A 57525-nucleotide genomic window follows, 5' to 3' on the forward strand; every position below is an offset into this window, starting at 1 on the left:
CCCCCCCCCCCCGCCCCCCCCCCCCCCCCCCCGGCGGGCCCGCCCACCTCGCGGGGGGCCGCCACCCCCCTGGGGGGCGTGGGGGGCGCCGGGGGGGGGCCGCCGCGGGCGCGCCCGCGCGCGGTCATGGGCATGGACCTGAAGGTCCAGCCCGGGGAGGATCAGTTCGTGCCCTTGCCGCCGCACTTGCCGGTGGCAACATTGAAGTTGCCGCAGGACAGAGGCGCGCGCCAATCGGAGATCAGGTCCTTGGAATCAGGCAGATAGTCGGACCACTCGTCACCCATCACCAGGCCCGGCGTGCGCGACACGGTTTCGAACTGGCCGTCGGCCTGGATTTCGCCGATCAGCACCGGCTTGGTGATGTGGTGGTTCGGCATCATCGTCGAATAGCCGCCGGTCAGGTTCGGCACCGACACGCCGATCATGGCGTCGATGACCTTGTCCGGATCGGTGGTGCCGGCCTTCTCGACCGCCTTCACCCACATGTTGAAGCCGATATAATGGGCTTCCATCGGATCGTTGGTGGTGCGCTTGTCGTTCTTGATGAACTTGTGCCAGTCGGCGATGAACTTCTTGTTCTCGGGCGTGTCGACGCTCTCGAAATAGTTCCAGGCGGCGAGATGGCCGACCAGCGGCGCGGTGTCGAGACCGGCTAGCTCTTCCTCGCCGACCGAGAAGGCCATGACCGGGATGTCCTCGGCCTTGATGCCCTGGTTGCCGAGTTCCTTGTAGAACGGCACGTTGGCGTCGCCGTTGACGGTCGAGACGACGGCGGTCTTCTTGCCGGCCGAACCGAACTTCTTGATCGCCGAAACTTCGGTCTGCCAGTCGGAGAAGCCGAACGGCGTGTAATTGACCATGATGTCTTCAGCCGCCACGCCCTTGGCCTTCAGATAGGCCTCGAGGATCTTGTTGGTGGTGCGCGGATAGACGTAGTCGGTGCCTTCCAGCACCCAGCGCTTCACCGAACCACCATCCTCGCTCATCAGATAGTCGACAGCCGGGATGGCCTGCTGGTTCGGCGCCGCACCGGTGTAGAACACGTTGCGCTCGCTTTCCTCGCCCTCATACTGGACGGGGTAGAACAGGATATTGTCGAGTTCCGAGAACACCGGCAGCACCGATTTGCGCGACACCGAGGTCCAGCAGCCGAACACCGCCGCGACCTTGTCCTTGGAGATCAGTTCGCGCGCTTTTTCGGCAAACAGCGGCCAGTTGGAAGCCGGATCGACGACGACCGCCTCGAGCTTCTTGCCGAGCAGACCACCCTTGGCGTTCTGCTCGTCGATGAGCATCAGCATGGCGTCCTTCAGCGTCGTCTCCGAAATCGCCATGGTCCCCGACAGCGAATGGAGAATGCCGACCTTGATCGTGTCGTCGGCGGCCTTGACCGGAGCGGACGTCAACAGGCCGGCGGCGACCACACCAGCCGAAAACATTTTTGTTATTGTCGAGAAATTACCCCTCATATTACAGACTCCCAAGCTAGTTGATTGCACCGCAACACTACAAAGCAACCCCCATGCCAACCGCTCTGGCAATCCCGAAAGGCACAAATAAATTATAGATATCAGCACCTTGGCATATAGGGCTTACAAAACAAAGAGAGGTGGCCAGAAATCGATTGAGGGAATTTTGCGCAGCTTGCGCAGCCTCTGCCTATTTTTCGATCATTTGCCAAATCTGCCTAGATTTTGAACTCACCAGTGCCTCAGGCGACCGATGTTGCGGCGCGGTGCAAAAATAGGGCAAGCTCGCTCTTCAAGCGAGCGACGTCATGGTTTCAGGTATTTCACGTATTTTCATCGGCATACTGCTTCTGGCTGCAGCAACCGTGGCCGCGCGAGCCGATTTCAGCGACGGCAAGATGCCTGACGGCGCCTATCATTGCGAAGTGTACCTGCTTGGCATGTTCCTCAGCCTCGGCGACATCACCATCAAGGGGAACGTCTACAGCGGCCCCGTCTACACCAGCCTTAGCGTCTTCGGCACCGCGCGGCAGGGCTACAACTACCAAATGGACGCAAACGGCGTGATCTCGGGGCTGGGGCCGCTGGGCGGATATACCGCCGGCGGCAATTCACTGTCGCTGACCCAGGCGACGCTGGACGGCGAAACCGTGCCCTCCTTCGACATCATCATGAAGCAGCCCGACGGCGCCTTCACCGCCTCGACCTGCACAAAGCAGTGAGGCGGCAAGAAAAAGGCGCGGAACCTTGCCGGTTCCGCGCCAGCAGTCCGTCGGGAGGATGTGACTAGATCGTCTTGGCCGACATCTGCGCGGCGATGTAGTCGGCCTGGCGGATCGCCAGCGACACGATCGTCAGGGTCGGGTTTTCGGCGGCCCCGGTGGTGAACTGGCTGCCATCCGACACGAACAGGTTCTTGATGTCGTGCGCCTGGCCGTGCTTGTTGACGACGCCGTCTTCCGCTTTCTCGCTCATCCGGTTGGTACCGAGATTGTGGGTCGACGGATAGGGCGGCGTCGGGAAGGTGCGGGTGGCGCCGACCGCATCATAGAGTGCCGTAGCCTGCTTGTAGGCGTGGTTACGCATCGCGGTGTCGTTTGGATGATCGTCGAAATGCACGTCGGCGATCGGCATGCCGTGCGCGTCCTTCTCGTCGGCATGCAGCGCGATGCGGTTCTCCGCGCGCGGCATGTCCTCACCGACGATCCAAAGGCCGGCCATGTGGTCGTAGTGATCGAGTGCTGTGGTGAACGAGCGCCCCCATGCGCCCGGATCAAGAAACGCTGCCATGAACGGCAGGCCGAGCGACAGCGTCTCGAACTCGTAGCCACCAACGAAACCGCGCGATGGATCATGCCGCGCCTCGTCGCGGATGATGCCGGCCATGGTCGTGCCGCGATACATGTGCACCGGTCTGTCGAAGATGGCATAGACCGAGCCGGTGGTGTGACGCATGTAGTTCTTGCCGACCTGACCCGACGAGTTGGCAAGCCCATCGGGGAATTTCCCCGACGCCGAATTGAGCAGCAGCCGCGGGCTCTCGATCGAATTGCCGGCAACCGCGACGATGCGCGCCTTCTGCTCCTGCAGCTTGCCGTCTTTGTCGGCGTAGACAACGCCGGTCACCTTTCCGCTGGCGTCATGGTTGATCTTGATCGCCATGGCATTCGGCCTGACTTCGAGATGGCCTGTCGCCTCTCCCTTGGGTATCTCGGTGTAGAGCGTCGACCATTTGGCGCCCCATTTACAGCCCTGGAAGCAGAAGCCGGTCTGCTGGCAGGACATGCGGTCGTCGCGATCGACCGAGTTGATCGCCATGTTGCCGGTGTGGCATTCCTTGTAGCCGAGCTTGTCGGCGCCGGCCTTCAACACCTTGAAATTGTTGTTGCCCGGCAGCCGCGGCCAGTCATTGGTGCCGGTGACGCCCATCTTGGCTTCAGCCTGGGCATAGTAGGGCTCCATCTCGGCCAGCGTGATCGGCCAATCGAGCAGGTTGGCGCCTTCCAGTTTGCCGTAGGTCGACAGCCCCTTGAACTCATGCTCCTGGAAGCGCAGCGAAGCTCCCGCCCAATGCGTGGTCGAACCGCCGACCGACTTGACGATCCAGGCCGGCAGGTTGGGAAAGTCCTTGGCCACACGCCAGTCGCCCGACGTGGTGCGCTTGTCCGTCCAGGCGAGCTGGCTGAACGAACCCCACTCGTCATTGATGAAGTCTTCGTATTCGTGGCGCGCGCCGGCTTCCAGGATGACGACGTCGACACCCTTCTGGGCGAGTTCGTTGCCGAGCGTGCCGCCGCCGGCGCCCGAGCCGATGATGACGACCACGCCATCGTTGTTCAGATCAAATGAAGCTGCCATGGTTTCCTCCCATGATTTCTGTTTGCGGGTTCAAGAACGACGGGGCTCAGAGCCACTCGATGTCGTCGAAACCGCGCGCGATGTAGCCGCCCTTGGAATAGGACTCGCCCTCGTAACCGAAGATCGGCCACACCTCTTTCTGGTTGTAGAGGCTGACCACGAGGCCACCCCGAATGGCCTGGAAGAACGGCGTCGCCTCGATTTGCTTCAGCACGGCGACGCGCTGGTCCTCCCAGCCAAGGCCGCGGTAGCCGCCGTCACCGGACTTCTTGTCGAGGTCGGCGATGCCATCTTCGAGCATAGTCTTGTAGGCGGCGTCCTTGCCGGCCTGTTCGTCGTGGCCTTTCACGGCAATGGCGTAATATTTGTCCGGAACCTTATCGTGCGGATAGATGTCACGCGCCATCTGGATCAGCGTCGCCATGGTTTCGGGCTTGAGTGCCGATGTCTCCAGTCCCCAGGCATGCTCGGGGCTGATGACGGCGCCGCCTGAGATGACGAGCAGCGCGCCGATGCTGCCGCGTTTGAGAAGCTCGCGACGGGACAGCCCGGGCTTCGCGTCATAGATCGTGACCATTTTATTCCTCCCTGCTTGCTATGTGCGCTCTCTTCAGAACGCCGTTGCTGGCGCGCTGCCCCCGTCAGGGGACGGCTGCGATGTCTCCTATTGGAAGCGACCTCCGCGTTGCAGAACCTCGATCTTGTAGCCGTCGGGATCCTCGATGAAGAAAAAGCGGGCGATCAGCGACCCGTCGCGGTTGAACTCGACGATTTTCTTCGGGTTGAGCCCTAGCGCGCCGAGACGATCATGTTCGCCGTCGAGATCGACGACCGAGACCGCCAGATGGCCGTAGCCGTCGCCGAGCCCGTAAGGCTCCTGCCGATCCTTGTTCACGGTCAGTTCGAGCTCGAACCCTGCCTCGGCATTGCTGAGGTAAATGAGCGTGAATGTCTCGAAATCCAGCCTGTCGGCGACATCGAGCCCGAAGGCGTTTCTGTAGAAATCGAGCGATCGGGCTTCGTCGAGAACCCGGATCATACTGTGGATCGCCTTGGCCAAATCAGTCTCCGTTCTGGTGTGGAGGCGATTATGCGCGGCACGGGAAAAAGGTGGTGGCAGCCGGTTACCACGCCCGCAGCCGCGAACGGGACGAAAGTCCGATTGCCGGACCGGCAATTTTGCCCGAGAATGCATGTGGGGACAGGTCAAGCAGTATCAAACTGCACGCCCGTCCACCCAAGACCAACAATCATGGGAGGTTTGTCGGATGTGCAGGGTGTTTGCGGGCCAGGATCCCGAAGGCTATCGCCAGATCAACCGGTCGATTCGCATCGACGGCCACTCGACCAGCATCCAGCTCGAAGCGACATTCTGGGCTTTGCTGGACGAAATCGCCGAAAACCAGGATTTGACGACGCCAAAATTCATTTCGAAGCTTTATGACGAAGCCATCGAGATCAACGGCGCCATCCCGAACTTTGCGTCGATGCTGCGCACCACCTGCGCGCTCTATCTGCGGGGCCATCGGCCGGGAATGGATGAGCAGATGGTGCCGAAGCGGGAGGCTGCTTAGCCCGCTTCCACAGCGACAGCGAGCGCCAGACGGGTCATGTCGGTGAAAAGCGCCTGGCGCTCGGAATAGTCGGTCTGTTCGCCGGTCTCGATGTTGTCGACCACGACACACATCGACAGCGCGCGCGCTCCGAAATGCTGCGATATGCGATATAGCGCGCTGGTTTCCATATCCACGGCCAGGGCTCCTTGCGCCCGCGCAACGGCAAAACGGGCGCGCCCCTCCGGGTGATAGAAGATGTCGCTGCACACCGTCAGGCCGGCATGATGGTCGATGCCGAATTCTACCGCCTTGGCCAGTGACGATGCGAGGAGCGCCGGGTCGGGGCCAGCGGGTCCATAAAGGCCGAAAACCTGGCCGCTCTGGGCGCTTTCCGCCTGTGCCGATTGCGAGATGACAAGGCTGCGCAGTTTTGCCTTTGCGGTCAGGCTGCCGCAGGTGCCGGTGCGGATCAACGTCCGGGCGCCATAATGGTCCAGCAATTCATGCGCATAGATCAGAAACGATGAAACGCCGATGCCCGTCGCCTGAATGCTGACGGGTTTGCCGCCAAACAGCCCGGTGAAGCCAAGCGCGCCGCGGCGGCGATTGATGCAGCGCGGCGCTTCCAGGAACGTTTGCGCCATCCACTCGGCGCGCTGCGGGTCACCCGGCAACAAAACCGTGTCGGCGTAGTCGTCCTTGTCCGCTTCGTTGTGCGGCGTCACCAGTTGCTCCCCTAAGCCTTCCTGCCGTTTCACCCGCAATCATGGCGTTGTCACGGCGTTGTGCAAGGTGGAACATGGGAAAGGCTCTAAGACTCCAGCACGTCCTTGACGATCGTCGCCAGTTGCTTGAGCGAAAACGGCTTGGGCAGAAAGCCGAAATGCGCATCTGCCGGGAGGTTTCTGGCGAATGCGTCCTCGGCGTAGCCGGACACGAAGACGAACTTGATGTCCGGCTGGCGCTTGCGCAATTCACCAAGCAGTGTCGGTCCGTCCATTTCCGGCATGACCACGTCGGAAACGACGATATCGACCTTGCCGCCCAGCGCCTCGAACACTTCCAGCGCCTCGACGCCCGACGATGCCTCGTGCACGGTGTAGCCACGCGAGGTCAGCGCCCGCATGCCGCCCATGCGCACGGCATCCTCGTCCTCGACGAGCAGCACCGTGGCCGAGCCCGACAGATCCTTGGCCGGATCGGCGACCTTTGCCGGCGTCGCCGGCGCATCGCCGGGCTCGCCTGCTTTTTTCGCTTTGGCGATGTGACGCGGCAGGAAAATGCGGAAAGTCGAGCCTTTGCCGACTTCGGAATCGCAGAAGATGAAGCCGCCGGTCTGCTTGATGATGCCATAGACCATCGACAGGCCAAGGCCAGTGCCCTTGCCGACTTCCTTGGTTGTGAAGAAAGGCTCGAAAATCTTCTTCAGCACGTCGGGCGCGATGCCGCTGCCGGTGTCCTCGACTTCGACCACGACATAGTCCGCCGGGGCGAGTTCGCGGTAGGAAAAGGCCTTGCACTCCTCGGCGGTCACATTGCGGGTGCGCACGGTGAGATCGCCGCCCGCCGGCATTGCGTCGCGCGCGTTGACCGCAAGGTTGACGACCACCTGCTCGAACTGCCCGATATCGACCTTGACCGGCCACAGGTCGCGGCCATGATCAACCTTCAGCTTGATGTCGTTGCCGACAAGGCGGGCGAGCAGCATCCTGAGATCGGCGAGTACGTCGGTCAGGTTGAGCACTTCCGGCCGCAATGTCTGCTTGCGCGAGAAGGCCAGAAGCTGCCGCACCAGCGAAGCCGCCCGGTTGGCGTTCTGCTTGATGTTCATGATGTCGGGGAAGGAGGGGTCCGACGGACGGTGATTGGTCAACAAAAGGTCGGACGCCATGATGATGGCGGTCAGCACATTGTTGAAATCATGCGCGATGCCGCCGGCAAGCTGGCCGACCGCCTGCATCTTCTGGCTCTGCGCCATCTGCCCTTCGAGCGCCTTCTGCTCCGTCGTCTCGACGGCGTAGACGATGGCCGACTCCTCGGCGCCCTCGCCACCGGTGCCGTCGGCGACGGCATTGACGTAGAAGCGGATGTGCCGTTCGTCGTTGCCGGGCAAAAGCGTGTCGATCGGCTCGATGTCGGCCTGCCGCTGCTGCGCTTTCTCGAAGGCAGCCGCGAAGGCCGGCCGGTCGCGTTCGTGGATCACCGTGTCGAGCCTTACGCGACGGTCGACGGCGTCGCGATCGACGACAGACGAAAACAGCGACAGGAACGGCGCATTGGTGCGCAGGATGCGCCCATTGTGGTCGACGCCGGCGATCGCCATCGGTGTCGAGTTGAAGAAGCGGGTGAAGCGCACTTCCGAAGCCCGCAAATCGGCAGAGGCATCCTCGCCTTGCGTGCGGTTGAGCACGATCGTGCGTGTCGGCCCGTTCAATCCTTCGCGGCTGGCCGAAACACGGTGCATGAAGCGCACCGGCAGCGCTTCGCCCGTCGTGGTCGTCAGGTCGAGATCGATCACCGCGTTGCGTGTGGTGCCGGGGTCGGCCTTGACCGAGCGGACCAGCGCCATGCCGTCGCCGGCCACGATCTTCGACAGAGACACGGCGCCGGGCGTGAAGCTGGTGAGGTCGATGCCAAGCCATTCGGCGAGCGTGGCGTTGATATAGGTGACGCGGCCCTCCTGGTCGGCCGAAAAGAAGCCGGCCGGCGCGTGGTCGAGGTGATCGATCGCCTTCTGCAGGTCGAGGAAGAAGCGCTCCTGCTCGGCCCGCTCCTGCGAGATGTCGGCAAGCTGCCAGGCCAGCATCGGCAGCCGCTGGCCTGGAACGCTGAAGGCGCGGGCGCGGGCCCGGTACCAGCGGGCGCCAGGCTCGGCACCGGGCCGAATGGACTGTGCGAGCCTAAACTCGCCGTCGCCCGACTGGCCGTCGCGCAGGCCGGACGCCAGGCGATAGATCGTCACCGAGGCTTCGGGGACATCCGAGAGCAATCCCTCGACGGTCTTCAGATCGGCAGCGGACGATGCTCCGGTCATATCCGCATAGGCGCGATTGGCGTAGACGACGCGGCCCTTGGTGTCGGTGACGAGAAGCCCCTGCGACATCGAATCGACGAAGGATTTCGACAGTTCGTCGCCTGTCGAGCGTGGCGTGACCTGCACGAAGCCGATCGCCGTCGCAAACAGAAAGCCGACGCCGATCATCGCCAGCACGCCGAGCATGCCGAGCAGGAAAGGATCGCCGAGGCGCTCGCGGAAAAGCCCGAAGACGATCGCCGCCCCCGTCAGAACGACGATGAAAATGATAAGCCGGGTGACCGCGCCGGGTCGCGTATTCTGGTCGACGATCGGTACCGGATAGAAATCGCCGCGCGCTTCCTTGGCCATGTGCCCCCTGCTCGTGAATTCCGGTGTTCCGACACCCGCCCCTAGCGGGTTGAATCACATTCTCCTAGTCCGGAAAAGGCCTGGGCGGCAAATGTCGGATAAAAATGATGTCTTCCGGGCTTCGGAGTTTTTCTAGCTGTTCACCGGCGTGAAACGCAACTTGCGGTAGCCCGCTGCAACGGTCTAGTGTCTCGTCACTTCCAAGGGCGATCAGGGGAACCCAATGCAATGGCTCGATAGCGTGGCAGGTCCCGGTTATGCCGCAGCATTGCTGTGGACGTTTGCAGCGCTTGTCCTGCTGGTCATCGTTCTCGTCATCATCAAGCTGGTGCGCAACCTGACATTCGGAACCTTCGTCGCCGGTGGCCGGAACCGCAAGACGCGACTGGCCGTCATGGATGCCACCGCCGTCGACAGCCATCGCAGGTTGGTGCTGATACGCCGTGACGATATCGAGCACCTGCTTCTGATCGGCGGCCCGACCGACGTCGTCGTCGAGCGCGATATCCGACTTTCGGCGCTACGCCGGCCGGCATTGACTGGAGACGGTGGCTTGCAGCCGGTCCCGGCCACCGCGGCCCCGGCAGCAACAAGGCCACGTCCGCCGCAACCCGCTCCGCCGCCGGCCAGACAGGCACCCGCTCCACAGCCGGTGAACACGACGCCCGCCCGCCCGCGTCCAACAGCGCCGCCGGCACCTGCACCGAAGCCGGCAACGCAAAGCTATCAGCCGACCAATGTCACGCCGTTGCCGGCCTACGGCTCCGCCAATGCCAACACCGCCCGGCACGCCCCGCCACCACCGCAGCCGGTGCAAGACAGCATCGACGACACGCTGATGAGGGAGCTCGAAGTGTCGCTAGACCAGCCCCGTTCGGGCGGCCCGGTGGGCAAGCCGGCGGCGCCGCAGTCGCTCGACGACGAGATGACCAAGCTTCTCGGCGAACTCTCCAGTCAGAAGAGATGAGCGACGGCCGGGTCGCTATCCCGCGAAACATCGCCGCCGGTCCGCTACCGAACCACCTCGTCCAAGCGCAAAATATCAAGGGTTTGCGGCCTTCGCGCGCCTCAGAGCGGTGGATGCCGCACCAATAGAAATGGCCGGAAAACCGGCCATTTTCAGGATCGAGTTCGTTCGGGACAGCCGGCCGTGCGCCGCCGGCCTTGACCTTCAGTCGTCGCGATAGACTTTTTCGCGGCGCTCATGCCGCTCCTGCGCTTCGATCGACAATGTCGCGATCGGACGCGCATCGAGCCGCTTCAGCGCGATCGGCTCGCCGGTCTCTTCGCAATAGCCGTAAGTGCCTTCGTCGATGCGCTGCAGGGCGGAGTCGATCTTTGCAATGAGCTTGCGCTGACGGTCACGGGCCCTGAGTTCGATGGCACGGTCGGTTTCCGAAGAGGCGCGATCGGCCAGATCGGGGTGGTTGGCGTTTTCTTGCTGCAGGATTTCCAGTGTTTCGCGCGCTTCGCGCAATATGTCATTCTTCCAGGTGACGAGCTTTGAGCGGAAGTAGGATTTCTGCCGCTCGTTCATGAACGGCTCGTCTTCGGAGGGTACGTAATCGGCGGTAACGATGTCGTTCATTCGACTCACCCAAACTGCCCCAAATTTGGCGCCTATATATTCGTCGTCCGACGCCTGCACAAGCGCAATCGGCCGCTGTTTCACGCAATTGTTAAAGTACCCCGCCACGGGTCTTTGCAGCCGCGTACGGTCGCTTTGGTACAAACTCCGCCGAGACACTTTGGATCCGGTGGCACATGCTTTCCGAGATCGGCCGTGATCCCGGGGCGAACGCAAGCGCCTTTGCAGCAAGCAGCATTGGGTGATTCGCTGTGTCTGAAGAGCACGGGCATTGTGCGCAACGCCGTTCTCGTGGCTAATCCCGGGAGGCTTCGGCATTCGGAGGTTGGGTGAGCAGGCTTTATCTGTTGCGACATGCAAAGGCTGGCTGGGCACTGCCCGGTATGCGGGATTTCGATCGCCCGCTCGACGCGTCCGGCCGTTCCGATGCCGAAATGATGGGCGCCGCCATGCGCTCCCGCCTCTATGTTCCGGACCGCACGCTCTGCTCCAATGCCAAACGCGCCAAGGAGACGCTGGAAAGCCTGGCCGGCCAGACCGACACCGGCCGGGTCCTGTTCTTCGACGCGCTCTACAGCGCGGACGCGGCCGGTTACCTCCACCTTATCCGCGACAATGGCGGATCGGGCTCATTGCTGGTCATTGGCCACAACCCGATGATGGAAGACCTCACCATGGCAGTTTCGGGCGACGGCGACGAAACCGCGCGGGCCACGCTGAACCACGGGTTTCCGACCGCGGGCCTGGCGGTCGTCCGCTTCGACGGCGATCTTGCCAGCGCCGCCCAAGGCGCCGGCTATCTCGAAGCGTTCCTGACGCCGGCCGATCTCTGAAGCCATTTCAAAGCCTGGTTGTAGAGCCTATATCGGACGGACCGAAGTCCGAGAGAGCATATTTTGGCATCATCGCTGACCACCTTCACCGACGAGGCGAGGATTGCCCTCGACACGCTGTCAGGCCGCGCCACCGGGCTTTTTTCCCCATCGCTGCGCCTCGGCGTGACCGGATTGTCCCGCGCCGGCAAAACGGTGTTCATATCGGCCCTAGTCCACAATTTGATCCATGGCGGCCGCCTGCCGCTGTTCGAGGCGCAGAAATCTGGGCGCATCGCCCGCGCCTTCCTCGAGCAGCAGCCCGACGACGCGGTGCCGCGTTTCCAGTACGAGGACCACATCGCCGCCCTGGTCAACGATCGTGCCTGGCCCGATTCGACGCGCGCCATTTCGGAACTGCGGCTGACCATCGAATATGAATCGGCTTCCGGCTGGAGCCGCATGTTTTCTTCAGGCAGACTGTCGGTCGATATCGTCGATTATCCCGGCGAATGGCTGCTCGATCTGCCCCTGCTCGGCAAATCCTTCGCCGATTTTTCGCACGAAGCCTTTGAAATGGCCGTTCTGCCGGTGCGCGAGGACCTGTCGCAGGCTTGGCGGGCGCTGTCGGCTGGGATCGATCCGGACGCCGATGCCGACGAGATGACGGCGCGCCGCCTGGCCGAAAGCTTCGCCGCCTATCTGAAGGCCTGCAAGCTCGACGAGCGGGCGCTTTCGACTTTGCCGCCCGGCCGTTTCCTGATGCCGGGCGATCTCGAAGGCTCGCCGGCACTGACTTTCGCGCCCCTGGCCGGGATCGGCGACAGGCGTCCGCGCGCAGGGTCGCTGCACGCCATGATGGACCGGCGCTACGAGGCCTACAAGACCCATGTCGTCAAACCCTTCTTCCGCGAACACATCACCCGCCTCGATCGCCAGATCGTGCTGATCGACGCCATGCAGGCGCTGAACGCCGGCCCCGGCGCCATGGCCGACCTGGAACGCGCGGTAACCGAGATCCTTAGCTGTTTCCGACCCGGCCGGGGCAGTTTCCTCACCGACCTGTTCTCGCGGCGGATCGACCGCATCCTGGTTGCCGCGACCAAAGCCGACCATCTGCATCACGAAAGCCATGACCGCCTGCAGTCGATCGTGCGGCGGCTTGCCGACCGCGCCGTGGCACGGGCGAATTTCACCGGCGCCGACGTCGATGTGGTCGCCATGGCGGCGGTGCGCGCGACGCGCGAAGGCACCGTCAAGCAAGGCCGAGAGACGTTGCCAGTCATTATCGGCACGCCGATCGCCGGCGAGAAGATCAACGCCGAAACCTTCGATGGAAAAACTGAAACAGCCATATTTCCTGGTGATTTACCGGAGAAAATTGATGCGGTTTTTGATCTTTCGGGAGCCGATCACAAGCAGGATGCCGCGGACCCTGCAATCCGCTTCGTCCGTTTCCGTCCCCCAAAGCTAGAACGCACGGCCGAAGGTATCACCCTGTCGCTGCCGCATATCAGGCTCGACCGTGCCTTGCAGTTCCTGATCGGAGATCATCTGGCATGACCGCGCCCCGCAAGCCGGCAGCGTTCCGCATCGAGCCGGAAGCCGAACCAAGGCAAGAGGAGCCGCAGGCGCGCCGTGCCCAGGCCGACATCCAGCGTAAACCCCGCGCGATGAAGACCGATGTCGCGATGGTCATCCCGGCGGAAGTCGATGTCTTCGACGAGCCCGACTTCATTGCCGCGGAGCCGCCGCCGGCCATTGCCCCCAGGAAGCGTTCGCTGCTCGGCAGCATCTTCTTCGGCGCCTTTGGCGTGCTTGTTTCGCTGGCGGTCGGCCTATGGACCGACGAACTCATACGCGACCTCTTCGCGCGCGCCGAATGGCTGGGCTGGCTGGCGGCGGGCATGGCCGCCATTGCCGTGCTGGCGCTTGTGGTTATCCTGATTCGCGAATTCCTGGCGATCGCCCGCCTCGCCGAGGTCGAAAAGCTGCAGAAGCGTGCGCTCGACGCGATCGCCCGCGACGATCCCAAGGCGGCACGATCGGTCGTCGACGAATTGTCGGCCTTTGTCGCGGCCAAACCCGAAACCGCGGCCGGCCGGCGCGCGCTGGCCGAACTGCGCGGCGAAATCATCGACGGCGGCAATCTCGTGCGCCTGGCCGAGGCAGAAATTCTGGGCCCCCTCGATGCCAGGGCGAAGGTGATGATTCTCGAAGCCGCCAAACGCGTTTCGCTGGTGACGGCGGTCAGTCCACGCGCACTCGTCGATGTCGCCTATGTCGTGTTCGAGGCGGGGCGGCTCATTCGCCGTCTCTCGGAACTCTATGGCGGGCGGCCCGGAACGCTGGGTTTCTTCCGCCTGGCGCGCAGCGTGCTGGCGCATCTGGCGGTCACCGGCTCGATCGCCGTCGGTGACAGTTTCGTCCAGCAGATCGTCGGCCACGGCCTGGCCGCGCGCCTTTCGGCCAAGCTTGGCGAGGGCGTCGTCAACGGCATGATGACGGCGCGCATCGGCATCGCCGCGATGGAGACGGCGCGACCCCTGCCCTTCAGCGCCGCCAAGCGTCCCGGATTGGGCGACTTCCTCTCGGCGCTGACATCGTTCGCAACCAGGAAAGACGGTGAAACGACCCGATCCGGCAAGTGAGCCGGCTGGAGTGTCTGGATCTTCGGAATTGTTACCGGACTGCTTTGCGGCGGCCTCGCGGTGACGAAGCATTAACCAATCTTGTTCATGGTCAGACGGGTTCCAAACAGCATCTTTGTTGCCGGGTGTCGTCGATGAAAAGCGTAATTCTATCCAGCGTCCTGCCCCTGGCAACGGTGATTGCGGCAGTCGTCGGCCTTGCCGGAGTGGCCTCTGCGGCGGAGCCGGACAAGCAGTTCTTCCAGGCGGCAGAAGGCAAGTGGATCGGACCCGGCGAAATTGTCGCCGGCAAGTACAAAGGCACCAAGTTCAACTGCAGCTTCACCGGCTCGACGCCCGACGGCAAGGTCGGCATGTCGCTCGACGGCGGCTGCCGGGTTGGCATGTTCACCCAGCAGATGTCGGCCAAGATCGAGCGCAAGGGCCGCGAGGGCTACAAGGGCAGCTTTATGGGTGGCGCGGCCGGTTCCGGCCTCGACATCATCGGCGGCAACGTCGTCGATCCCCGCAAAGTGGTCTTCACCATCAACCGCAACCAGCTCCGCGGCGTCATGCAGGCTCGCATCCCTGACGACAATTCGATGACAGTGACTATTGCCGTGCGCGTCGACGACCAATTGGTGCCGGTGATCGGCATGAGCCTGAAGCGCGTCGACGCAGTCGAAGTCGGCTCCATCGCGCCGAACTGAAAAATCCGAAAAAAAGGCGGCGACCCAACGGTCACCGCCCTCTCCCTTGACCAATCGAATCAGGCGCTTAGGCCTTGATCTCAAATCAGGGCGTTAGCCTTTGATTGTGGCCGTCAGTTCGTCATAGGCCTTGCAGGCGTCGGCCAATGTCGTAGCGCCCTGATACTTGGTTGTCACCGCCTGGACCTTGGCCGTCAGATCAGCCGCTTTGGACGGGTCCTTGGTAATCGCTTCCTGCAGCGCGGTAGCCATGTCCTGCGCCTTCTTGGTCGCGATTTCCGCCGTGCACTCGGGCGCCTTCGAGCAAGCCGAACCGGCAAGCACCGCCAGGCCGACGGCAACAAACAAAAACTTCTTCATGTCAGTCATCTCCTCAAAAAGGGCGCGACTTGATCGTCGATCACCCTCCAATGGCCGAAGCCGAGCGTCCTTAGCCTTCGATTGCGGCAAGATGCAACGTGTTCCCGGCCTCAACTTGTGTATCGCGCCTGCAACATCGGCGGCGGCCCGGATTCAGGCTATTTTATCGGCGGCAGCAAAGTTCAGCTGCGTGGCTGCAGCAGCGCCAAGACGGCGGTCGATGCGGCAAGGACAGCAGTCAGAGTCAAAGGCCCGGTCGCGCCATAGGTGTCCACGACATAGCCGCCGACAACCGCGCCGATGGTGATGGCAATTTGGAAAGAGGTGACCATCAGGCTGCCCGCTGCCTCCAGCGCATCAGGCGCCGCGCGCGACATATTGGTCGGCAGCACCACCGGCGCCATGCCAAAGGCGAAACCCCACAGCGTAACGAAGCCGAAGGCAACGCCGATATGCGAGCCCCAAAGCAGCAAAGTAAGTGCCGCAACCGCCATCAACGCTGCGGTGACTGCGAGGGCCATGTGGATGTTGGTGTCGGCCATGCGGCCGCCGGCAACATTACCGATCACGGCAGCGATGCCAAACCCGAGCAGAGCCAGGGCAATCGGTCCGGTTGTAAGGAGTGTCACCTGTTCGAGGAAGGGACGCACATAGACCGAGCCGGCAAAATGCCCCGTCATCAGCAAAACAATGGCCAGCATGCCGAGTTGGATGCCGCGCCGCCGGGTCAGCCGAAATACATCTGCAAGGCTGTTGCTTGCCGTTGCAGGCAAGGTCGGCAGGCTGAGAAGCTGCAGCAGCATGGCAAGCGCGGCCAGCCCCGCCGTCATGGCCATGGCACTGCGCCACCCAATCCAGTCACTGATCAGCGCGCCCATCGACGGTGCGGCAATGGTGGCAAGCGAGACGCCGAGGGTGACGATCGCCATGCCCCGACCTGTCGCATTGGCGCCAACCAGCCTCGCCACGACGGCGACCGAAAGTGCCCAGAAAGCGCTGAGAGCGATGCCCAGCCCGGCCCGGCCCAACAGCAACAGCCAGAAATCGGTCGCCAGCGCCGCCAGGATATTGGAACCGACCGCGAGGGCGCTGAGACCAACCAGCACCGCCTTGCGATTCAAGCGGCCGATGAGAACATTGCTCAACATGGCCGTCACAGCGCCGACGGAAGCGGTGGCGGTGACGACCTGGCCGGCCGTCCCCTCGCTGATGCCGAGATCGCGTGCCATTGGCGTCAGCAGACCTGCGGGCAGGAATTCGGCCGACACCAGGGCAAAGCTGGTGGCCGCCAATGAAATGACCGCGAACCAGGTGGCTGCGCTCCATGCGGCTGGTGCATCGGCATCAAGGCCAATCGCGGCGTCTTCAAGCTGTAATGTTGTGTCAGTCACGGAAAGATCTCCAAAGTTTGGAGGTCTTAAATAGGCGAGTCCGCTCGGATGATATGTATCTTAGAATCCGAAATTCATATCCATTCGTCCGGGAATTGTGCGGCGCACAACGCCCGGCGAGACATTGGTGATGCGCTTGAACGCGCGCGCGAAGGATGCCTCGGAATCATATCCCAAACGGGTAGCGACTTCGGCAACCGACAAGCCGTTTTGGCCCAGCAATTCGCGGGCAAGCTGCATGCGCAGGCGGGCGAGATAGTGTGCGGCACCCTCCCCCAATACCGCACTGAAACGCTCGGCGAAAATCGAACGCGATTGGCCTGCCACGCCGGCCAGGCTTCCCAGCGTCCAGTTGTGGCCGGGGCTGCGGTGCATGGCCGCCAAAGCGCGGCCTATATGGGGGTCGCGGATGGCTGCGAGCCAACCGGTGGTCGAGGCTCCGTTGCAATTGACCCAGCAGCGTATGAGCCGGGCCGTCAGCAAGTCGGCCATACGCGACAGAATCGTGGCGCTGCCCATCTGCGGTTGCGAGGCCTCCACCGTCATGGCCGCCAGCAAAGGACCGACGACCGGGTCATTGCCGGCCACGTCGCAACCCTTGATGACAGGAGGCATCAACGTTATCAATGGGTTGAGTGCATAGGAGTCCAAGGCCATGGAGCCGCAGAAAAGGGTGCTCGTGGCGCCCGTTCCTTGCCGTACCACTTCGCAGACGTTGCCCCCCAACTTGATCACCTTGCAACCTTCGAGCGAGTCCCCTGCAACGTCCGGCGCGCTCGCCAGCCGATGGGCGATGCCTTGCGGCAGCAGCACCAGATCGCCATCGCGCAACTCCTGCCAGCCTTGCGATTCAGTATGAATCCAGCACGGGCCCTGGCCGACAAAGTGAAACCGAAGCAGCTGTTGTTGCGGAAAGTCTATGCTCCATGGGTGCCGGAGCTCGCAGCGGCCATAGTTGACACCACTCAAGCGAAAGTCTTGCAGAACTTCGCTGAGCGCATCCATCGGGATATGTGGCGTCGAAGACGGACGGGACGAATAGTCAGGCATGTGCCTGATATAGATGCCGAACGTCCGGCAGGCAAGCGGGGACCGTTGTTCCACCAGGTGAATCGTTGCAGCGGCGCCCTACCCTTCCCGGCAGATTTCTCGCCTTGCCTCCCACTCCAACTGCATGCAAGGAGTTTCTGCTAGACACAGGGACAACAGGCATGGCGGCGGAAGCATCGGGCAGTGATCTGGTTCAGGTGGTGGCACTGCTTGCTGCCGGCGTCGTTGCCGTTCCGATCTTCAAGCGCATGGGCCTTGGCTCGATCCTCGGCTATCTGGCCGCCGGCGTGGTGATCGGTCCGTTCGGCCTCGGCGTCTTTTCCGAATCGGAAGCCATTCTTCATGTCGCCGAGCTCGGTGTGGTGATGTTCCTGTTCATCATCGGGCTGGAAATGCAGCCATCGCGGCTGTGGGGCCTGCGCCGCGAGATCTTCGGCCTCGGCGCGCTGCAGGTCGGCGTCTGCGCGCTGCTGCTGACCGGTGTCGGCATGGCGGGAGGGTTTCCGATCGCGCAATCCTTCGTCGCCGGCGCCGGCTTCGTGCTGACCTCGACGGCGATCGTCATGCAACTCCTGGAGGAACGCGGTGAAATCGCCGCACCGAAAGGCCAGCGCATCGTATCGGTCCTGCTGCTCGAGGACCTTGCCATCGTGCCGCTGCTGGCCCTGATCGCGTTCCTGGCACCCGGTGGGGCCGACACCAGCCTGTCGGAGCGGCTGACCGAAATCGGCATCGGCCTTGCCGCGATCATCGGCCTGGTGGTGGCCGGCCGTTATCTGCTCAACCCGTTCTTCCGCATCCTGGCGGATGCCCGTGCCCGCGAGGTGATGACGGCGGCGGCACTTCTGGTCGTCCTTGGCTCCGCCCTCGCCATGCAGCTCAGCGGCCTGTCGATGGCGATGGGTGCCTTCCTGGCCGGCGTGCTTTTGTCTGAATCGACCTTCCGCCACCAACTCGAAGCCGACATCGAACCCTTCCGCGGCATCCTGCTTGGCCTGTTCTTTCTCGCGGTAGGCATGTCGCTCGACCTGCATGTGGTCGCGGCGAACTGGCGGCTGATCGCCATCTATGTCGTCGCCTACATGGTGATGAAGGCATTCGGTATCTACATCGTCGCCCGCATCCTGAAATCAGGCCACCGCGAAGCCCTGGAGCGCGCGGTCTTCATGGCACAAGGCGGCGAATTCGCCTTTGTCCTTTACTCGGCGGCCGCGGCGGTCGGCATCATCGATGGCCAGGCCAACGCGACGCTGACGGCGATCGTCATCATCTCCATGGTGCTGACGCCGCTGGCCATCATCGCCTTGCGCTATCTGACGCCGCGTGACGAGCAGTCGCTCGACGGGGTCGATGTCGCCGATGGCCTGACCGGCAGCGTGCTGGTCATTGGTTTCGGCCGCTTCGGCCAGATCGCGAGCCAGCCGCTGCTGCTGCGCGGCATCGACGTCTCGATCATCGACAATGACGTCGAAATGATCCAGGCGGCGGCCGATTTCGGCTTCAAGGTCTATTATGGCGACGGCACGCGACTGGACATCCTGCATGCCGCCGGCGCCGGCCGTGCGCGCGCCGTGCTGATCTGCGTCGACAAGGCCGATGTGGCTGTTCGCATCGCCCAGTTGATCAAGGCTGAGTTTCCTTTGCTCACCGTGCTGGCCCGCGCTTTCGATCGTGGTACCGCGCTGCAGCTCATTCGCGCCGGCGTCGACTACCAGCTGCGCGAAACCTTCGAATCCGCACTTGTTTTCGGCGGCTCGGCCCTGGAATCGCTGGGCGTCGATCCCGAAGACGTGGCTGAAACGATCGAAGACGTCAGGCGCCGCGACACCGATCGCTTCCAAACCCAGCTTGCCGAAGGCATTCGCGCCGGACAGCGCTTCCTGAGAGGCAATATCGGTACGCCGATTCCGACACCGCTCTCCACGCCGCGCCGGCCTGGTCAGGCACTCAATGAAGAAACCGCGGGTGTGCTGCACAAGTCCGAACCCGCCGATTGAGCAAGGAATTAGGCATGGAATTGGACAGCAGGGCCCTGTCGGTCACCAAATTCTGGCGCGATGCCGGCGAGGATGCCTGGTTCGAGAAGAACGAGGCATTCGATGCCGAGTTCCGCGACCGCTTTCTCGGCCTGCACTACGCCGCCGCGCGGCGTGAATGCGACGATTGGCTGGAACACGCCGAAGGCGCGCTGGCGCTGATGATCCTGCTCGACCAGTTTCCGCGGAACTGTTTTCGCGGCACCGGCCATATGTACGCGACCGATCCGCTCGCCAGATATTTCGCGGAGAGGGCGGTCGCGGCTGGCCATGACCTGGCACTCGAGGAAAGACTCCGTGTTTTCCTTTATCTGCCGTACGAGCATTCGGAACTGCTGGCCGACCAGGACATTTCGGTCGAGCTGACGCAGGCCAGGGCCGAGCCCTACCTGAAATACGCTGTCGAACACCGCGATATCATTCAGAATTTCGGCCGTTTTCCGCACCGAAACAAGATGCTTGGCCGCGAAACCACCCCGCAGGAGCAGACGTTCCTGGATGGCGGCGGTTTCTCCGGTTAAAGACCCCGCTCCAAGGTGTGTTGAGATTCAGGTCAGGCCGAGTCGAAAACGGTGGGTTCCGAGAACCGGAGCGGAGCGTACATTTGGGTACGTGAGCACCGGAAGCGCAGGAACTCGCCGTTTGCAGGCCGGCATCACTTGAATATCAACGCACCTAGGCCAACCACCAATCCCGGCCGGAGGACAATCGCTCGATGCCTGAAGTATCGACGGCGACCAGCCGGTCGGTGATGCTGCGACCGCTGACAACCAGGCCGGGCGCGATCTCGGCCAGCGGCGCCAGCACGAAGGCACGCTCCAGCATGCGCGGATGCGGCACCTCCAGCCCGGTCTCGTGGATGACGCGGTCGCCGAACACCAGAATGTCGATGTCGATCAGCCGCGGCCCCCAGCGCTCCTCCCGGACCCGCTTCAGCTTGCGCTCCGCATCGAGGCAGAGGTCGAGCAAGGCACGCGGTGCAAGCACGGTGGAAATCTCGGCGGCCGCATTGAGAAAATCCGGCTGATCGAGCTTGCCCCATGGCGGCGTGCGATAAAGCGAGGAGACGCCGGTGACGCGCGTATCCGCGTCGGCATCCAGCATGCGCAGCGCCGCGCCCATGGATTTCGCCGGATCGCCAAGATTGCCGCCAAGGCTGAGATAAACGGTACTATTCGGGCCAGACAACGGTCACCTCGACATAATCGAGCACGCCGGGCACCGGTGCGTTCGGCTTGCGCACCGTGATCTCGGCTTTCTTAATCTGCGGAAAACGCGCCGTCAGCGCACGGGCCACTTCGAGCGCCAGCGACTCGATCAGAAAACGGCGCTGCCCGGTGATGATCTTTTCAATGACGGTGAATGCAATGCCGTAGTGGACTGTATCCTCGATCGAATCCTCGGCAAGTGCGCGGCCTGGATCGACGGTGAGAACAGCATCGACATAGAAGCGCTGGCCGAGCCTTTCCTCCTCGTCCAGCACGCCGTGCCGGGCAAAGAAAGCGCAGTTCTTCATGCGGATGACATACATCGCTCAGTTTCTCGCCTGGTCCGTCCGACGCGCCAGCATAGCATCCGCGAGCGCCAAAGCGTCCACGTTGAATGCGACATCGTGGACGCGAAACAGATCGGCGCCCTGGAGCCTCAATATAACGCTGGTCGCCGCTGTTCCGACCCCTCTGTCGGCGGCATCACGGCCGGTGACCGTGCCGATGAAGCGTTTTCGCGACGTACCGGCCATCAGCGGCAGGCCGAGGGCATGCAATTCCGAAAAGCGTGCCATCAGGTCGAGATTTTCCTCCGCCGTCTCCTTGGCGAATCCGAAACCGGGATCGAGCACGATACGATCGTCGGCGATGCCGTTCTGGCGGGCGATTTCCAGCGACCTTCGCAGGAACGTCAGTTGATCGGCAATCGCATCCGGCAGCTTCTGGCGATCCCGCCCAGTATGCATGATGACAAGCCCCGCGCCGGTGTCGGCGGCGACACGCGCAATATCGGGCTCGCGCTGCAAACCCCAGACATCGTTGACGATATGCGCGCCGGCGGCGACCGCCAGCCGCGCCGTGTCGGCACGATAGGTGTCGACCGAAATCAGCACCTCGCTCACGCCCGCCAGCGCTTCGATCACCGGCAGGATGCGGTCCTGTTCCTGGCTGGCCGATACCGCAGCAGCACCTGGGCGCGTCGATTCTCCGCCGACATCGACAACCAGTGCCCCTTCCCCGATCATGCGGCGCGCCTGGGCCAGCGCCTTTTCAGGGGCGTCGAACTGGCCGCCGTCGGAAAAGCTATCGGGCGTGACATTGAGGATGCCGACGACCACGGCCTTGCCGCCAAGGTCGAGATGGCGTCCATGCGCCAACTGCCATCGCCGGGCCGTCATTGCTCATCGACCATGGAGTTCATCAATCATGTGTGATCCCTGGCGGATCAATTTCATTGCGCCGGCAACGGCCGTAAAGCAAGGTGATCGAAGAGGCAACATGATGAAGCGAGCCATGCTTGGCATGAAAAGACGGTCCCTGGGCGTGAAACGATCCTTGGCTTGCGCGCTGCTGCTCGCTATGACCCCGCTTCCGGCGGCGACCGCCAATCTCGTCAAGACGTACAGCTATTTCGCCATCGGCGGCAGCACGCTCGACGACATCGAGGCACAACTCTCCAAACGCGGGCCGGAGGTGAAAAGTACCGGCAACCGGCACCCGGGCGCCACGCAAATGGCCTTCACCACCCGTGTCAGCTATGCGCAGACACCGAGTTCCTGCCGGATCGCCGACGCAGTGGTGACCGTCAAGGTGAAGGTGATCCTTCCCGAGTGGCGCCGCCCGCGCAAGGCCGATGCCGATGTCAGGCTGTTCTGGGATACGCTGTCCGCCGACATCAAGCGCCATGAGGAGCGCCATGTCGAAATCGCCAAGAACCATGGCGGCGAACTCGAAGAGGCCTTGAAGGCCACCTACCCGCAAAAGAACTGCGACGCCGCCAAGGCCAAGGCGGCAGCCATCACCGCGGCTGTTCTGGCCAGGCACGACCGCGCCCAGCTTCAGTTCGACCGCGTCGAAAGCGTCAATTTCGAAAGCCGCATCTTGCGGCTGCTGCGCTACCGCATGGAGCGCATCGGGAATGGCCGACTGCCGCCGGCCTGAACGCACCCGAACTGAAAGCCAAAATCGCTGGAGGTAGTGCCAGATTCGAAAAACTTTCGAGCCCCTGTCGAAACCGGCCTATATGGGACGACATATGTCAGGCTCGCCAGACGCGAGCTTAAAACACCAATGCGATCCAAACGGTCAAGAAACCGGAACGGCTGAACAGGGCCGGTCAAATCGCAAGCTTATGGATGAACGATCATGGACCAGGCTGTCGATAACAAAACGATGGCGGAAACCGGCACGCCGATAACAGAGAGCGAAAAGAACGCCATTATTGGCGGCGTGCTGTTGTCGATGCTGTTGGCGGCACTCGACCAGACCATTGTTGCGCCAGCCATGCCGACCATTGGGCATGCGCTCGGAAACGCACACTATCTGCCATGGATCGTCACCGGTTATCTCCTGACCGCTACCGCCGTGGCCCCGCTCTACGGCAAGATTTCCGACGTCTACGGCCGCCGGCCGACTGTCTATGCCGCGATCCTGATCTTTTTGGCGGGATCGCTGGTCAGTGCGATGGCTCCCAACATGTTTGTGCTGGTTGTCGGGCGGGCGATCCAGGGCGCAGGTGGCGGCGGCTTGTTCGCTTTGACGCAGACCGTCGTCGGCGATCTCGTTCCGCCGCGCGAGCGGGCACGCTATGCCGCCTGGTTCTCCGGAACATGGGCTGTCGCCAGCGTTGCCGGTCCGTTGCTCGGCGGCACTTTCGCCGAGCACCTGCACTGGTCACTGATCTTCTGGATCAACATTCCGCTTGGTGTTCTTGCGATGGCGATCATCAACAAGCCGCTCAAGAAACTGCCGGTTGCCGCAAAGCGCCATCGCATCGACGGCCTGGGCGCGTTGCTTCTGATCGTTGCCACGGCGCTGCTGCTGCTCGCATTGAACTGGGGCGGCAGCGCCTATCCCTGGATTTCGCTTGAAGTCATCGGCGTTCTCTGCGGTTCGGCGATTTTCTGGGGCGCTTTTGCCTTGCGGCTTATGCGAGCCGCCGAGCCGCTCATCTCACTCGAAGTGCTTGGCAATCCAATCGTTCTGGCGGGCACGCTTTCGATGTTCCTGCTTCAGGCCGCAAGCGTCGGCATGGCTGTGTACCTGCCCGTCTATCTTCAGGCGGTGCTCGGCCTGTCGGCCGCAGAGTCGGGCATCGCGATGCTCGGGCTTCTGCTGGGGACCGTCGGCGGCGCGGCATTCAGCGGGCGTGTGATACCGCATTTCTCCCACTACAAGCGCATCGCGATGGTGGGCGTCGTCTTCAGCATGCTGTGCCTCTGCCTGCTGGCCGTCGTCGCAGGATATGCAACGCTGCTGGAGGTAGAGGTCTTGACGATCTGCATCGGGTTTGGAACCGGAACGACGTTTCCGGTCACCACCGTGTCGGTCCAGAACGCCGTCGATCGCGTGCATCTCGGCGTCGCGACGGGCGTGCTGACATTCCTGCGTTCGCTTGGCAGTGCGCTTGGTGTCGCGATGCTCGGCGCGGTCGCTCTGGGCTACGGCTTGCCACTTGCCGGTGAAGGCGTGCGGATCGTGGGCCATAGCGCGACGGTCGAGCCGTTCGTGATGATCTTTGCCGTCGCCGCCGTTACATTGCTGCTGGGGCTGATCACGCTGACGCTGATGCCCGAAAAGGAGCTTCGCGGTTACGCCGACAATGCGGCGCCCATCCTCGCCGAGTAAGCTTCAGCCGGAGACGCCGAGCTTCTTCTGCAGGCTGGTCGATGAGGTCGTGTACTGGAAAACGATGCGCTCGCCGGGGCTGATGATGCGCTTGGCGGCCTGCGCCATCAGCGCCACTTCGTGGAAGCCAGACAGGATCAGCTTCAGCTTGCCCGGATACCAGTTGATGTCGCCGACCGCGAAGATACCGGGCACCGATGTCTGGAACTTCTCGGTATCGACCGGAATAAGGTTCTCGTGAAGGTTGAGACCCCACTCCGCGATCGGTCCGAGCTTCATGGTCAGGCCGAAGAACGGCAGCATGCGCGTGCAAGGCACCTCGACATCGCCGTCAGGTCCCTTGATGGTGGCCGATGACAGTTGGCCGTCGGCACCGGTCAATCCGGTCACCTGCCCGACCTGGAACTCCAGCTGCCTCATCTCCTGCATGGCATACATCTTGTTGACGCTGTCGGGGGCGGCACGGAACTCGGGCCGCCGGTGCACAAGCGTCACGCTCTTTGCCACCGGCTGCAGGTTCAGCGTCCAGTCGAGTGCCGAGTCGCCGCCGCCGACAATAACGAGGTCATGGCCGCGAAAATCCTCCATCCGGCGCACCGAATAGAAGACGCTCTTGCCTTCATAGGGCTCTATGCCGGGGATCGGCGGACGCTTGGGCTGGAAGGAGCCGCCGCCGGCGGCAATCACCACCACCTTGGCCTCGAACACCTCGTTTTCGTCGGTGGTGACGCGAAAACTGCCATCCTCCAGTTTTTCCAGGCTGGAAACCATTCGGTTGTAGCTGAAATCAGGCTTGAACGGCGCGATCTGCTCGAGCAATTTGTCGACCAGCCCCTGCGCCGAGATCGAAGGCCAGCCTGGAATGTCGTAGATCGGCTTTTCCGGATAGAGTTCCGCGCACTGGCCGCCCGGCCGATCGAGAATGTCGATCAGGTGGCACTTCATGTCGAACAGGCCGAGCTCGAACACGGCAAACAGGCCAACCGGCCCTGCCCCGACAATAAGCACGTCTGTCCTGATAATGTCGGTCATGCCTGTGCCTCGCTGCGCATGACCCCGAAAATCGGATCGATTTTCGGAAAGGATCATGCGCAAAATAAAGTCCTACAGCGTCCTTTGCGCGCCCAAGAGGACGCGCGGCGCTGTAGTGAAACAACAGGACACTGCATGACCATCGCTCCGCTGCCAAGCCGCAGCGGGAAAAATCAGTTGGCAAAGATACTGCGCTTATCCCTGACGGGCAGGCACCCGCACAATGAGACCGTCGAGCGCGTCTCGCACCTTGATCTGGCACGACAGCCGTGAGTTCGGCTGGACGTCGTAAGCGAAGTCCAGCATGTCCTCTTCCATCGCTTCCGGCTCGCCGACTTCAGCCGTCCAGGCTTCGTCGACATAGACGTGACAGGTGGCACAGGCGCAGGCACCGCCGCATTCGGCTTCGATCCCGGGCACGGCGTTGCGGATCGCGTTCTCCATGACCGTAGAGCCGTTCTCGGCGTCCATGTCGAAATGCGTGCCGTCATGGGCGATGAAAGTCAGCTTGGTCATTTGTCACCTGAAGGGAGTTCCAGCCGAGATAATCACTCCGGCTGACAAGTCAACTGCCGCATGAAAGCGCCGCCCGATGACGTTTTTCCGCAAATCGGGTTCAGCGCGGATTCAGCGGTTGATGGCGGCGATGAAATCGCGCACTTCGTCGATCAGCATGCCAAGCCGTTTGAGCGTCTGGCCGTCTTCCGGCCGGTGCTCGATCTCGGTGGCGCAATCGGCGATGGCAAAGGCGCCGACGCCCCGTGCCGAACCCTTCAATCCATGGGCGAGCAGAAGCCGGTCCTTGATGTCGGCGTCGACTATTCTGTCGCGCACGGACAGCGCCTGCTGTACAAACAGCGCCAGCACCTCTTGCTCAAGGCTGCGGTCACCCATCGTCTGGCGGGCAAGGTGTGCCAAATCGACCGGCCGTGACCGCCTTGGTCCGGATACGTCGCCCCCGGGCATTGAGAAGGCAATGCCGCTTTCGCCACGCATGAACTCGAACTCCGTTTCTTCGATTCGCCCAAAAACCTAGGCGAATCCAATGGACAACGGGTTAATGAATGGCCCGGAAAAATGTTGCCAAAGCGGCGCCCAAATCACAGTTCCGTTAACCTTATATTTAAAGTTTTACGTATCCCGCGGAATGCATGTTTTCTTTACCCCCCTGTGTCATTACGATACGAGGGGTCCATTTTCAGCCTCCTGCGCGGGGCAAGACAAACAGAATTATAAGCCCGCGGCAGCTAGTACAGGGTAGCGAAGGCATGGCAAAGAAACCAACGACGACGAGAACTCTCGACAGCGACGTGGCCAGGGAACTGGAAAAGGCGCTCGATCTCGACCTCAGCAACGAGATTGGCAGCGGCGACCTCGACATCGCGGCTTCTATGGAGGATCTGGAAGCTCAGATATCCCAGGCGGCCGACGAGTTGGCGCGCGAGGGACGCAATCATAAGCCGGAACAAAACCCGGAGCCCGTAGTCAATCAGAACCACGCCGCGAAACCCGCGCCCAAGGCAAAGCCTGCCGAATTGCGCCCCGTGGAACCGCGCAATGGCGCCCAGCCCGCTGGTTTCGCACCGGCCAATGACGATCGCCAGAAGGACTATAAGACGCTCCTGCACAGCCTCAACAGGCGTGCCTCGAACACCATTTACTGGGTCGTTGCCTTCGTTTCGCTCGCCTGGTTCGCTGGCGCCGGCGGTTTGGCCAATCTGCTTTTCGGACCGAGCATCTGGAGAATCCGTACGCTCGACCAGTTCCTTGCCCGTCCGGAGTTGATCGGCCTTGCGGTCGCGGCCATTGTGCCCGTCATCCTGTTCTGGGCCTTCGCCGCCATGATTCGCCGCGCCCAGGAAATGCGCATCGCCGCACAGTCGATGACCGAAGTGGCCTTCCGCCTGACCGAGCCGGAAAACCTTGCCCAGGATCGCGTCATGATGATCGGCCAGGCCGTTCGTCGCGAGGTCGCGGCCATGGGCGAAGGCATCGAACGCACGCTTGCCCGCGCCGTCGAGCTGGAAACGCTTGTCCACAGCGAAGTCAACCAGATCGAACGCTCCTATTCCGAGAACGAATCCCGCATCCGCTCGCTGGTCGACGGGCTCGGCAGCGAGCGCGAAGCCGTCGTCACCCATGCCGAGCGCGTCCGCGCCTCGATCACCGGCGCGCATGAGACGCTGAAGGACGAGATCGGCGCCGCTTCCGACATCATCCGCGACTCGATCCTCAATGCATCGACCAAATTGTCGATGACGATCACCAATTCCGGCGACACGCTGATCGATCGCATCAACGAAAGCTCGATGTCGATCTTCGATTCCGTCGAAGGCCGGCTCGATTCGATCACCGACCGTCTGTCGACCTCGGGCGAGGCCTTCGCCAGCCTTCTCGACACCCGCATTGCCAAGCTGACGGACACCACTGACGGCCTGACACGGTCGTTGACCGATCTGCTCGACGATCGCACCACCGGCATGGTGTCGCTGCTCGGCGGCGCCGCACGCACCCTCAATTCCGAGTTCGAGGCCAGCCTCAACGGCATCGAGCGGACGCTCGCCGAACGCGGCCAGGCCCTGATCAGCGAGTTCCAGACCCGCGCCGAGGCGCTGGACACCGGAACGCAGAAGCTCAATGCGGCACTCGAGGCCCGCGCCCGCCAGATCAACGAAACGCTGGTCGAGCGCGCCCGCGAAATCGCGCACACCTTCGCCGAGAGCAAGGACACGCTGTCGGCGATGATCGATCAGGGCAAGACCCAGATCGGCGCCGACATGGCCGACATCGTCACCTCGACCTCCTCCATGCTCGAAGCCCGCGCCAGCGACTTCGCCGGGCGCATGGAGGCCGCCCGCCATGTCGTGTCGCGTTCGTTCGACAGCGACATCCAGCGGCTCGCCGACGCCCGCGTCGGCATCGAGGAAGCCGTCGAGAACCACAGCAGGAAACTGTCCGAAAGCCGCGAGCGCATGGCCGCGGCCATGGAGGCCGACCTGGCGAAGTTCGCCGAGGGCCGCGCCGGCATCGATGCGGCGGTAACCAACCAGGTGCAGAAGCTGGCCGAAGGCCGCAGCCTGATCTCGCGCGCTCTCGAAGAGGACCTGCGCAAGGTCAATGAATCGCGGGCGGCCATCGATGCATCGCTCGGCAGCCATCTCGAAAGGCTGGAAGAAGGCCGCAACAGGCTCTCCACTGCCCTAAATGAAGACTCCGGGAAACTGGTGCAAGCTCGTACGATTATTGACGAAATGGTGGCCGGGCATGTTGGAAAACTTGCCGAGGGTCGCAACATTCTGTCACGCGCCCTGGAGGCCGACCTCGGCAAACTGTCCGACAGCCGCGCCAGCATCGACGGTCTGGTCGCCGGTCAGGTCGAGAAGATCGCCGAGGGCCGCGCCGTGCTCGCCAAGGCGTTGGAAAACGACATCGTCGGCATCAAGAGCCTGATCGAAACCCATTCCGCCAAACTGGCGGAGGACCGCACGCAGCTTTCCCATTCGCTCGACAGCGATCTGTCCGGAATACGCGGCCTGATCGAAAGCCACTCGGGACGGCTGGCCGAGGACCGCGGCCTGCTGTCCCAGACGCTTGAGGCCGACCTTGCCAAGCTGGCTGAAAGCCGTTCGAGCATCGACGGTCTGGTCGCCGGTCAGGTCGAGAAGCTGGCGGAAGGCCGCGACATTCTCAAGCGCGCGCTGGAATCCGATCTGAACACGATCAAGGGCGTCATATCGAGCCAGTCGGAAAAGCTGGCCGAGGATCGCGGTCAGCTTTCCCGGGTCCTGGAAGCCGATCTGCAGAATGTGAACAGCGTCATCGCCGATCACATGAACAAGCTCGTCCAAGACCGCTCCGCCCTGTCGAGGGCCCTTGAGGATGACCTCGCCAAGCTGGCCGACAGCCGTTCCAGCATCGACGGGCTGGTTGCCGGTCAGGTCGAGAAGCTGTCCGAGGGCCGAGATATCCTGCGGCGTGCTCTGGAATCCGACCTCAATGCGATCAAGGGCACCATTGCCGACCAGTCGCAGAAACTGGTCGATGACCGGGCACAGTTCGCCCGGGCGCTCGAGGCTGATCTCGAAAGCGTCAACGGCCTGGTCAACAGCCATTCCGAAAGGCTCGTGCAGGACCGTTCGACGCTGTCGAAAGCGCTTGAAGCCGACCTCGAAAACGTCGGCGGCCTCGTCAACAGCCACGCGGAAAGGCTCGTCCAGGAGCGCTCGACCCTGTCGAAAGCGCTTGAGGACGATCTCGGCAAGCTGGCCGAGAGCCGCTCCAGCATCGATGGCCTGGTCGCCGGCCAGGTTGAGAAGCTCGCCGAGGGCCGCGATGTTCTCAAGCGCGCGCTGGAAGCCGACCTCGCCAAGCTGGCCGAAAGCCGCTCCAGCATCGACGGCCTGGTCGCCGGCCAGGTGGAGAAACTGGCCGAGGGTCGCGACATTCTCAAACGCGCCCTCGAAACTGACCTGCAGAAGCTCACCGAAAGCCGCGGCGATATCGACAACATCATCGCCGGGCATGTCGGCAAGCTCGCCGAAGGCCGCAATATGCTGACCCTCGCGCTGGAAGACGATCTCGGCAAGCTGGCCGAGACCCGCAAGGATGTCGACCGCTCGCTGTCGGGCCACATCGACCAGATCGCCGCCAGAAGCTCGGACATCTCTGCCGCTATCGCAGGCGATGTCGAGAAGATCGAGCAGGCATTCAGCCGCCAGACCGGCATCATCGAGGAGCGTGCCGGCACCATGGAGCGTGCGCTCTCGACAGGCGTAGACAACGTCCGCGCCGTGCTCGAGAAGAGCGCCGTGTTTGTCGCCGGCGCCCTGCGCGAAAAGGTGCTGGAAGTCACCAGCACCCTGCACGAGCAGGCCGGTGCCGCTTTCAGCGACGCCGACCGCAAGATCGCCGAGCGCGCCGAGCAGACGTCCGCCGCCCTGCTGGCGCGGGCCGAAGACATCGCCCGCACCTTCGAGGATGCAGACCGTCGCCTCCACGCTCGCGCCGAAGACACGTCCAACGCCTTGCTTGCTCGTGCCGACGATACGTCCAGCTCGCTGCTGGCCCGCGCGCATGAAACCGCCGATCAGCTGGCCGCTCGCGCAAGCCAGATCGCCGGCACCTTCGACGCGGCGGATCAGAAGCTGGCCGCCCGTGCCCAGGAAGCCGCCGATCAGCTGACTGCCCGGGCCCAGGACACCGCGGATCATCTGGCCGCCCGTGCAAGCGAGATTGCCGGCACGTTCGATGCGGCCGACCAGAAGCTGGTTGCCCGCGCTATCGAGACCGCCCAGTCGCTGGCCGCGCGTGCCGGCGACATCCTGCGCAACTTCGAAGGCGCCGACCAGCGGCTCGGCATGCGCATCGGCGAATCGGCCGAAGCGCTTGCCGCGCGTGCATCGGACCTTGGCCGCATCTTCGATGCCGCCGACCAGCAACTCGTCTCGCGCATCGCCGAAGGTTCGGAAGCGCTGTCGAGCCGTGCCTCGGAAATCGGCCGTATCTTCGACGAGGCGGATCAGCGTCTGGTGTCGCGCATCGCCAGCAGCACCTCCACGATCGGCGAGCATGCCGAGACGATCGTCGGTGCCTTTGCCGATACCGAGCAACGGGTTGCCGAACGCGCAAGGCGGACCGGCCAGGAAATGGCCGTGCATGCCCGCGAAATCGAGCAGGCGCTTGCCGGTGCGGACGAGCGTTTCGCGTCGAGTGCCGCGGCCGCGGCAGCCCGTGTCGAAGAGCAGGTCTCAGGCGTCGAGAACCGCCTCGCCTTCACAGCCGAGACGATGGGCCAGAAGCTCAACGAACAGGTGTCGAATGCCGAGGCGCAACTCGTCTCGCGCGCCAATGTGATCGCCGAGACCTTCACCGCGGTTGGCCAGCATATCGGCCAAAGCACCAACGATGCCGCCAAGACGATCGGCGCCAACACCCGCGAACTCAACACCATGCTCGCCGCACGTTCGGCCGAAATGTCGAAGATCCTCGACGAAACCGCACGGCCCCTGGTCGAGCGCTTCGCCCAGGGCGGCTCGGACCTGCAAAAGAGCATGGAAGAGGTCACCGAACGCGCCACCGAGAAGCTGCGCAGCGAGAATGCTGCGCTTGTCGACGCGCTCGCCAGCCGCACCGCCGAAACCTTGTCGGCGGTCGAAGGCGCCCGCTCGTCGCTGTCCGACAGCGTCGCTGATCTCATCGGCCGCATGACCAAGTCCAGCTCGCAGCTCGGTCAGTTGATCGACCAGGCCGCGGTCAATCTCGGCCAGGTCGATGAACGCCTGAGCGGCAGCACGCAAAGCTTCGCCGCCACCACCGAGAAGGCCGCGCAGACCTTTGCCAGCTCGGCACGTCTGGTCGATTCGAACACGACAAGGCTGACGGAACTGTCGTCGTCCACCTTGCGCGAGGTGGCGTCGATTGCCACCAAGTTCGACGAGCACAGCCGCCTGCTCTCCAGTGCTTCGGACCTGTTGAGCTCGGCCCAGAGCAATCTCGAACACACGCTCGAACGGCAGTCGTCGCTCGAAGACCTCGCCGTCGGCCTGGTCAAGAAGTCGGAGGATCTCGAAAGGGTCATGCGCTCGTTCGAAAATCTCGTCGGCCAGACACTGCAGAACGCCGAAGGCAAGACGATGGAGTCGGCCGACAAGATCCGCAACGCCATCACCGACGTCGTTGACTCGGCAACCAAGCGCTTTGCCGATGCGACCGAGGAGATGCGGCGCACCGCGGGCTCGATCAAGAGCGAACTCGACCTGACCCGGGCCGAGCTCAAGAAGGGCGTCATCGAAATGCCGGAAGAGGCAAAGGAATCGACCTCGGCCATCCGCCGCGCCGTTTCCGAGCAGATCAACGCCCTGAAGGAGCTTTCGGACATCGTGGCCAAGTCCGGCCGCGGCGGTGACGGGTCCGAACCACGCAACCTGCGTCCGGCGCCGCAACCGCCGGCCGCACGCGCTGCCGAGCCGCCGCGCCGCGCACCGGCACCGCAGCCGGACCTGCGCACGCCTCAGGCGCCCTTGGGCGGCCCTGCATTGCGCGGCACGCTCGACCTTGAGCGTCCTGCCGAGGCGGCACCGCGTCCGCGCGGCGATGCCAGCGCCCGCACGCCCCAGGGCGGATGGGTGCGGGATCTGCTGACCGCGGCATCGAACGATGAGGACCTCAGGTCGGCAGCCCCTACGGCCCCCGCGGAAGCGCAGCGCGCTACCCCTGCCCAGCGCTCGCCCCTGCATGTCGTGGAATCGCTGAACTCGCTCTCAGTCGATATCGCGCGTGCCATCGACCACGAGGCTTCGATCGAGCTGTGGAACCGCTACCGGCGTGGCGAGCGTGACGTGTTCACGCGGCGGCTCTACACACTGAAGGGACAGCAGACGTTCGACGAGATCCGTCGCAAGTATCAGGCGGAAGCCGAGTTCCGCGCTGCTGTCGACCGCTACTGCGACGATTTCGAGAAGCTGCTCAAGGATGTCTCGCGCAACGACCGTGACAACATCATGGCGCAGACCTACCTGACGTCGGACACCGGCAAGGTCTACACCATGCTGGCCCATGCGAGCGGCCGCCTGCACTGAGCGGGCGACGAGGATAACAATCGGTCGGCGCCGCCCCTCATCCGCCTGCCGGCACCTTCTCCCCGTATAGTGACGGGGAGAAGGAGATGGCCGCACTCCCGGCGCCCATTCAGCAACGTCGGCGATTGGCGAAATCTTCGGCGACAACGTCTTTCTCCCCGTCGCTATACGGGGAGAAATGCCCGGCAGGGCAATGAGGGGCGGCGCAAACCAAAGATCTTTAGTCGATCCGCTGTGCGACGTGGTTTCAACGCGACGCACGATCGCTTTGAAAGCTCGGCCGGCTCAGATCACCGAATCCGTCCAGTGCACGATCTGCCCGGCGGCGTCGCCGAACGCCTTGTCGAGCGCGCTGACATAGGCAGGATTGCCGCTGCCCGAGACGGGTGCGGCTGCGGTGAAGTTCTTGGAGGCACGGACCTCGCCGTTGCGATCGTTCAGGATCCGCACGAACAGATCGACCTCGGCATGTTCGCCGCCGTCGACACGCACCTCGAAGGACCGGATTTCGACGATCACCTGATAGTCGATCGCCAGGCCCTCGCCCGGCTTGCCGACGCCGGCAAAGCTGCCTGAACGCTGGAAGGTCTCGGCCAGCCGCGCCTGCACGATCAGCGGCAGCCGGTCGGCCCATTGCGCGCCCTTGAGATACTGGATCGACCGATCCGACGGCTTGATGACGATGTTCTGGCTGTCCAGCGCCTTGAGCGCCGACGGCTGCGCGATCAGGATCTGGCGGCGGCTATGGCCATGCGCGTCGACCGAAGGCGCTGACAGTTCGAACGTATCGAGCGGCGCGGGCTTGCCGCCCAACGCCGCGCAGCCGGCCAGCGTCAAGGCAAGCAGTGCCGCAGCCGATGTCAACCCGCCCGTTTTCACCCACACAGACTTCACGCGCGATCCCCGTTGTCCCCGGATCGTAAGATCGACCCGCTTTCGCGGCTCATGTTTCTGGGGCGCGCCGTCGCCGAAGTCAACGCCGCGCCCTGCCATCGAATTGCCGAACCTCGCCGTCGCCACCCGAAAGGATGCGCTGCGGATTGCGGCTGAGATCGGTCACCGCCTCTTCGATGCGGCTGATCGAACGGCGGCTGTCCTGCACCAAAGCCTCGACGTTCGAAAGTCCCTGTCCCGAGAAGCGCGCCAGATTGTCGGTGATGACGCCAAGGCGGGCATTCAGCGTGTCGGCAACCTGCTTGAACGACTTCAGCGTCGCCCTGGCATCCGCCATCACGCCGTCGGCCTGCCCCGACCCGAGCAAGGTATCGACCCTGGCAAGAATGCCATCGACGCGCACCGAGGCATCGTTGAGCCGTTGCGCGAGCTGCTTTGCGTCCTTGATCGTCTGGTCGATGTCGTCGGCCCGGTTGGCGAACTTGTGGGTCACCTCCGCGATGTCGGCGGCGGCCTTGTCGGCGCTCTCGCTGGCCTTTTGGATGTTGGCGAGCGCCGAGCGCACTTGTGCGGGATCGATACCGTCGAGCACGTTGTCGACCTTGGCCAGCGTGCCTTGCGTCCGTTTGGCGAAATCGTTGACCGACCCCACGGCCGTATCGACGTTCTTGATTACGCCGTCGAGCTGCTTCGACGTCTCCTTGAGGTTACCGGTGACCGCGTCGACATTGGCGACGATGCTCTTGATCTTGTCCTTGTCGACGGCGTTGAGAAGGCCTTCGGCTGCTTTCAGCGTGCCGTCGAGTTTGCCGGAAACGCCTTTCAGCTCATCCGCCAGCGTGCTGGCGGCGGACAGGAACTTGTCGATGCCGTCCGAATTCTTGGCCAGCGCATCGGAGAAGGTCTGGACATTCTGGACGGTCTGCGTCAGCGGCCCGCGAACGTCCCTGGTGAAGCCTTCGAGCTCGGTCAGCACCTTGTCGGCGCGGGTGAAGATATTCTGCGCCGTCTGCAAGAGGTTGGTCACCGCCGACGGATTGGCGACGATCTCGGCGACCTTGCCTTCCTTTTCCGCCTGGTCGAGGAGTTTCACTTCCTTGGGGTCGGCGCCCTTGAGCTCGATGTTGGCCTGCCCGGTCAGGCCGGCAAGCCCGATATCGGCTTGCGTCGATTTGGTGATCGGCGTCATGCGGTCGATCTCGGTATCGGCGATGGCAACCGTCGGATTGTCGACGTCGATATAGACGCGCTTGACGTCGCCGACCTTGACGCCGTTGAACAGCACGAAACTGCCGCGGCCAAGCCCGGACGCAGAGCCCGGAATGCGCACGCGCAGCAACGTCGTCTCGCCCTTGTCGCCGATGGCCGCCGTCCAGTAGACGAAGGCAAACGCCGCCAGGATCGCAGCCAGCGTGAAGATGCCGACAATGACGTAGTTGGCTCTGGTTTCCATTGTCCCACTTATGGCTATGCGCGCGCCGCAAGATCAAGTTGCCGGGCGCGTTTTCCGCGGAAATAGGACTTTACCCACGGTTCCTCGCTCTTCAGCATGTCGTCGATGGTGCCTTCGACCAGCACTTTCTTCTTGCCGAGCACGGCCACCCGGTCGCAAGCGGTGAACAGCGTGTCGAGATCGTGCGTCACCATGTAGACGGTCAGATCCATCGTATCGCGCAGCTTGACCACCAGCTCGTCGAACTCCGCCGCGCTGATCGGATCGAGGCCCGATGTCGGCTCGTCGAGGAAGACGATGTCGGGATCGAGCGCGAGCGCCCGGGCCAGCGCGGCGCGCTTGATCATGCCGCCGGACAGTTCGGACGGGAATTTCTGCGCTGCATCGGGCGGCAGCCCGACCAGCTCGATCTTGAGCATCGCCAGTTCGTCCATCAGCTTTCGCGGCAGGTCGAGATATTCGCGCATCGGCACCTGGACGTTTTCCTGCACTGTCAGCGCCGAGAACAGCGCGCCGTGCTGGAACAGCACGCCAAGTCGCATGTCGATGCGCAGACGCTCGGCATCATCAGCTTTCTCGACATCGACGCCGAACAGCTTGATCGTACCCGACTGCTTGCGCGTCAGGCCGAGAATGGTGCGCAGCAGAACGGATTTACCAGCACCCGAGGCGCCGACAAATCCAAGGATTTCGCCGCGCCTTATGTCGAGCGACAGTCTGTCGAGGATAAGCTTGTCGGCGAAGGACACGCTGATGTCGTGCGCGGATAGCACGATGTCGCCCTCGCCCGCCTCATCCGCCAATGCGCCCGCCCTTTTCCTGTTTCGCAGCTTCATCTCAGAACTCGATCGCTGCGTAGAACATGGCAAAAAGTCCGTCGAGGATGATGACGACGAAGATCGACTTCACAACCGAAGCGGTAACATGCTGGCCGAGCGATTCGGCGCTGCCGCCGACCTTCATGCCTTCGACCGAGGCAATCGTGCCGATGATCATGGCCATGAACGGCGCCTTGATCAGGCCGGCAAAGATGGTGCTGAGATCGATGGCGACGCGCAACCGGTCGATGAAGGCGGCGGGCGGGATGTCGGAATAGAGCCAGGCAGCCAGTATGCCGCCGCCGAGTGCGGCGAAATTGGCGATGATGGTCAGGCACGGCAAGGCGATGACCAGCGCCACGAGCCGGGGAAAGACCAGGACGCCGATCGGGTTGAGCCCGATGACCTTCAGCGCGTCGACCTCCTCGCGCATCTTCATCGAGCCGATCTCGGCAGTGATCGCGCTGCCGGAGCGGCCGGCGATCATGATTGCCGTCATCAGCACGCCAAGCTCGCGCAGGATCAGCACGCCGACCAGGTCGACGACGAAGATATCGGCGCCGAAATAGCTGAGCTGATAGGCGCCTTGCTGGGCAACGATGGCGCCGACGATCGCCGACATCAGCACCACCACCGGAATGGCGCCGACGCCCATGCGGTCGATCTGGTTGAAAATCGCCGCCGGGTTGACGGCATGGCCACGGCCGAGCTTCATCTGCGCGCCACGGATGGTGGCGCCGAGGATGTTCATCGAGGCGAGAAAATCGTCGCGCATCTCGTAGACCCGGCGGCCAACCGCCTCCAGCGCGCGAATGACGATGTTGGGCGGCCGCGCCGGGCCGGATTCGGGTTCGCGCCGCACGGCCTCGCCGACAGCTTCGAGCAGGATCGAAGCGATCTCGCTCTGGCCTTGCATCTGGATCTCGACGCCCTTCTTCTCGAAGGCGCTGACCAGCCGGTCGATCAGCCAGGCGCCGGCGGTGTCCATCTTCTCGATCTTGGAAACATCGAGCGCCAAGGTTTTGAAGCCGCTTCGCTTTTCGATCTTGCGCATGTCGGCGTCGATGAGCGCGACGGTCCTTGTGGTCCAGATTCCGGAGAAAGCGCAGCCAAGAACGCCGTCCTCCTCGCCGATCGCCACACGCGGTTCGTGGTCAGCCTCCCCTGCGGTCGTGCCGCTTGCGTCGCGCTTGCCGATGGTCAACATGGCGTCCTGTTTAGCCTGACGGGTCTGACCTGTCGATTTGCCGACAACGCTTGTCGCATAGCAGGAGCAGAAAAATATGGCGCGTGTCATTTCGGTCGAGGCCGAGCGTTTTCCCATCGCCGGAACCTTCACCATTTCGCGAGGTTCCAAGACCGAAGCCGAAGTGATCTCCTGCACGATCGGCGAGGGCGGCCACCTCGGCCGTGGCGAATGCGTCCCCTACAAGCGCTATGGCGAGACCATGGAGGGCGTGCGCGACGCGATCGAGGCCATGCGCGGCCGGATCGCCGGTGGCATCGGCCGGACCGCCTTGCTTGATGCGATGCCGGCCGGAGCCGCCCGCAACGCCATAGACTGCGCTCTGTGGGACCTGGAGGCAAAGCTCAGCGGAACCTCGGTAGCAGTCGCGATAGGTGCTCTTCCCTTGCAGGCGCTCGAAACCGCCTACACGCTGTCGCTGGACGAGCCGGAGGCGATGGCGGCGCAGGCTCGCGCCAATGCGGCGCGGCCGCTGCTCAAGGTCAAGATCGGCGGCGACAACGACATCGCCCGCATCCGCGCGGTCAGGCAGGCAGCGCCAGACAGCCGCATCATCCTCGACGCCAATGAGGGCTGGAGCGACGACAACATCGTTGCGAACCTCGCCTTTGCCGCCGAACAAGGCATCGCGCTGATCGAGCAGCCGCTGCCGGCCGGTCATGACGAAATCCTGCGCCATATCGCCCATCCCGTGCCGATCTGCGCCGATGAAAGCGTGCATGAGGCTGAGAATCTCGAAGCGCTTGTCGGTCTCTACGATGCCGTCAACATCAAGCTCGACAAGTCGGGGGGCCTGACTGCGGCACTGGTGCTGCGCGATCGCGCCCGCGAACTCGGTTTCGGCGTGATGGTCGGCTGCATGGTCGGCACGTCATTGGCGATGGCGCCAGCGGTGCTGCTTGCCCAGCATGCCGATTTCGTCGACCTCGACGGTCCGCTGCTGCTTGCCCGCGACCGGGTACCGGGCCTTGTCTACCAGGGATCGCTGGTGTCACCGCCCGATGTGGCGCTGTGGGGCTGAGCGCGCTGCAAGGCCGATCAGCACGAGGCCGATCAAGGCGATCGGGATCATGGCAAAGAAGCCGTCCACGCCGAGATGGTCGTAGAGCGGGCCGGACGCCAGCGTCACCACCGCCATGAAGAAGCCGTTGGAGAAATAGGCAATGCCTTGCGCGGCACCTGTCCGCTCCTCGGAGACGGTTTCGCCGATCATCTTCTGCAGGCCGATCAGCCCAAGCGCCACCGAGACCGAGTGCAGCGACTGGACACCGAAGAAACCGGGAATGCCGAGGCCGAGCGGCCAGACCAGCGGAAAGGCGATCCAGCGCACGATGGAGCCGATCCCCGCCATCACCATGATCGACACGACGGAGAACCGGTCAAAAAAGCGGGTGAACATCATGAACATGCAGACTTCCGACACCACGCCCCAGGCCCATAAGAGACCGACAACCGAATCGCTGAGGCCGATCGATTTCCAGTAGATGGAGACGAAACCGTAGAGGAATGCGTGGCTGGCGGTTATGACGCCGACGCCGACGGAAAAATACAGGAAATACGGGTTGAGAAGCTTCGGCGCCGAATGCTGGATATCGGTGGCCGACAGCGGTGAGGCGCGCCGCGGACGGCCTAGACGCGGCGCCAGCAGGCCAGCGGCAAGGGCCGCGGCAAACGCCGCCAGAATGATAACCGGAACGGCCTGCGAGCCGGTTGCCGACAGAATGAAGCCGCCGGCGACATTGGCGCAGAGATAGGAGATCGAGCCCCATTTGCGCATGCTTGTGTAGTTCGAACCGAAGCGGCGGACACCCGAAAGCGCCAGCGAGTCGGCGATCGGCGAATGCGGCGTCCAGACAATGGTCAGCGCCAGTGAGACCGCCAGCACCATCGCATAGGTCGGCGGCAGGAAATAGCCTGCCGACAGGAGCAGTGATGCAGCCATCAGCGCGACATAGACATCGGCGCGGTCCCTGGCACGGTCGGCCAACGCGGTCAGTAACGGCGTCGTCACCACGCGCAGGAACATCGGCGCCGCCAGAATGACGGCGATCTGCTCGGCGTGAAAACCCTTGGCCTGCAGCCACAGTGGAAAATAAGGCAAATGGGTTCCGAGCGGCACGTACAGCGTCGCGAAGATCAGGCTCATGCGCAGTTCGAAATGGCGCGGCTTGACGAGTTGTTCGGGCGAGAGCTGCGGCAGGGCCATGAATCGATCCAATCGCGCTGTATTCGACCGGACGGCAACGCGTGTCGATCCCTTAACATGGACGAAAACCGGACGAAACCGGTTGGACTAATTGATCGATTCCGAAGCCTGAAAAGACTTCGGACTATGCCGCCTGCCCTACCCGGTCCTTGATGAGCAACGGGACAAAGGGCTCGTCCGGCGCTTCTGGCAGCACCTGCGCCCAGGTCAGGATTTCCATGCGGCCGTCAAAATGCTCGACCACGGCCGTGCAGCTTTCCACCCAGTCGCCGGTGTTGATGTACTGGACATCGCCAAAATTCTCGATGACGGCATGATGGATGTGGCCGCAAATGACGCCGTCGACGTGTGAACGACGCGCCTCATCCGCAAGCATGGTCTGGAACGAGCCGATGAAGTTCACCGCTTTCTTGACGTTGTGCTTGGCCCAGGACGAAAACGACCAATACGGCAGGCCGAGCAGTTGCCGCAGCCGCGTCACCACGCGGTTGACCAGCATGGCCGCGTCATAGGCATGGTCGCCGAGATAGGCCAGCCAGCGCGCATTGTGGACCACGGTGTCGAACTGGTCGCCATGGATGACGAGCAGGCGCTTGCCGTCGGCGGTCTCGTGGATGGCACGGTCGGCGACGACGATGCCGCCGAAATGCACGCCCTGGAACTGGCGGGCGAACTCGTCATGGTTGCCGGCGATGTAGGTGATGTTGGCGCCCTTGCGCGCCTTGCGCAGCAGTTTCTGCACGACGTCATTGTGGCTTTGCGGCCAGTGCCAGCTCCGCCGCAGCCGCCAGCCGTCGACGATGTCGCCCACCAGATAGATGATATCGGCATCGTGATATCGAAGGAAATCGATCAGGAACTCGGCCTTGGCCGCCTTCGAGCCCAGATGGACATCGGAAATGAACATGCTGCGGAAAGTGCGGGGCTCTTGGCCGGACATCGCGATTTCACCGTTGCTTTCGCGAGCCTATGCCCCGATTCATGCAACAACCGTATGACGGTTGCGATTGGTCCAGCCGAAGGACTAGCTTGCCGGCCAAATCACAGGAGAAATCGTCATGGATCTCGGTATCCGCGGAAAGAAGGCCATCGTCTGCGCTTCGAGCAAGGGACTTGGGCGCGGTTGCGCCATGGCGCTGGCGGAAGCCGGCTGCGATGTCGTGGTCAACGGGCGCAATGCCGAGCTGGTGGCGAAAACCGCCGCGGAGTTGCGCGAGCGATATGGCGTCACGGTGACGGAAGTCGTTGGCGACGTTTCGAAGCCGGAGGTGCAGAAGGCGCTGCTCGCGGCTTGCCCCGAGCCGGACATCCTCGTCAACAACAATGGCGGCCCGCCGCTTCGCGATTTCCGCACGCTCGATCGCGAAAAGATCCTCGAAGGCGTCACCCAGAACATGGTGACGCCGATCGAGCTGGTCCAGGCTGTCCTTGACGGCATGGCGGCGCGCGGCTTCGGCCGCATCGTCAACATCACATCGCTGTCGGTCTATGTGCCCATTCCCGGCCTCGACCTGTCGTCCGGCGCGCGCGCCGGCCTGACCTCGTTTCTTGCCGGCGTGGCCAGAACGGTGATCGACCGCAACGTGACCATCAACAGTCTTTTGCCGGGCAAGCTCGACACCGACCGGCTGCGCGGCCCGCATGAAGCCGGCAGCGTCGAAAGCCCTAAGGCCGCAGCCGCGCGCAAGACCCGCATCAGCGCCGACGTTCCGGCCAAGCGGCTCGGCACGCCGGAAGAATTCGGCCAGATCTGCGCCTTCCTGTGCTCGGTCCATGCGGGCTATCTGACCGGGCAGAACATACCGGTCGATGGTGGTCTCTACGTCAGCGCCTTTTGATCAACTTGTCCGTGAAACTGTAGGAGCCGTCCGTTAGAGAATCGGCATAAGCATTTGATCATTAGCAGCTTTCTACGCGCCGCCGGGTAAAGCTGCCGGCGCGTCAATTAGCGTCGCGAAAAACCACGGCTGCATGCTAAAAGGGAATCTCAGCCAGATTTCGAGGGAGCGGCCGCATGGAAGGCGAGAGCAAAAAGACGGCACGTTCGGACCTCGACGAAGCCGCCCTCTACTTCCACAAGCACCCAAGGCCGGGAAAGCTCGAGATACAGGCGACCAAGCCGCTCGGCAATCAGCGCGACCTCGCGCTCGCCTATTCGCCTGGCGTCGCCGCCCCTTGCCTGGAAATCCGCGACGACCCGGCGACCGCCGCCGACTACACCGCACGCGCCAATCTGGTCGGTGTCGTCACAAACGGATCGGCGGTGCTCGGCCTCGGCAATATCGGCCCGCTGGCCTCCAAACCGGTCATGGAAGGCAAAGCCGTCCTGTTCAAGAAGTTCGCCGGTATCGATGTCTTCGACATAGAGATCGACGCGCCCGGTATCGAGCGCATGGTCGAGACGATCTCGGCGCTCGAGCCGACTTTCGGCGGCATCAATCTCGAGGACATCAAGGCGCCGGAATGCTTCGAGGTCGAGGAACAGTTGAAGGCCCGCATGGGCATACCGGTGTTCCACGACGATCAGCACGGCACCGCCATCATTGTCGCCGCCGCCGTGCTCAACGGGCTGGAATTCGCCGGAAAAACCATATCTGACATCAAGATCGTCACCTCCGGCGCCGGGGCTGCCGCCCTTGCCTGCCTCAACCTGCTGGTCTCGCTCGGCGCCAAAGTCGAAAACATCTGGGTCACCGACCGTTTCGGCGTTGCCTACAAAGGGCGGACCGACGAGATGGACCGCTGGAAAGACCCTTATGTGAAGGACACCGAGGCGCGCACGCTGGCCGACGTCATATCGGGCGCAGATGTCTTCCTCGGCCTCTCGGCGGCAGGCGTGCTGAAGCCGGAACTGCTTGAGCACATGGCGCCAAAACCGCTGATCCTGGCGCTGGCCAACCCCAATCCCGAGATCATGCCGGAAACGGCGCGTGCGGCGCGTCCCGATGCGATGATCTGCACAGGCAGGTCCGATTTTCCCAATCAGGTCAACAACGTACTGTGTTTTCCTTACATCTTCCGCGGCGCGCTCGACTGTGGTGCCAGCGCTATCAACGAGGAGATGAAGATGGCGGCGGTCCGCGCCATCGCAGCCCTTGCCCGCGAGGAACCTTCAGATGTCGCTGCCCGCGCCTATTCCGGCGAGACGCCGATCTTCGGCCCTGAATTCCTGATCCCTTCGCCCTTCGATCCACGCCTGATCCTGCGCATAGCGCCCGCGGTCGCCAAGGCGGCCTGCGACACCGGTGTCGCGACAAGGCCGATCACCGATTTCGCCGCCTATATCGACAAGCTGAACCGCTTCGTCTTCCGCTCCGGCCTGGTGATGAAGCCGGTGTTCTCGTCAGCCAAGGCATCGAGCGCCAAGCGCGTCATCTATGCAGACGGCGAGGATGAGCGCGTGCTGCGCGCCGCCCAGGTGGTGCTCGAGGAAGGCATCGCCGAGCCGATCCTGATCGGCCGGCCGCACGTCATTGAGGTGCGCCTGAAGCGCTACGGCTTGCGCATCAAGCCCGGTGTGGATTTCGGCCTGATCAACCCGGAAGACGATCCGCGCTACCGCCATTATGTCGACCTTCTGATCGAACTCGCCGGCCGGCGCGGCGTCACGACGGAAGCCGCGCGCACCATGGTGCGCACCGACAACACGGTGATCGCAGCACTTGCGCTGAAACGCGGCGATGCCGATGCAATGGTTTGCGGCCTCGAAGGCCGCTTCGAGCGGCATCTGCGCAACGTCACCTTGATCATCGGCCCCCGCGCCGGCATCAAGGACCACGACCTGTCGACGCTTTCCATGCTGATCTCGCAGCGCGGTATCATCTTCCTGACCGACACCCACGTCTCCGTCGACCCGACGGCGGAAGAAATCGCCGAAATGACGGTGCTGGCGGCGGAAGAAATCCAGCGCTTCGGCATCGAGCCGAAGGCAGCGCTGCTCTCGCATTCGGATTTCGGCTCGCGCGATTCGCCCAGTGCCCTGAAGATGCGGCAAGCGGCGGCGATCCTGGCGCGCATCGCGCCTGACCTTGAATGCGATGGCGAGATGCATGCGGACACTGCTCTGTCGGAGCACCTGCGCCAGCGCGTCTATCCGCATTCGAGGCTGAAGGGCGAAGCCAATTTGCTGGTGTTCCCCAACCTCGATTCGGCCAACATCACGCTGACGGCGCTCAGAACCATGATGGATGCGCTACACGTCGGGCCGATCCTGCTCGGCACGGACATGCCGGCGCACATATTGACGCCGTCGGTCACCTCGCGCGGCGTTGTCAACATGACGGCGCTTGCCGTCGTGGAAGCCGCCCACAAGGCACAGGCGGTCGTCAATCTGGGCTGAACACGGATTTCGCGGTAAACTGCAGTTAACCGCGAGCACGGTAGCCTTGCGGGCTAACAGTCGGATTTGGCAGGCGGAGTTTGGGCGGATGGCAAGCGGAGGGTGGAAGCAGGCGCATGCTGCCGTGCTGCTTGGCCTCCTGTTGTCCGCAAGCTGGGGGGTGGCCGAGCCACAGGCTGCTTCGCGGGTCTGCCGCCAGCTGGAAGCCGATCTTGCCGCGTCCTCGCGCGGCGGCGGTGGCGGTCCGGCGCTGATCCGGAAATACGATTCCGCAATTGCGAGGCAGCATGAGCAGATTTCGAAAGCCCGCGGCCAGGCGAGCCGGGCCGGATGCGGATTTTCGCTGTTTGGCCGCAACCTCAATCAATGCGCCGGGCTAAACGCCACCATCGATCGCATGAATGCCAATCTCGACGCCTTGCAGAACAAGCGCGAGCGGCTGGCCGGCGGCGGCTCGCGCCGCGACCGCGGACGCATCCTGGCGGCGCTTGACGCCAATGGCTGCCGCGACGACGCCGTTGCGCCTCGGCGGGCGCCTTTGCAGGAAGCCAACCGCGAGGGCGGCAGCGCAAACCTGTTCGATCAGCTTTTTGGCGGCAACAGCCAGCAGCTCGATATGCTTGATGAGCCCAACCAGCCCGACGATCCCGGCGAGGAGCGCAATGTCCGCCGTGTGCTCAACCAGCCCGGCATACCCGATTTTCCGAGCGTCGGCGGTGAGTTCCACACCTCCTGTGTGCGCACCTGCGACGGCTACTTCTTCCCGATGTCGAACTCGGCCTCGGCAGGCGATTTCGAACGCGACCAGAAGAATTGCGAATCGAGCTGCCCCGGCACCGAGATGCAGGTTTTCTATTCGCGCGGCATGGACGACGATTCGGCCTCGATGACGTCCTCCGTCACCGGCCGGCCCTACAGCGAATTGCCGACCGCCTATCTCTACAAGCAGCCCGATATGTCGCGGCCGCCGGCTTGCGGCTGCAACGCCGCCGCGCAGGGTTTTCAGATCATCGCCGGCAACCCGCCGAATCCGGAACAGTTGCAACCCGAGACGGACTCCGCACCGTTCATTCCGGTGCCGATCTCCAAACCGGATCCGGGTGCCGATCCCGAAACGCTGGCCAATCAGGAAGGCGGGCTCGACCGCGAGGCGATCAAGCGGCTTTCCGCCAAGCCGGTGACGTCGCCCGTATCCGCGCTGCCGCCGGAACAGCGCAAGGTCAGGGTCGTCGGGCCAACGTTCCTTCCCGACCCATCAGCGGCAATAGATCTGCAAGCTCCGGCCCCGAAGGCAGTCCGGTAAGGGCTGTCCTGAGCGGCATGAACAACGCCTTGCCCTTGCGGCCGGTCGCTTCCCTGATCTTGCCCGTCCAGTCCTTCCAGATCGTCGCGGTCCAGGGTTCCTCCGGCAACAGGTCGAACGCCTGTCGAAGAAAGTCGTGGTCCTCATCGGAAAATTCCGGCTTCTCCTGCGGTCCGTCGCGCAGGATACGCCACCAGTTGACCGCATCGGCCAGCCTGTCGAGATTGCCGCGCACCGCCAGCCAGAACGGTTCGGCCTGCTCGCCGGAGACGCCGAGCACGATCAGACGGTCTTGTGCCTCGGCGAACGGCATGTGGTGCAGCAGCGACCGGTTGAGCACGAACAGCTCGTCCGGATCGAACTTGGCGGCGGATTTCGATGTCGCCGCCGGATCGAAGCGTTCGGCGAGTTCGCCCATCGTCGGCACCGCCGCGACATTCTCCGAAGTGCCTACCAGGACGGCCAATGATGCGACGGCCATCGGCTCGATGCCGTCCTCGCGCAGGCTTTCGATCGAGAGTGCGCCGGTGCGCTTCGACAAGCCCTCGCCCGATGCGGTGGTCAGGAGATTATGGTGGCCGAACACTGGCGGCTCGGCAGCCAGCGCCTGGAACAAGGCGATCTGCACGCCGGTGTTGGTGACGTGGTCGTCGCCCCGGATGACATGGCTGACGCCCATCTCGATGTCGTCGACGACGGAAGGCAGCGTATAGAGATAGGTGCCGTCCTCGCGCACAAGGACCGGGTCGGAAAGCGAGGCCAGATCGACGGTTTCCTCACCCCGCACCAGGTCGTTCCAGTGCATTTCGGTGCGTTCCGGCTGTTGTGGATCGCCTGAGAAATTGGGGAGGAGAAACCGCCAGTGCGGCCTGCGGCCATCGGCCTGGTATTCGGCGATCTGCTCGTGCGTCAGGGTCAACGCCTCGCGACCATAGACCGGTGGCAGGCCGCGCGTGCGGCGCACCTTGCGCCTGAGATCGAGTTCCTCCGGCGTTTCATAGCAGGCATAGAGAACGCCTGCCGTCTTCAGCCTCTCGACCGCCGCGTCATAGACTTCGAAGCGCCGCGACTGGTATTCGGTGGCGTCGGGAAAAATGCCCAACCAATGCAGGTCGTAGAGGATGGCGTCGGAAAACTCCTGCTTCGAGCGCGCAATGTCGGTGTCGTCGAAGCGCTGGATGAATCGGCCCTTGTTGTTCATGGCAAACAGCCAGTTGAACAGAGCCGTGCGCGCATTGCCGATGTGAATGCGGCCGGTCGGCGACGGGGCAAAACGAACGGTAACTGTCATGAACGGGGCGTACCGGATGCTTTTGTGGTTGACAAGACGCGCCCCCGCGCTGGCCGGCAGACATAGAACATGGCGGCTGGAATGAAAAGACCGGACGGTGGACGCCTCCGACTGCGCCCAGACCGGCGGTGCCCATTTTGTGCCGGCAGCTTTTCACGATAGGAATTTTTTCTTGACTCGGTGCCCTCAGCTATGGTACATATTTGGCTATGGTGCTGATTTGCGCCAGCGACCCGCCGCACAGGCGGGTTTTTCGTTTGATGCTCCGTCAGCCAACGCGTCGGCGAAGGCTCCGAAGGAACCCATTAACCCAAGTTTGTAGCGCTTGAAGGCGATCAGCGGCCGAAATCATCGGAACTGAGGCGGGTCCAGCGGTCGCCCACCAATCCACCGATAAAGATGTCGCCGGAGCGGACCGCTTCCGTGACCTCGGCGATCCGCGAGCGGACCATTGTTCCCCCGGCATAGCGGAAGAAGACATTCTTGTAGCCAAAGAGTTGAGGTATGAATTTGGTCTGCGTCTGTCCGGTGATGCCCACGCAGCCCATCTCCCATGCGGCGGCGACAAGCGCATCCAGCGTCGCGCCCCAGTGCAATCCGGATGCCTGGATCTGCAACAGGTTCGCCACGCCGCCGGCTTGACCATAGAAGGCATAACAACCGAGCATTTTGCCCGTTTCGTCGTAGGTCCCACCGAAATGAAGGGGGCCGTCGGCCCGCTTCTCGGCCGCCAGCGCAAGCAGCCGTGCAAGTTCCCCATCCTTCCAACTCGGCCGAAGAGCGTAACCAGACAGGAGGGTCGGCAGCTTCTCGGCGAATTGAACGGCATCGATCGGCTCACGATGGGTGCGATGCGACGATGAATGGACGACGGGGGGCTCGAACCTTTTCTTCGCAAGAGCATCGAATGCTCTCGCGCATGGATCGAGTACAAGGCGAGGCACGCCAGGCCATTTACGGTGCATTGCGGAGGCGGCCATCGCCGCCGGCCGGAAAACATATGTCCATCCCAGACAATGCACAGGAAGGAGTTGGTACTTCATCGGGCGCGCGAAGGCCAAGGATGTCCGGTTGGCCGAATCGGTCAGCTGCAGATCGAATTCGCCTTGATGCAAGGCACGCAGCAATTGGGGTCCGGCCGAGCCGTCATCGGTGCCGGGGTCGGCCATGAGCGGCCCGATGATCGCCGCGTTCAATGGCGCTCCATTGAGCTCGTAGCGGGCTTTCAGAACGCCGAGGAATCCACCCAGACGACCCTGCCGGTTGATCTGGACAAGAGCGTTGCTTTCCCCGGACTGGCCAGCAGGGTCGAGGTAAATCTCTCTCATATACGCGGCCGTCTCCGCGATCGCGCGATCGAGGAGATGACGCCGCCGCCGGCGAAACTTCGTCAGGAAGAGTGCGGCGACGCGCTCGAGATCTTCGGCAGCCAGCGGCCGAACCGAGCCATGCTGAGATTCCAGCACTGACGGCGCAGCCAACTTCTCCTCGGCATTTGCAGAAAGATGCATCGTGAAGAACACCCGTGGGTTGCCCTCCATCGGATATATATCAACCAATGGTAGAAACAACGTATCTCGGTCAGTATGATGAACAGAGGTCTCAAGACTTACTATCCGGACAGGGCTTCACAGGCAAATCAAGTCGGCCAGCATCGATGCGCTGATCGGCGGGTTGGCCGCGGCCTTGCGATCGCATGCCCTGCTCCAGCCCGCTGGGCTGACCGTGCCGGACAGAGGCGGCCTCCGGCCGAAGCTGGAGGCCGCCTCAATTCAGCTCACAAGTCCCTTGGTCAGTTCCAATGCCTGGCGCTCGAACAGGCGGCGGTAGATGCCGCCTTTCAGCCGGATCAGTTCATCATGCGAGCCTTCCTCGACGATGTTGCCGCGATCGAAGACCAGCAGCCGGTCCAGCGCCCTCACCGTCGAAAGCCGGTGCGCGATGACCAGCGTCGTGCGGCCGACCATCAGCCGCTCCATCGCCTGCTGGATCAGCACCTCCGATTCCGAATCGAGGCTCGATGTCGCCTCGTCGAGGATCAGGATGCGCGCATCGGCAAGGAAGGCGCGCGCGATCGCCACGCGCTGACGTTCGCCGCCCGACAGTTTCACGCCGCGTTCGCCGACCAGCGTGCCATAGCCCTTCGGCAGGTTGGTGATGAAGTCATGCGCACTCGCCAACTTCGCGGCATGCTCGATCTCATCTTGCGTAGCACTCGGCCTGGCATAGGCGATGTTTTCGGCCAGCGACCGGTGGAACAGGATCGGCTCCTGCTGAACGATGGCGATCTGCCCGCGCAGCGAGGCTTGCGCCACCTGCGAGATGTCCTGGCCGTCGACCAGTATTTTCCCCGCATTCACGTCATAGAGCCGCTGGATAAGCTTGACGAAGGTCGTCTTGCCCGATCCCGAATGGCCGACCAGCCCGACGCGCTCACCCGGCGCGATATCGACCGAAAAGTCGCGGTAAAGCGCCGATCGGTGATGGCCATAGTGAAAGGTCACGTTGTCAAAGCTGATCCGTCCTTCGGTGATCCGGATCGGCTTGGCGCCGGGCCGGTCCTCGATGCCGAGCGGTTCGGACTGGAAATCGACCAGCTCTTCCATATCGTTGATGGAGCGCTGCAGGTTGCGGATATGCGTGCCGATATCCCTGAGATAGCCCTGCAGCACGAAGAGCGAGGTCAGCACGAAGGCAACGTCGCCGGCGCTCGCCTGCCCCCACGACCACAGCATCAGCGCCAGGCCGATCACCGCGGCGCGCATGACCAGCAGCAGCACCCCTTGCGTGGTGCCGTTGATGGTGCCGCGCACCCAGGTGCGCCGTGTACGCGCACGCCATTTGGCGACGACCTTGGCCAGTCGGCGTTCTTCGCGCTCCTCGGCGCCAAAGCCCTTGACCACGGCGTTGCAGCTGACCGCGTCGGCCAGCGAGCCGCCGAGGCGGGTATCCCAGGTGTTGGCGAGCCTTGCCGCCGGCGCGACATAGCCAAGTGACAGCAGCGCCGTCACCGTGATGAACAGCACCGAACCGGCAGCAACGACCGCCCCCATCAACGGCCAGAACCAGCCGAGCAGCAATGTCGAGCCGACCAGCATGACGATTGACGGCAGCAGCGCGATGAGGATGGTGTCGTTGAGCAGGTCGAGCGCCCACATGCCGCGCGTCACCTTGCGCACGGTCGAGCCGGCAAAGCTGTTGGCATGCCAGTCGGTGGAAAAGCGCTGGACGCGATGGAAAGCATCGGCGGCGATGTCGGCCATCATCTTCAAAGTCAGCTCGACGATCCCCATGAACGCCAGGTTGCGCAACACGACGCCGGCCAGCGCGAGCGCCATCAACATCGAGAACGCCGTCATCGCGGCATTCCAGGCAATCGCGTCGGCGCCGGCGCTGCTGGCGACGGCGTCGACCAGCCGGCCGGAGTAGAGCGGCGTCAGCACATCGGCCAGCGTCGACAGCAGGAAGCTGCCCATGATGAGCGAGAGCCGCCAGGGCTGACGCCGCCAATGAGTGAGCGTGAAGCCAAGAACGCTGCGAAAGGCGCTCGCGCGCAAATCGATCTTGAAACGAGCCATGATGTCATTCGGGCACAAACGAGCCCGATCCCAGTAGGTCGAAAATTGAAGAAGCCGCGCAAGGAGCCAATGAGTGCCCGGAAGCGGAGTGGCATATTTGGCGTATCGCCCAAATCGGGCGGCGATCGGCATCGGCATAAGCCTGTGCTCGGTCCGGCATCGGCATGAAGGGGAAACCTTCGCGGAGCGCCGGATGAGACCTAGGCTTCGCGGCCTCGCATTACCATGTGAAATACTGCCATTCGGACCTCCCGCAAGACAATTGCGGAGGTGTCCTTATAGAGACGCTCCGATGCATCGCCAAGACGAGTTCACGCCAAAAGTGTATCTGGTCCAACCACTGCGATTATTTTGCAACAACGGAGCAAGCCGCGCGCCTCATTCAGGAATGCGATCCAAGCGCATGTAGCGGCCATCGGTCGATGGCTTGAACCCAAGCTTCTCATAGACGCCGTGTGCGTCGCTGGTCGACAGGCTCCAGTGGAAAACAGTCCTGACTTCAGGATGATCGATAAGGGCCTGCACGAGCCGGCTGCCTATGCCTTGCCCGCGATGCCCGGGCCAGATGATGATGTCGGCGAGATAGGCGAACACCGTGCGGTCGGTGATCGCGCGGCCGAAGCCGACTTGCCTGCCGTCGACATAGGCGCCGACGCAAAGCGAATTGGCAAAGGCGCGGCGATGGACTTCATCAGTGCGTCCAGCGCCCCAATAGCTTGCCATCAACAGGTCCGATGTCGCACGGAAATCGATCCGTGACATGTCGAAGCTGATTTCACAATCGGGCATGGCTGTCTCCGGTCGCGCCGCCGCGTGCGCTTTCGGTACCTAGCTGCGATCCCTGAACCGGTTGGTGATGGGATAGCGGCGGTCGCGGCCAAAATTCTTTTTGGTGATCTTTACGCCCGGCGCAGCCTGCCTTCGCTTGTATTCTGCGATGTAGAGCAGGTGCTCGATGCGCGTCACCGTCGCCCGGTCATGGCCGCGCGCGACGATGTCGTCGACACCCATCTCATTTTCCACCAGGCATTCGAGGATGTCGTCCAGCACCGGATAGGGCGGCAGCGAATCCTGGTCGGTCTGGTTCTCGCGCAATTCCGCCGATGGCGCCTTGTCGATGATGTTTTTCGGGATCACCTCGCCCGAGGGCCCGAGCGCGCCCGGCGGCACGTGGCTGTTGCGCCAGCGCGACAGCGCGTAGACCTGCATCTTGTAAAGGTCCTTGATCGGATTGAAGCCGCCATTCATGTCGCCATAGAGCGTGGCGTAGCCAACCGACATCTCGCTCTTGTTGCCCGTGGTGACGACCATCGAGCCGAACTTGTTGGAGATCGCCATCAGGATGGTGCCGCGCGCGCGGCTCTGCAAATTCTCCTCGGTGATGCCTTCCTTGGTGCCTTCGAACATCTGCGTCAGCGCGTGCAGGAACCCTTCGACCGGCTCGAAGATCGGCACGATGTCATAGCGGCAGCCGAGCGCACGGGCGCAATCCTCGGCATCCTTCAGCGAGTCCTTGGAGGTGTAGCGATAGGGCATCATCACCGCGCGCAGGCGTTCCTCGCCGAGCGCATCGACGGCCAGCGCCGCGCAGATCGCCGAATCGATGCCGCCGGACAGACCAAGCACCACATTCTTGAAGCCGTTCTTGTTGACGTAGTCCCGCAGGCCCAGCATGCAGGCGCGATAGTCGGCCTCCTCCCGGTCCGGGATTTTCGACATCGGCCCTTCCGAGCAGACCCAGTGATCCCCTTGTCTTTTCCAGGTGGTGATGTCGACCGCTTCCTCGAACTGGCTCATCTGGAAGGCAAGCGTCTTGTCGGCGCCAATGGCAAACGACGCGCCGTCGAAGATCAACTCGTCCTGCCCGCCAAGCTGGTTGGCATAGATCATCGGCAGCCCGCATTCGATGACCTGGCGGATGACGACCTGGTGGCGGACATCGATCTTGGCGCGATAATAGGGCGAGCCGTTCGGCACCAGCAGGATTTCCGCCCCGCTTTCGGCCAGCGACTCGCAGATATCGACGTCGCCCCAGATGTCCTCGCAGATCGGAACTCCGATGCGCACGCCGCGGAAATTGACCGGCCCCTGGATCTCGGGGCCGGCCTGGAAGACGCGCTTCTCGTCGAACTCGCCGTAGTTCGGCAGATCGAGCTTGTAGCGTTCGGCGATGATCTTGCCGCCATCGGCGAAGACGATCGAATTGTGCGTGCCGCTCTTGCGCTTCAACGGCGTGCCTATGATGACGCCGGGACCGCCATCCGCGGTGTCGGCGGCAAAGTCCTGTGCCGCCTTTTCGCAGGCTTTCAAAAAGGCCGGCTTCAGCACCAGATCCTCCGGCGGGTAGCCGGCGAGGAAAAGCTCGGTATAGAGCACGAGATCGGCGCCCTGACGTGCGGCATCCGCCCTCGCCTCGCGGGCCTTGGCGAGATTGCCTGATATGTCGCCGACAGTCGGATTGAGCTGGGCGACGGCGATGCGCAGAATGTCGAGCTTCTTGGTCATGCCTGCTGACTTAGCGCGGCAAAATTGCCCGGGCAATGGCGTTCGTTTGGACCAATTCGGACCGAATGACGTAGGTCAATCGTGTACGGACCGATCGACCTACTTCAATCGTGGCGAGACGAGCCGGGTCTCAGTCGTCGCCCATATATTCGCGCAACGCTTGCGGCGAATGATTCTCGCCGATCGACATCGCCAGGATGCGTGAAATATGCCGGCGCGGCAGGCCTGTCTGCACCACCCACTGGTTGATCTGTGCCTGGATCTTGTCGAGGTCCCTCTTCGAGGTCGGGCTTTCGGCGATGTCGAGGCCGGCGTCGCGCAACGCCGCGGCCATATCGCCCGAGATGACGAACGCATCCCAACCTAGCCAGCGCAGGAAATACTGGCCCGTATTGCCGCCCAACCGGCTGCCATGCTTGCCGAGCCAGGCCATCAGCCCGATCTGGTCGTCCGCCGGCCAGTTTGCGAGGAATTGGCCGAAGCCGCCATATTCCTTCGACACGCGCTCGACGAAGGCGGCGTTGTCGCGCACGGATCTGATCTTCTGCGGGTTGCGCACGATGCGCTGGTCGGCCGTCAGATCGTGCCAGAAATCATCGGGCTGGAACAACAGCCGCTTCGGCTCGAAGCGCAGAAACGCCTCCTCGAAGCCCGGCCATTTCTGCTCGATGACGCGCCAGACGAAACCGGCGGCGAAGACGCGTTCGGCCATAACAGAGAGAATGCGGTCATCGGCGATGTCAGCCACGGCGGCATTGTCAGGCGCCGGACCCAGCAGCGACGTCAGTTCCTCTTCGCCGCCCTTGCGTTTTGCGGCCCGTGCGCGAATTTTCTTGAAATCGGCCATTGGTCCCTCGGCAACTGGAATCAATCTAACACTTCCCGTGTGAGCCGGCAGCCTCTACCTCTTACGGCAAGCCAAAGACCCTGGAGATGGCCATGAACAAGACGATCGACGACCTGGCGAACCGCTGGCTCAAGCGGCGGCCGGACGGCCTCAGCCAGCTCGAAAGCCGGGTGCTGCAATCGACGCTCGAACGCACCACCATCTCGCGCGACACCAACAAGGCCGTCGCCTTCCACCAGACCTTCGGCGACCGGCTCGCCGACACGATCGCCCGCATCGGTGGGTCATGGTCCTTCATCCTGACCTTCATCGCCTTTCTGATCCTGTGGACATCAGCCAATGTCTGGCTGCTGTCGCGTGACGCCTTCGATCCCTACCCGTTCATCTTCCTCAATCTCGTTCTGTCGATGGTCGCCGCCTTGCAGGCGCCGGTGATCATGATGGCGCAGAACCGCCAGACCGAACGCGACCGCATCGACGCCGCCCACGATTACGAGGTCAACCTGAAAGCCGAGATCGAGATCATGGCGCTGCATGAAAAGCTGGATGAACTGCGCCACGGCCAGATTCTCGGTATGCGCGACGAGATCGTGCAACTGACCGAAATGATCAAGCGGATCGACGAAAGGCTGTCTTCGCAGCGGTCGGCTTCATGACCGACGCGATCCATCATTTCATCGAACAATACGGGCTGCTCGCGGTCTTTATCGGCTGTGTCGCGGAGGGCGAAAGTGCCGCCATTCTTGGCGGTTTCTTCGCCCACCAGCAGGTCTTCGTCCTGTGGCCCGCGGTTCTTGCGGCGGCGCTCGGCGCCTTCGTCGGCGATACTTTCTTCTTCATCCTCGGACGAAGCTTCGCCGACCATCCCTATGTCGTCAGATTGCGCAAACGGCCCGGCTTCCGCCGCGCCTTTCGGCTGCTCAACACCCATCCCGACATTTTCGTGCTGTCCAACCGCTATATCTACGGCATGCGCCTCGTCGGCGGCATTGCAGCCGGGCTTTCCAACATCGCCGCGCCGCGCTTCGTCATCCTCAACGCGCTTTCATCGGCGGTCTGGGCGGTGCTGTTCGGTACGATCGGTTATGTCTTTGGACTTGGCGCCGAGCACGTCATCGGCCAGGCGTTGATGCATCACGAACGGTTGCTGATCGGGCTTGGCATCGGCTTGACCGTGGCCGTTCTGGCATGGCTCGTCGCCCGTCACATCGCCAGCAAGGAACGCGCCAGGGAGGGCTGATCGTCAATCCACGCCGAGCGCCCGGTCCCCCCGATCGAGGATAAGCGGGATGATCAGGTCTTCCTCGTCGGCAAGATGCCTTGTCAGCATGGCGATCAGCCGGCTGTTTTCGTCGGCATAGGCGTCGGCGGCAAAGCGCTGTCTGTCTTCGCTCTCCTGAAGCGTCTTGATGAACGCGTTGGCGGCTTCGGCATTACGCTCCAGCCCTTCATGGATGGTGTGATGGTCGGCATCGAGAATCTCGAAGCCGTGCTTCAAACGGGGCTCGGCCTTGGCGAAGACCGGAAAATATTGATAATCCTCGACGTTGTGGTGACCGTCGAGGTTGCCTAGAAAATGATTGAGGCGGGGCGCGAACCAGCGCGCGAAATCAGGCGCCGTCAGCCGTCCCTCACGGTAGTCGCCGATGCCGTTGGCCAGCATGCCGCCAAGTTCGCGGAACATGTCGTGCCGCTGCAGCCACATATTGGCGATGCCGTGGATATTGGCATGATCCTGCCAGTTTTCACGCGGATATTTCTCGGCCAGCCAGCGCAGATCATCCGGCAGGCCCACGCGTTCGAGAAGCAGAAAATTGGCGGCCCTGGCCATGACAGTCTCCTTTGGTGACTGGCATATAGGCATCGAAAGGCTAGATCGGTACCCCGGTGATCCGCTCGATGATGGCGATGCCCCAGACGCCGGCGACGATGAGCACCGAAATCAGCACCGCCAGCGAACCGCAATCCTTGGCCAACTGGATGTCGACATTGAACTCGCGGCTGAAAGCGTCGCATGCCGCCTCGATGCCGGTGTTCAGCACTTCGACCATGATCAGGAGCAGCACGGCGCCGATCAGCAAGGCATAGCCGCGCCACGAGATCGAAACGAACCAGCCGAGCGGCAAGGCAAGCGCCAGCAGCATCAGCTCCTGCTGGAAAGCCTTCTCGCTGGTGGCCAGCTTGCGAAACGCCCGCACCGAATTGAAATAAGCATCGATCAGCCGCTGCATGCCAAACCCCTTTGCGAATCACCGGCACGGGATAATGCAATGGCTGGCCAGATCAATGGAATAAGGTGACTTGTCCAAGATTCATTCAGCAACCGGTATGGACGGTGTCGACTTTTCAAACTGTGGCAGCCCGTCGTCGATCGAATAATAGTCGCCCTTATCACCGACGAAGATATGGCATTCCCCCTCAAGACCTGTCGGCTTGTCGAACGATCCCGCCATGACCGAAACGTAGTCCTGGTCTCGCGGCTTCCAGAACAGCACCGATCCGCATGCCTTGCAGAACCCACGCCTGGCGAAGGTAGAGGCTTCGTACCAGGTGATACTTTCCGTGCCCTCGATCACGATGTCGGCGTTGGCAACATTGGTCGCGGCATAGAAATGTCCGCTCTGCTTGCGGCATTGCGAGCAATGGCAATAGACGACGCCACGCAGCGCCCCGTTCGTTCTGAAGCGGACGGCTCCGCACAGACACGATCCCTGGTGACCATCACTCACGTCGATCCTCCTTGAAGAAAAGTGCCGGGCATGGCTTAGGATTCCAGCTTTGCCGCGCAAGCACGCAAGCAAATGCGACATGTGCTGGCGTGGAGAATCCGAAATTCGGTTTCATTTTCAAGAGTGCGATGTGCGAATCGCGAATTCAAGCCGCCGCACCGGCGTTGTTTCCAACTGTTGGATGCACGGACTAAGGCTTTTACAGCCCGCAGACAGAGAAAACCCGCTGAACCTCTGCCAGTTAAGGAAACTTTAGCGACGGCGCATTTATGGTCACCTGCAAGCGAAGGCCGTGGGTGGGGACGCATCCCTTCGCAAGTTGTTCGAAGCGTCGGTCGCATTCCCCAGGGCTCGGCGACAAAGGGAAACCGCGAATTCCGCGGAGGATCCGAGGGGAAGAACCAAGATGCAGCCGGCAGCTGTCCCGACCGAACGAAGCACCGACATCGCAGCCACTGTTGTCGCGACAATGCGCCAATTGGGCGTGCTCGGCCTGCCGCGCAATTACGAGATCTTCTATGAGGCCCTGAGCGGCACCAATCGTGAACTCAGCCTGGCCGTCGTTTCGCTGACCAGCCGGCCGACACAGGATGAACTGGATCAGATCGGGCGCACTTTCTTTGCCCACAACCATGGCCCTGGCATAGTCGAGCATGCCAGAGACGTCATTGCCAGGGAGCTCGAGGAGGTTGCTTCGCTGCTGCGGAGCGAGCGCAGCCACATCGAGAAATACGGCAGGATCCTCGATGAGACATCGAGCGGCCTCAGCGGCCGCAGCCTTCTCTCCCAGGATCTCCTGCAGAAGATCGCCAACGCCATGGCGGTTGCCACCAATTCGACGATCGATCACGGCCGGCAGGTGGCCTCGACGCTCAGCGACAAGACGGCCGAACTCGAAAGCGTCAAGTCGAAGCTTGAGGAGTACAAGCGGCTGGCCGACACCGATCCGTTGACGCATATCTGGAATCGGCGCGCCTTCGACAAGGAGATCACCAGGATCTACAACAGCAACAGGGGTATCCTGTTCAACGCCCTGGTTCTTGTCGACATCGACCGCTTCAAGGATATCAACGACCGCTATGGCCATCCGGTCGGCGACAAGATCATCCAGAGCATCGCCGATATTTTCCAGACCAGCATTCGCGGCGACATGTTCGTTGCCCGCACCGGCGGCGAGGAGTTCGCGCTGATCATCGAGGGCGCCAGCGAGGACGCCACCTATGACGTCGCAGAGCGTATTCGTGCCCTGATCGAGCAGACGCCGTTCACCAGCAGCCAGACCGGCGCGAATTACGGCACCGTCACCGTCTCGATGGGTATCTGCATGGCTTCCGAAGCCGAAGGACCCGAAGATCTCTACACCAAGGCCGACCGGGCGCTCTATCGCTCCAAGGTCAGCGGCCGCAACCGGGTCACCAAGCACTCGACGATGGCAGGCCGGGCCGGCAAGAGCTGGCTGCTCTACAAGAAGGACTGAGCTTCTTCCGTCGATCGCTTCGGCGGATTGTTTTGCATCCGCCCCTT

50 protein-coding genes are annotated in these 57525 nt (G+C 62.7%); 19 read left to right on the forward strand and 31 right to left on the reverse strand.

All coding sequences use genetic code 11. From position 1 onward, the window contains the following. Nucleotides 1-161 precede the first annotated feature (161 nt). Nucleotides 162-1472, reverse strand: coding sequence for an urea ABC transporter substrate-binding protein (gene urtA, locus AC0L24_RS09855; protein ID WP_027036733.1), 1311 nt, complete (start codon nucleotides 1470-1472; stop codon nucleotides 162-164). 308 nt (nucleotides 1473-1780) lie between these two features. Between urtA and AC0L24_RS09860 the strand changes: the two genes are divergently transcribed. Further along, nucleotides 1781-2194: a hypothetical protein gene (locus tag AC0L24_RS09860; RefSeq protein ID WP_473563671.1), complete on the forward strand. Its 414-nt coding sequence runs from the start codon at nucleotides 1781-1783 to the stop codon at nucleotides 2192-2194. A 64-nt stretch (nucleotides 2195-2258) separates the two neighbouring features. Here the strand turns inward: AC0L24_RS09860 and AC0L24_RS09865 are convergent, their stop codons facing one another. The 3 genes from AC0L24_RS09865 to AC0L24_RS09875 all read right to left on the reverse strand — a co-directional run bounded on the left by AC0L24_RS09865 (nucleotide 2259) and on the right by AC0L24_RS09875 (nucleotide 4890). Then, nucleotides 2259-3830, reverse strand: coding sequence for a GMC family oxidoreductase (locus AC0L24_RS09865; RefSeq protein ID WP_127397184.1), 1572 nt, complete (start codon nucleotides 3828-3830; stop codon nucleotides 2259-2261). A gap of 46 nt (nucleotides 3831-3876) precedes the next feature. Continuing rightward, entirely contained in the window at nucleotides 3877-4407 is a 531-nt protein-coding gene (locus AC0L24_RS09870; protein WP_473563672.1) for a gluconate 2-dehydrogenase subunit 3 family protein, read from the reverse strand. 87 nt (nucleotides 4408-4494) lie between these two features. Next, nucleotides 4495-4890 carry a VOC family protein gene (locus tag AC0L24_RS09875; protein ID WP_127271303.1) on the reverse strand — a complete coding sequence of 132 codons (396 nt, stop codon included), beginning with the start codon at nucleotides 4888-4890 and terminating at the stop codon, nucleotides 4495-4497. Between the two features lie 208 nt (nucleotides 4891-5098). On the opposite strand from AC0L24_RS09875, the gene AC0L24_RS09880 reads away from it, so the two are divergent. Continuing rightward, nucleotides 5099-5404 carry a ribbon-helix-helix domain-containing protein gene (locus tag AC0L24_RS09880; RefSeq protein WP_127268969.1) on the forward strand — a complete coding sequence of 102 codons (306 nt, stop codon included), beginning with the start codon at nucleotides 5099-5101 and terminating at the stop codon, nucleotides 5402-5404. Here the strand turns inward: AC0L24_RS09880 and AC0L24_RS09885 are convergent. After that, nucleotides 5401-6111, reverse strand: a complete 711-nt coding sequence (locus AC0L24_RS09885; protein WP_127810505.1) for a purine-nucleoside phosphorylase — start codon at nucleotides 6109-6111, stop codon at nucleotides 5401-5403. The two genes, AC0L24_RS09880 and AC0L24_RS09885, sit on opposite strands and share 4 nt — an antisense overlap. Before the next feature lie 86 nt (nucleotides 6112-6197). After that, complete coding sequence (gene cckA, locus AC0L24_RS09890; RefSeq protein WP_127810506.1) at nucleotides 6198-8771, reverse strand: cell cycle histidine kinase CckA; 2574 nt, start codon at nucleotides 8769-8771, stop codon at nucleotides 6198-6200. Between the two features lie 223 nt (nucleotides 8772-8994). Between cckA and AC0L24_RS09895 the strand changes: the two genes are divergently transcribed. Then, on the forward strand, nucleotides 8995-9738 hold the full coding sequence (locus AC0L24_RS09895) for a flagellar biosynthetic protein FliO (protein WP_127397467.1): 744 nt from the start codon (nucleotides 8995-8997) through the stop codon (nucleotides 9736-9738). 204 nt (nucleotides 9739-9942) lie between these two features. On the opposite strand, the gene dksA is transcribed toward AC0L24_RS09895, so the two are convergent. Next, the gene (gene dksA, locus AC0L24_RS09900; protein ID WP_013531862.1) at nucleotides 9943-10359 is read right to left on the reverse strand and encodes an RNA polymerase-binding protein DksA; all 417 of its coding nucleotides are present in this window, start codon (nucleotides 10357-10359) and stop codon (nucleotides 9943-9945) included. Nucleotides 10360-10688: 329 nt separating this feature from the next. Here dksA and AC0L24_RS09905 point away from each other — a divergent pair, with 329 nt between their 5' ends. The 4 genes from AC0L24_RS09905 to AC0L24_RS09920 all read left to right on the forward strand — a co-directional run bounded on the left by AC0L24_RS09905 (nucleotide 10689) and on the right by AC0L24_RS09920 (nucleotide 14511). Then, nucleotides 10689-11192, forward strand: a complete 504-nt coding sequence (locus tag AC0L24_RS09905; protein ID WP_127810508.1) for a SixA phosphatase family protein — start codon at nucleotides 10689-10691, stop codon at nucleotides 11190-11192. 63 nt (nucleotides 11193-11255) lie between these two features. After that, the gene (locus AC0L24_RS09910; RefSeq protein ID WP_127810509.1) at nucleotides 11256-12734 is read left to right on the forward strand and encodes a YcjX family GTP-binding protein; all 1479 of its coding nucleotides are present in this window, start codon (nucleotides 11256-11258) and stop codon (nucleotides 12732-12734) included. Beyond that, on the forward strand, nucleotides 12731-13822 hold the full coding sequence (locus tag AC0L24_RS09915) for a YcjF family protein (RefSeq protein WP_127810510.1): 1092 nt from the start codon (nucleotides 12731-12733) through the stop codon (nucleotides 13820-13822). Before AC0L24_RS09910 ends, AC0L24_RS09915 begins: the two co-directional genes overlap by 4 nt. Nucleotides 13823-13956: 134 nt before the next feature. Next, a complete protein-coding gene (locus AC0L24_RS09920) occupies nucleotides 13957-14511 on the forward strand; it encodes a hypothetical protein (protein ID WP_127398986.1) in 555 nt (184 codons plus the stop codon). Nucleotides 14512-14604: 93 nt separating this feature from the next. Here the strand turns inward: AC0L24_RS09920 and AC0L24_RS09925 are convergent, their stop codons facing one another. From AC0L24_RS09925 to AC0L24_RS09935, 3 genes are all read right to left on the reverse strand, one after another. Continuing rightward, nucleotides 14605-14871, reverse strand: a complete 267-nt coding sequence (locus AC0L24_RS09925; protein ID WP_127271315.1) for a hypothetical protein — start codon at nucleotides 14869-14871, stop codon at nucleotides 14605-14607. Between the two features lie 182 nt (nucleotides 14872-15053). Further along, nucleotides 15054-16262: an MFS transporter gene (locus AC0L24_RS09930; RefSeq protein WP_128289815.1), complete on the reverse strand. Its 1209-nt coding sequence runs from the start codon at nucleotides 16260-16262 to the stop codon at nucleotides 15054-15056. Between the two features lie 60 nt (nucleotides 16263-16322). Further along, nucleotides 16323-17312, reverse strand: a complete 990-nt coding sequence (locus AC0L24_RS09935) for an AraC family transcriptional regulator (RefSeq protein WP_473563713.1) — start codon at nucleotides 17310-17312, stop codon at nucleotides 16323-16325. 161 nt (nucleotides 17313-17473) lie between these two features. On the opposite strand from AC0L24_RS09935, the gene AC0L24_RS09940 reads away from it, so the two are divergent. Both AC0L24_RS09940 and AC0L24_RS09945 read left to right on the forward strand, forming a co-directional pair. After that, nucleotides 17474-19309, forward strand: coding sequence for a monovalent cation:proton antiporter-2 (CPA2) family protein (locus tag AC0L24_RS09940; protein WP_473563673.1), 1836 nt, complete (start codon nucleotides 17474-17476; stop codon nucleotides 19307-19309). Nucleotides 19310-19323: 14 nt separating this feature from the next. After that, a complete protein-coding gene (locus tag AC0L24_RS09945; protein ID WP_473563674.1) occupies nucleotides 19324-19869 on the forward strand; it encodes a DUF924 family protein in 546 nt (181 codons plus the stop codon). Between the two features lie 154 nt (nucleotides 19870-20023). Here AC0L24_RS09945 and folK read toward each other — a convergent pair whose 3' ends face one another. Genes folK through folP form a run of 3 tightly spaced genes read right to left on the reverse strand, consistent with a single transcriptional unit; the run spans nucleotide 20024 to nucleotide 21734 of the window. After that, complete coding sequence (gene folK, locus AC0L24_RS09950; protein WP_127272685.1) at nucleotides 20024-20536, reverse strand: 2-amino-4-hydroxy-6-hydroxymethyldihydropteridine diphosphokinase; 513 nt, start codon at nucleotides 20534-20536, stop codon at nucleotides 20024-20026. Further along, a complete protein-coding gene (gene folB, locus AC0L24_RS09955) occupies nucleotides 20520-20879 on the reverse strand; it encodes a dihydroneopterin aldolase (protein WP_023813034.1) in 360 nt (119 codons plus the stop codon). Before folB ends, folK begins: the two co-directional genes overlap by 17 nt. A 3-nt stretch (nucleotides 20880-20882) precedes the next feature. After that, nucleotides 20883-21734, reverse strand: a complete 852-nt coding sequence (gene folP, locus AC0L24_RS09960) for a dihydropteroate synthase (protein WP_127271860.1) — start codon at nucleotides 21732-21734, stop codon at nucleotides 20883-20885. A 124-nt stretch (nucleotides 21735-21858) separates the two neighbouring features. Between folP and AC0L24_RS09965 the strand changes: the two genes are divergently transcribed. Continuing rightward, nucleotides 21859-22497, forward strand: a complete 639-nt coding sequence (locus tag AC0L24_RS09965) for a DUF922 domain-containing Zn-dependent protease (RefSeq protein WP_473563675.1) — start codon at nucleotides 21859-21861, stop codon at nucleotides 22495-22497. Between the two features lie 204 nt (nucleotides 22498-22701). Beyond that, nucleotides 22702-24183, forward strand: coding sequence for an MDR family MFS transporter (locus AC0L24_RS09970; protein WP_128363445.1), 1482 nt, complete (start codon nucleotides 22702-22704; stop codon nucleotides 24181-24183). Between the two features lie 3 nt (nucleotides 24184-24186). On the opposite strand, the gene AC0L24_RS09975 is transcribed toward AC0L24_RS09970, so the two are convergent. The 3 genes from AC0L24_RS09975 to AC0L24_RS09985 form a co-directional block, all read right to left on the reverse strand. Further along, a complete protein-coding gene (locus tag AC0L24_RS09975) occupies nucleotides 24187-25215 on the reverse strand; it encodes an NAD(P)/FAD-dependent oxidoreductase (RefSeq protein ID WP_127269545.1) in 1029 nt (342 codons plus the stop codon). A gap of 195 nt (nucleotides 25216-25410) precedes the next feature. Beyond that, complete coding sequence (locus tag AC0L24_RS09980) at nucleotides 25411-25731, reverse strand: 2Fe-2S iron-sulfur cluster-binding protein (RefSeq protein ID WP_056582251.1); 321 nt, start codon at nucleotides 25729-25731, stop codon at nucleotides 25411-25413. 111 nt (nucleotides 25732-25842) lie between these two features. After that, complete coding sequence (locus AC0L24_RS09985; RefSeq protein ID WP_127269546.1) at nucleotides 25843-26211, reverse strand: Hpt domain-containing protein; 369 nt, start codon at nucleotides 26209-26211, stop codon at nucleotides 25843-25845. A gap of 272 nt (nucleotides 26212-26483) precedes the next feature. Here AC0L24_RS09985 and AC0L24_RS09990 point away from each other — a divergent pair, with 272 nt between their 5' ends. Then, nucleotides 26484-32792 (forward strand): kinesin, encoded by a 6309-nt coding sequence (locus tag AC0L24_RS09990; protein ID WP_292335524.1) that lies wholly within the window; start codon nucleotides 26484-26486, stop codon nucleotides 32790-32792. 285 nt (nucleotides 32793-33077) lie between these two features. Here AC0L24_RS09990 and AC0L24_RS09995 read toward each other — a convergent pair whose 3' ends face one another. The 4 genes from AC0L24_RS09995 to AC0L24_RS10010 form a co-directional block, all read right to left on the reverse strand. Next, nucleotides 33078-33686, reverse strand: a complete 609-nt coding sequence (locus tag AC0L24_RS09995) for an ABC-type transport auxiliary lipoprotein family protein (protein ID WP_473563676.1) — start codon at nucleotides 33684-33686, stop codon at nucleotides 33078-33080. A gap of 79 nt (nucleotides 33687-33765) precedes the next feature. Next, on the reverse strand, nucleotides 33766-35139 hold the full coding sequence (locus AC0L24_RS10000) for an MlaD family protein (RefSeq protein WP_127810518.1): 1374 nt from the start codon (nucleotides 35137-35139) through the stop codon (nucleotides 33766-33768). A 14-nt stretch (nucleotides 35140-35153) separates the two neighbouring features. Further along, nucleotides 35154-35975: an ABC transporter ATP-binding protein gene (locus tag AC0L24_RS10005; protein WP_127810519.1), complete on the reverse strand. Its 822-nt coding sequence runs from the start codon at nucleotides 35973-35975 to the stop codon at nucleotides 35154-35156. Between the two features lies 1 nt (nucleotide 35976). Next, nucleotides 35977-37164: an MlaE family ABC transporter permease gene (locus AC0L24_RS10010; RefSeq protein WP_023810578.1), complete on the reverse strand. Its 1188-nt coding sequence runs from the start codon at nucleotides 37162-37164 to the stop codon at nucleotides 35977-35979. 76 nt (nucleotides 37165-37240) lie between these two features. Here AC0L24_RS10010 and dgcA point away from each other — a divergent pair, with 76 nt between their 5' ends. Beyond that, nucleotides 37241-38224 (forward strand): N-acetyl-D-Glu racemase DgcA, encoded by a 984-nt coding sequence (gene dgcA / locus AC0L24_RS10015; RefSeq protein ID WP_127810520.1) that lies wholly within the window; start codon nucleotides 37241-37243, stop codon nucleotides 38222-38224. Here dgcA and AC0L24_RS10020 read toward each other — a convergent pair. After that, nucleotides 38195-39409 carry an MFS transporter gene (locus AC0L24_RS10020; RefSeq protein WP_127810521.1) on the reverse strand — a complete coding sequence of 405 codons (1215 nt, stop codon included), beginning with the start codon at nucleotides 39407-39409 and terminating at the stop codon, nucleotides 38195-38197. The two genes, dgcA and AC0L24_RS10020, sit on opposite strands and share 30 nt — an antisense overlap. Nucleotides 39410-39533: 124 nt before the next feature. Beyond that, nucleotides 39534-40349, reverse strand: a complete 816-nt coding sequence (locus AC0L24_RS10025; protein ID WP_127399074.1) for a UDP-2,3-diacylglucosamine diphosphatase — start codon at nucleotides 40347-40349, stop codon at nucleotides 39534-39536. 118 nt (nucleotides 40350-40467) lie between these two features. Here AC0L24_RS10025 and AC0L24_RS10030 point away from each other — a divergent pair, with 118 nt between their 5' ends. From AC0L24_RS10030 to AC0L24_RS10040, 3 genes are all read left to right on the forward strand, one after another. Further along, nucleotides 40468-41247, forward strand: a complete 780-nt coding sequence (locus tag AC0L24_RS10030) for an SDR family oxidoreductase (RefSeq protein ID WP_128363749.1) — start codon at nucleotides 40468-40470, stop codon at nucleotides 41245-41247. A 176-nt stretch (nucleotides 41248-41423) separates the two neighbouring features. Further along, nucleotides 41424-43748, forward strand: coding sequence for an NADP-dependent malic enzyme (locus tag AC0L24_RS10035; protein WP_127810523.1), 2325 nt, complete (start codon nucleotides 41424-41426; stop codon nucleotides 43746-43748). Between the two features lie 88 nt (nucleotides 43749-43836). Beyond that, on the forward strand, nucleotides 43837-45051 hold the full coding sequence (locus tag AC0L24_RS10040) for a DUF2865 domain-containing protein (RefSeq protein WP_127810524.1): 1215 nt from the start codon (nucleotides 43837-43839) through the stop codon (nucleotides 45049-45051). On the opposite strand, the gene gltX is transcribed toward AC0L24_RS10040, so the two are convergent. The 6 genes from gltX to AC0L24_RS10070 all read right to left on the reverse strand — a co-directional run bounded on the left by gltX (nucleotide 44969) and on the right by AC0L24_RS10070 (nucleotide 53272). Continuing rightward, the gene (gene gltX / locus AC0L24_RS10045) at nucleotides 44969-46342 is read right to left on the reverse strand and encodes a glutamate--tRNA ligase (RefSeq protein ID WP_127810525.1); all 1374 of its coding nucleotides are present in this window, start codon (nucleotides 46340-46342) and stop codon (nucleotides 44969-44971) included. The two genes, AC0L24_RS10040 and gltX, sit on opposite strands and share 83 nt — an antisense overlap. Before the next feature lie 335 nt (nucleotides 46343-46677). After that, nucleotides 46678-47865: a hypothetical protein gene (locus tag AC0L24_RS10050; protein WP_245481735.1), complete on the reverse strand. Its 1188-nt coding sequence runs from the start codon at nucleotides 47863-47865 to the stop codon at nucleotides 46678-46680. Between the two features lie 249 nt (nucleotides 47866-48114). Beyond that, complete coding sequence (locus tag AC0L24_RS10055) at nucleotides 48115-49920, reverse strand: ABC transporter ATP-binding protein (protein ID WP_292562396.1); 1806 nt, start codon at nucleotides 49918-49920, stop codon at nucleotides 48115-48117. Between the two features lie 378 nt (nucleotides 49921-50298). Further along, nucleotides 50299-50709 (reverse strand): GNAT family N-acetyltransferase, encoded by a 411-nt coding sequence (locus AC0L24_RS10060; protein WP_127268639.1) that lies wholly within the window; start codon nucleotides 50707-50709, stop codon nucleotides 50299-50301. A 39-nt stretch (nucleotides 50710-50748) separates the two neighbouring features. After that, complete coding sequence (locus AC0L24_RS10065; protein WP_127327284.1) at nucleotides 50749-52425, reverse strand: NAD+ synthase; 1677 nt, start codon at nucleotides 52423-52425, stop codon at nucleotides 50749-50751. A gap of 130 nt (nucleotides 52426-52555) precedes the next feature. Then, entirely contained in the window at nucleotides 52556-53272 is a 717-nt protein-coding gene (locus AC0L24_RS10070; RefSeq protein WP_127810527.1) for a DNA-3-methyladenine glycosylase I, read from the reverse strand. Between the two features lie 92 nt (nucleotides 53273-53364). Here AC0L24_RS10070 and AC0L24_RS10075 point away from each other — a divergent pair, with 92 nt between their 5' ends. Next, nucleotides 53365-53928, forward strand: coding sequence for a DUF1003 domain-containing protein (locus tag AC0L24_RS10075; RefSeq protein WP_127810528.1), 564 nt, complete (start codon nucleotides 53365-53367; stop codon nucleotides 53926-53928). Then, nucleotides 53925-54512, forward strand: coding sequence for a DedA family protein (locus tag AC0L24_RS10080; RefSeq protein WP_127810529.1), 588 nt, complete (start codon nucleotides 53925-53927; stop codon nucleotides 54510-54512). Before AC0L24_RS10075 ends, AC0L24_RS10080 begins: the two co-directional genes overlap by 4 nt. Nucleotides 54513-54515: 3 nt before the next feature. On the opposite strand, the gene AC0L24_RS10085 is transcribed toward AC0L24_RS10080, so the two are convergent. The 3 genes from AC0L24_RS10085 to AC0L24_RS10095 all read right to left on the reverse strand — a co-directional run bounded on the left by AC0L24_RS10085 (nucleotide 54516) and on the right by AC0L24_RS10095 (nucleotide 56001). Next, complete coding sequence (locus AC0L24_RS10085) at nucleotides 54516-55103, reverse strand: hemerythrin domain-containing protein (protein WP_127810530.1); 588 nt, start codon at nucleotides 55101-55103, stop codon at nucleotides 54516-54518. A 40-nt stretch (nucleotides 55104-55143) separates the two neighbouring features. Continuing rightward, a complete protein-coding gene (locus tag AC0L24_RS10090; RefSeq protein WP_127810531.1) occupies nucleotides 55144-55503 on the reverse strand; it encodes a diacylglycerol kinase in 360 nt (119 codons plus the stop codon). A gap of 81 nt (nucleotides 55504-55584) precedes the next feature. Further along, nucleotides 55585-56001 carry a GFA family protein gene (locus AC0L24_RS10095; RefSeq protein ID WP_027036778.1) on the reverse strand — a complete coding sequence of 139 codons (417 nt, stop codon included), beginning with the start codon at nucleotides 55999-56001 and terminating at the stop codon, nucleotides 55585-55587. 406 nt (nucleotides 56002-56407) lie between these two features. Between AC0L24_RS10095 and AC0L24_RS10100 the strand changes: the two genes are divergently transcribed. Beyond that, complete coding sequence (locus AC0L24_RS10100; protein ID WP_128289582.1) at nucleotides 56408-57478, forward strand: diguanylate cyclase; 1071 nt, start codon at nucleotides 56408-56410, stop codon at nucleotides 57476-57478. Nucleotides 57479-57525: the final 47 nt, after the last annotated feature.

The organism is Mesorhizobium sp. WSM4809 (assembly GCF_055811655.1).

Bases quoted from the DNA above. Each gene is read 5' to 3' on its own strand.
- urtA (WP_027036733.1), bottom strand. From the start codon at position 1,472: ATGAGGGGTAATTTCTCGACAATAACAAAAATGTTTTCGGCTGGTGTG.
- AC0L24_RS09860 (WP_473563671.1), top strand. From the start codon at position 1,781: ATGGTTTCAGGTATTTCACGTATTTTCATCGGCATACTGCTTCTGGCT.
- AC0L24_RS09865 (WP_127397184.1), bottom strand. From the start codon at position 3,830: ATGGCAGCTTCATTTGATCTGAACAACGATGGCGTGGTCGTCATCATC.
- AC0L24_RS09870 (WP_473563672.1), bottom strand. From the start codon at position 4,407: ATGGTCACGATCTATGACGCGAAGCCCGGGCTGTCCCGTCGCGAGCTT.
- AC0L24_RS09880 (WP_127268969.1), top strand. From the start codon at position 5,099: ATGTGCAGGGTGTTTGCGGGCCAGGATCCCGAAGGCTATCGCCAGATC.
- cckA (WP_127810506.1), bottom strand. From the start codon at position 8,771: ATGGCCAAGGAAGCGCGCGGCGATTTCTATCCGGTACCGATCGTCGAC.
- AC0L24_RS09895 (WP_127397467.1), top strand. From the start codon at position 8,995: ATGCAATGGCTCGATAGCGTGGCAGGTCCCGGTTATGCCGCAGCATTG.
- dksA (WP_013531862.1), bottom strand. From the start codon at position 10,359: ATGAACGACATCGTTACCGCCGATTACGTACCCTCCGAAGACGAGCCG.
- AC0L24_RS09915 (WP_127810510.1), top strand. From the start codon at position 12,731: ATGACCGCGCCCCGCAAGCCGGCAGCGTTCCGCATCGAGCCGGAAGCC.
- AC0L24_RS09920 (WP_127398986.1), top strand. From the start codon at position 13,957: ATGAAAAGCGTAATTCTATCCAGCGTCCTGCCCCTGGCAACGGTGATT.
- AC0L24_RS09925 (WP_127271315.1), bottom strand. From the start codon at position 14,871: ATGAAGAAGTTTTTGTTTGTTGCCGTCGGCCTGGCGGTGCTTGCCGGT.
- AC0L24_RS09935 (WP_473563713.1), bottom strand. From the start codon at position 17,312: ATGCCTGACTATTCGTCCCGTCCGTCTTCGACGCCACATATCCCGATG.
- AC0L24_RS09940 (WP_473563673.1), top strand. From the start codon at position 17,474: ATGGCGGCGGAAGCATCGGGCAGTGATCTGGTTCAGGTGGTGGCACTG.
- AC0L24_RS09945 (WP_473563674.1), top strand. From the start codon at position 19,324: ATGGAATTGGACAGCAGGGCCCTGTCGGTCACCAAATTCTGGCGCGAT.
- folB (WP_023813034.1), bottom strand. From the start codon at position 20,879: ATGTATGTCATCCGCATGAAGAACTGCGCTTTCTTTGCCCGGCACGGC.
- folP (WP_127271860.1), bottom strand. From the start codon at position 21,734: ATGACGGCCCGGCGATGGCAGTTGGCGCATGGACGCCATCTCGACCTT.
- AC0L24_RS09965 (WP_473563675.1), top strand. From the start codon at position 21,859: ATGAAAAGACGGTCCCTGGGCGTGAAACGATCCTTGGCTTGCGCGCTG.
- AC0L24_RS09970 (WP_128363445.1), top strand. From the start codon at position 22,702: ATGGACCAGGCTGTCGATAACAAAACGATGGCGGAAACCGGCACGCCG.
- AC0L24_RS09975 (WP_127269545.1), bottom strand. From the start codon at position 25,215: ATGACCGACATTATCAGGACAGACGTGCTTATTGTCGGGGCAGGGCCG.
- AC0L24_RS09980 (WP_056582251.1), bottom strand. From the start codon at position 25,731: ATGACCAAGCTGACTTTCATCGCCCATGACGGCACGCATTTCGACATG.
- AC0L24_RS09985 (WP_127269546.1), bottom strand. From the start codon at position 26,211: ATGCGTGGCGAAAGCGGCATTGCCTTCTCAATGCCCGGGGGCGACGTA.
- AC0L24_RS09990 (WP_292335524.1), top strand. From the start codon at position 26,484: ATGGCAAAGAAACCAACGACGACGAGAACTCTCGACAGCGACGTGGCC.
- AC0L24_RS10000 (WP_127810518.1), bottom strand. From the start codon at position 35,139: ATGGAAACCAGAGCCAACTACGTCATTGTCGGCATCTTCACGCTGGCT.
- AC0L24_RS10005 (WP_127810519.1), bottom strand. From the start codon at position 35,975: ATGAAGCTGCGAAACAGGAAAAGGGCGGGCGCATTGGCGGATGAGGCG.
- AC0L24_RS10010 (WP_023810578.1), bottom strand. From the start codon at position 37,164: ATGTTGACCATCGGCAAGCGCGACGCAAGCGGCACGACCGCAGGGGAG.
- dgcA (WP_127810520.1), top strand. From the start codon at position 37,241: ATGGCGCGTGTCATTTCGGTCGAGGCCGAGCGTTTTCCCATCGCCGGA.
- AC0L24_RS10020 (WP_127810521.1), bottom strand. From the start codon at position 39,409: ATGGCCCTGCCGCAGCTCTCGCCCGAACAACTCGTCAAGCCGCGCCAT.
- AC0L24_RS10025 (WP_127399074.1), bottom strand. From the start codon at position 40,349: ATGTCCGGCCAAGAGCCCCGCACTTTCCGCAGCATGTTCATTTCCGAT.
- AC0L24_RS10030 (WP_128363749.1), top strand. From the start codon at position 40,468: ATGGATCTCGGTATCCGCGGAAAGAAGGCCATCGTCTGCGCTTCGAGC.
- AC0L24_RS10035 (WP_127810523.1), top strand. From the start codon at position 41,424: ATGGAAGGCGAGAGCAAAAAGACGGCACGTTCGGACCTCGACGAAGCC.
- AC0L24_RS10040 (WP_127810524.1), top strand. From the start codon at position 43,837: ATGGCAAGCGGAGGGTGGAAGCAGGCGCATGCTGCCGTGCTGCTTGGC.
- gltX (WP_127810525.1), bottom strand. From the start codon at position 46,342: ATGACAGTTACCGTTCGTTTTGCCCCGTCGCCGACCGGCCGCATTCAC.
- AC0L24_RS10055 (WP_292562396.1), bottom strand. From the start codon at position 49,920: ATGGCTCGTTTCAAGATCGATTTGCGCGCGAGCGCCTTTCGCAGCGTT.
- AC0L24_RS10060 (WP_127268639.1), bottom strand. From the start codon at position 50,709: ATGCCCGATTGTGAAATCAGCTTCGACATGTCACGGATCGATTTCCGT.
- AC0L24_RS10065 (WP_127327284.1), bottom strand. From the start codon at position 52,425: ATGACCAAGAAGCTCGACATTCTGCGCATCGCCGTCGCCCAGCTCAAT.
- AC0L24_RS10070 (WP_127810527.1), bottom strand. From the start codon at position 53,272: ATGGCCGATTTCAAGAAAATTCGCGCACGGGCCGCAAAACGCAAGGGC.
- AC0L24_RS10075 (WP_127810528.1), top strand. From the start codon at position 53,365: ATGAACAAGACGATCGACGACCTGGCGAACCGCTGGCTCAAGCGGCGG.
- AC0L24_RS10080 (WP_127810529.1), top strand. From the start codon at position 53,925: ATGACCGACGCGATCCATCATTTCATCGAACAATACGGGCTGCTCGCG.
- AC0L24_RS10085 (WP_127810530.1), bottom strand. From the start codon at position 55,103: ATGGCCAGGGCCGCCAATTTTCTGCTTCTCGAACGCGTGGGCCTGCCG.
- AC0L24_RS10090 (WP_127810531.1), bottom strand. From the start codon at position 55,503: ATGCAGCGGCTGATCGATGCTTATTTCAATTCGGTGCGGGCGTTTCGC.
- AC0L24_RS10100 (WP_128289582.1), top strand. From the start codon at position 56,408: ATGCAGCCGGCAGCTGTCCCGACCGAACGAAGCACCGACATCGCAGCC.